This window comes from Methylobacter sp., assembly GCF_030680395.1.
Taxonomy (GTDB): Bacteria; Pseudomonadota; Gammaproteobacteria; order Methylococcales; family Methylomonadaceae; genus Methylobacter_A.
The window spans coordinates 109,989-167,659 of record NZ_JAUXVR010000007.1; the positions used below are offsets into that span (position 1 = coordinate 109,989).

Genomic DNA, 57,671 nt, shown 5'->3' on the forward strand with positions numbered 1-57,671 from the left:
ATATGCCGAAGACAATGGTCTGCTCAAGGGTGCTAAATACTATTATTGCGGTCCCGGAATCCCGCCCTACATGCAAAAATCCGGTATCGCATGGACAGTTAGAAACAAAATTAACCCAGCAGCCACCGAAGCCGACTTAAGCCAAGTTGCTACTGAATGCGGATATGAAGCACATAAAGCTACAATTGACACCAGCAGGAAGGCCCCAGATCGAATATTTATCCCCACAACTAACTTTAACTACAATATGGCGGTTTTGTCTGCACAATCTTCAGACAGGCTTGATGACATGATTCACGATTCTAAATTATCAGGTGAAAGAGCGGCCCTTTACAGTGAATGCTTAGCTGCCAAGGGATATGTGTACAAGAAATCAACAGAAAAAAACGACTTAGCGGAGGTTGATAAATACTGCCCTGACATAGACACCGTTACAAAAGCTTGCTTTATACCCGGCGCACTGCAGTAAGGCATTAATTTGACAAAAATAACCCCGAGGGCTAATCTAATTGTGCGCTGGCAAAATCCAGCGTACGGGATTGGCATCTCGGATTCTCTTGGCACATAACCGCTTTGTGCGGTTTTTTTGTGCGCCCAAGCTCTTCATTATGTCGGGCTGGGCAGGCAGCCCCTAAAAAGGCTGGCCGGCCGAGAGACCGGTATGCCAACCTGTCCAGTCCGGCACCCATGATTGGCATCATGTTGCCGGGTTTTTAATTTTCTCTCGGAGTTCAACATGAACGCATTAACCCTCACCATTTCCAATACCCCCATTAAACAAGATCATGCTGGCCGTTTTTGCTTAAACGACCTACATAAAGCCTCTGGTAATCAAAACAAGCATCGCCCAAGCCTTTGGCTAAAAAACCAACAAGCGATTGACCTTATTGATGAAATAGCCAGAGCAGGAATTCCTGCTCTGGAACAAAATCAACCAGTTAAAACCATCAATGGCGGAAATCAACAAGGCACATTCGTTGTTAAGGAGCTTGTCTATGCTTACGCGATGTGGATCAGCCCCGCCTTCAGCCTGAAAGTGATCCGTACTTTTGACGTCCTGGTGACAGGCCAACAGCAACCCACTCTTCCCTCAAACGATTACTCTACCCTGCAAAGCAAATACATCACCCTCCTGGAACAAGAAATCAACCGTCTTAAAGCAACAGCAGTTCCGCTCCCGGCGCCGGTTAGTAAGTACAAGCAATGGACGCAGGAAGAAGATGCAATTATTCGCGAAAAGCGCAAGGAGGGATGGGGCGCGCATCGTATTCGCCATGTGCTGGGTCGTAGCGTCGATAGCGTTGAACATCGTATCCGCCGACTGGAGGGAAAGGCATGAACCCCGTCATCGACGCCCTGGACCGGCTCGACCATATTGCCACCTGCCAAGAAGCGGTCACTGATTTGCTAATCCCCGAAACCGATCTGCATGTGGTCAACCGCGACCGGCTGGCCGGATTGCTGGCGTTTTTGGATGCCGAGCGCCAGCTGGCCCGAGAAAGGCTGACGGTGGCGCTGGCATCGGGTCAGGTTATCAGTATGCGCGCGGCGAAATAATCCCTACAGGGATTTGACCTTGACCTAAACTACTGTTTTAATGTCACTTAAATCAAATTGAAACGCCCCTGGAACTTGTTCCAAGGGCGTTTTTTTTTGCCTGCCGTTTATGCTCTCCCCATCATGTCCTTACGCCCGCGCCATTACGCCGCCGCCATTATCGCCTTAGGCACTGCCGATCAACGCCTTGCCGCTGTTGAGCAGGTGCCGGGCATTTGGCGCGAATGGGTCAGGGACTACGTGATCGACACTTTTCGTAAGCGCCGCTGCTTGAAAGCCTATCAGGCCCGGCAACAACAACCACGGAGCTACAGATGCTGACTGCTAAACAATGCCAAGCCCTCTTGGGCGACCCGATTAAAGAAAAAGACATGGTGGTGTTCTATGTGCCGGAAGAGCTGCAAATCAGCTGCATCCCCAAGCGCATTTATTGCAACAAGCGCCTGAGGGAACCGTTAAGCAGGGCCTTGGCGGCGCTGATCATGACCGGTTGCATCAAAGAGCTGAAGACCTGGGACGGCTGTTTCAATATCCGTACCAAACGCACCGGCACGACGCCCAGCCTGCACAGCTGGGGCTTGGCGATCGATGTCAACGCTGGCTGGAATCGGTTTGGCATGCCGCCTAATTTGAGTCCGCGTTTTGTCGAATGCTTTACCGACAACGGTTTTGATTGGGGTGGTGCCTGGGCCAAGCCGGACGGCATGCATTTTCAGTTGGCCAATATTAATTAAAAGGGGGATTTATGACAGGATGGAAAACCAAAGCAGCCGCCGGATTGGCCGTTTTTTACGGTATTGCAGGGATATTTCTGGGTTTACATGATATTGACGCCGGCGTTCGCTTTGTTGTCGAGGGCGTCGGTTTGATCGGCATCGGCCACAAGATCGACAAGATAGGTGCCTGATGGCAGTCATTAGTTTCGATTTTAATTTTTGGACGTTGACGCTGCTGCTAATGAATTTTGCGTTAGCGTTGTTTGTCGCATTGAGTAACCGCCATAAGGCGGCTGCCGAAGAGTTGCAGTCGGTTAAGAAAAGCCTACAGGTGGACATAAAATCCGTGCAGGATGATGTTAAAAGCATCGACCAGCAAGTCCATCAGCAAGGGCAACGTCTGTCGGCGATTGAGGCCGATGTCGAGAATGGTATTTCGAAAGAAGACCTGAGCGTTGTGCATCGACGCATGGACAAGGTGTTGGAAACAGTTGGTCCGCTAGAGGGGCGGCTGGATGAGATATCCAAAAACATGAGCCGCATCGACCAGCATTTGATTCAACTGTTACAGAAAAGGTAATAACAATGGCTACTTATGACCGCTCCCAAGTCCGTCTGCTGATTTTGCTGATATTGCAAACACAATCGCAGTATCAGGCACACCAGGAAACCTTGCTGAAAGCGTTAAGCGCACAGGGTTTTACCCTCAGCCGCGATAATCTGCATATCGAACTGGCCTGGCTGGAAAATACCGCGGATGCCATTGTCGACCGGATGTCAGGCAGTGTGCATATCGCATTATTGACGCCCGCCGGGCTGGAAATTGCCCAAGGCGTGGTTGAAATCCCCGGCATCGATCGGCCCTTGCCCGGTCAGGCGCTCTGATGGCTCGCCGTTCCAAGATCAAGACTGAAGTCCCTGCCAAGATCCGCGAAGAGTTCGAGGCGCAGCTGGTTGCAGGCGGCTTTAGCGATTACCTGGGGCTGACTGACTGGCTTAATGAGCGTCTAAAGGCTGAAGGGCTGGATGTGACGGTATCGGTGATGGCCACCAACCGCTATGGTAAATCGTTCCAGGAAGAATTCGAACGCGATATGGCCGAAGCCAACCAAACCTATCACATCGCTAAGATCGCGATGGCTAACAATGAGGACACTGAAGGCGTGGTGCGCGATGCGACCATCCGGACGTTGCAAACCCGTCTTTTGCGGTTGTCTTCAACACTCAGGCAAGCCGAGGAAGCCGGCGACGATCCGCATAAGCTGGCCGAGACCACCGCCAAGATTGCCAAAGCCTTAGCCGATCTGGGCCGCGTTGATATTGCCTCGCAAAAATACAAGGCCGAACTCGAAGAGGCCGTGTACAAGGCCAGGATGGACGTTATTAAACGCCTGCGTGACTTCATTGCCGATCAGTTTCCGGATATGAAAAAAGCCTTTGCCGTGGTTTTGAAGCCGTTCGCCGAATTGTTGACCAATGGTTAAACGCGTCCGCAAGGAGTTTTTAGGCGAAGTTTCGGACATTGCTGAAGCCGTCCTCGCTGAAGCGGAGAGCGGCGAAACCAACACCGCCCTGACCTATGGCGAGTGGTGCCGTCAGGCCAGCCCGGAGTATCGCTGGGATTGGCCGCATTTGGCGTATATCCGATCGAGGCTGGAACCGATTACCGACACGCTGGAGCAATCCCTTCTAGGGGTGGTTTCAGATCATAAACCCCGGCATTTGATTTTTTCGGTGCCGCCCAGGCACGGCAAATCCGAACAGGTAACGGTACGTTATCCCGCGTATCTGATGGAACGCTGGCCGAAGTTGCGCACCATTGTTGGCGCCTATAACGCGGCGCTGGCGTTGAAATTTAGCCGCAAGACCAAGCGCATTGCAGCACAACGGATTGCCCTGGCAAAAGATGCCAATACCAATGCCGAATGGGAAACAGCGGAAGGCGGCGGTCTGCGTGCGGTCGGCGCTGGCGGCGGGGTCACCGGTCATGGCGCCAACCTGATTATTATTGACGACCCAGTCAAGTCGAGGGAAGAAGCCAACTCGGAGACCTATCGGGAAAAAATATGGGATTGGTTTACCGACGATATCTTCACCCGTCTGGAACCGGGCGGCGTGATGATTATCATCATGACCCGCTGGCATGAAGATGACCTGGTTGGGCGTATCCAGAAAAGCGACTTTGCCGATGATTTTGAAATCATCAATTTGGCCGCTGAAGCCGAGTACGGCGACCCGCTGGGTCGTCCGGTCGGCGCGGCCTTGTGTCCCGATCGCTTTAACGAAACCGCGCTGGCCAAGCTGCGCACGATCTTGGGCCGTAGTTATTACTCGCTGTACCAGGGCCGTCCGGCGGCGGTTGAAGGCGATATTATCAATATCACCTGGTTTAAGCGCTACCGGTACAAGCCGCGTTTTACCAGAATCGTACAAAGCTGGGACACGGCGCAAAAAGCGGCGCTTAAAAACGATTACAACGTTTGTATCACCTGGGGCGAGACCGAAGAAGGCGATGATTATTTGCTCGATGTTTATCGGGAAAAACTGGAATACCCCAAGCTCAAACGGGCGGCCATTGAGCAAAAGAAGCGCTGGAACCCGAGTGCAATATTGATCGAAGACAAAGGCCACGGGACGGCGCTGGGTCAGGAGCTTAAAGAATTGCCCGGTTACAACGTGATTATGATCGAGCCGGAGGGCGACAAGGTCACGCGGATGAGCGTGGAATCGTCGGCTATCGAATCCGGCCGGGTATGGCTTCCGGAAGAGCATACCGAGCCATGGTCGGCCGAATTCGAGAACGAATGCACCAATTTCCCGGCCGTTAAACATGACGACCAGGTTGACTCGATGTCGCAGTATCTGTTTTGGAAAAGAAACCCAGGCAAGAAGAAGGCCGACTATAAAGCGTGGAGCTTGCCGTGGTTATAAAACCCGATCCAAGAACTTTGCTAACTGAAGACAGCTGTCGCTACTTGGAGATTCTAGTCGAATTTATGGCGAGTGAGCCTGTGTGGACTCAACCGGATTTAGATGCAATCAGTCAACGGCTCAACGCGCAACGTATTAGCGAGCAAAACATATGACAATCAATCGTACGTCCGACCAATTTTTACTCGACGCCTACTCCGGCCAGGGCGGCTTTGCGACGGGCGAGTATCTGGTGGCCCACCCGCGCGAAACTACAACGAAACTGGAGCGTCGCAAAGAATTAGCGGTTTACCCCAACTTCACCCGCAAAATCGTTGATGTGTTTATGGGCTTTTTGTGGAAACAAGCCCCCAGCCGCGAAACCGACGATCTGTATGGGCAATTTTCCGCCAATGCCGACGGTGCCGGAGGCAAACTGGATACGGTGTTATTCAGCTATCAGCGCCTGGCGATGATCCTGGGGACGGTGTACATCATCGTTGATAAGCCAACGGTGCAGGGCCAGACGAAAGCCGACCAAGCCATACCCTATCTGGCGTTGCGCTTAAAAAGCCAGCTCGTGGTGGAGACTAAAAACGCGGCCGGGGTTTGGCAATCGGTGACGTTTAGCGAAGTGGATAACGGTGAGACGGTTTACCGCACCTTTACCACGACAGGCTGGACGCTCAGTAAAAACCAGGACGGCAGCGAAAGCATTGATCAGGGTGTGTATAGCCTGGGCCGGGTGCCGGTGGTACGCCTGCATATCGCCAAGCCATTAAACCCAACGGATAGCAGCAGCCAGTCTTGGGTTTACGATCTGGCGCAGCTGAATTGGGATTTGTTTAACCTGCGCTCGGAACTGCGCGAGTTATTGCGCTCGCAAACCTTTGCCATTTTGGCGTTGCCGGTAACCGATGACAATGAGCGCGAAAAGCTGAAGGATATGACTATCAGCACCGAGAACGCTTTGACCTACAACCCGGCAGGCGGCGGCAAACCCGGCTTTATCGCGCCACCTGCCGACCCGGTCGAGCTGTATCGGAAACAGATCGGCGACACCGTTGAGAACATTTACCAGATTGCTAATTTGGAATTTGTCGGCGGTGTGCAGCAATCCGGGGTGGCATTGGGCTTTCACTTCCAGGAGGCCAACAGCAGTTTACGGGGCATGGCCGATATGGGCGAAAGCGCTGAAAATGAAATCGCCGCGCTGGTTTACGCCTGGCAAGGCGACAAATTCAGCGGCAATATTGCCTATGCTAATGATTTTAATTTGTCCGATGTGGCGGGTGCCATTGCCGTTGCCCTGGATACAGTCCCCCTGGGCCTAGGCAGTGAATTTGATAAAACCATCAAAAAGCGCTTGGTCAAGCAGATTTTAGGCAACGATACCTCGCCCGGCACGATGACGGCGATTGATAAGGAGATCGATGCGATGGGAGATCCTTATGGCGATAGGCTGGCTCAGCATGCAGGAGCATGATGCATAATTTTTATATACTTATTGCAGTACCGGCCTTTGTTCTTCAGCTACTTAATTCCCAAGATATTGGCCTAATGGCCAATGCTACCGGGATGATCTGGTTATGTTGCTACTTGATTAAAAAACCATGAGCAACATTACCTATTTAGCCGATAAATATGACAATGCTCTGCTGGACACGCCTTTGCATGCCCTTGAGTTGGTTAAGGAACGCATTGAAAGCGGCCAGCAGGAACCGACCAAGTTAATCGTTATTAGTTTGGATGACAGTTCCGGCCAGTATGATGTTAAGTGGCAGCAGGCCGGAATGACGATGTCGCAACTATTGGCTTTGCTGGAGATTACTAAATCAATCGCCATTAACGAGATGGGCTATTGACCGCAAATGACTGAAAATCAAGCAAGAGAGGCTGCGCGACTGATTAAAAAACTTGATGCTGCCATCGCATTGAACAACAGAATACGTGCACTGTATAAGAAAGCCCAAGAAACACAGTATAAGAAAGCCCGAAAAAGCCATGTTTCCGATTTAAGTTATTTGGCAGATATCGCTTTTGAGCTGCAAGCAGAGGTCGTCGAGCATATTCGTTCCGACATCAGGCGGTTGGGTCAATGACCGACTACCCCGAACTCTACCAACGTCTTGCGCAAGAGATCCTCAAGCGCGACGGCCAGATAACCGCCGACACCGGCGCTTTCATCAAGCAATTTTTAACTCAGTTGCAAGCGGAAGGCCGGCGACTGTCCGGCGATGCTGAAACGGCACTAAATAGCCACTTAAGCGGCATTAATACTGTCATTAAGGAAGCCATCGGTAGCGCGGTAGCGGTAGCGGCTGGTCTGCCGTTAACCCCTGCAAGCCTGCACTCCGAAACGGTGTTGAAGCTGGCCGAACAAGCCTTTGTCGAAAGCTGGCCGGATGGTTTGACCTTGTCCGATCGGCTTTGGCGCTGGCAGCGCGATACCCGGACCGGCGTGCAACAACAGTTACAGACCGGCATCCGCCAGGGCAAAGCCACCGGCGCCGTGATGTACGATATGCAACGGGCCATCGAACGCGGCGGCAACCGATTCAAGATCGTTACCGATCATGCCGACGACTGGGTCACGGAGCTGCACCAGTCGGCCATGGCGCTGATTCATGATCCTGAAGCCCGTGCCGCCTGGAAAGTCGTCGTCGGCGAAGCGGAAGAGCGTATTGCGCTGCTGAAGGCGACCGGCTCCCGATCGGCGGCCGAGCAAGTGTTAAAGCAAATTAAGGCTGCGGTTGACAAAGGCTCTGAAGAACTGGTCGATAAGGCGGTCAAATGGTGGCTGTACGACAAGCAGCTTTACAACTTGAAGCGTATCGCCCGGACTGAAATGGCGACCGCCGCACACCGCGCGGTGATTGCCTCGGTTGAGGGCGACGAGTCGATTATTGGTTTTCAATGGCGCTTATCGTCCAGCCACCCAACTGCCGACATTTGCGATTATTACGCCAATATCGAGATGGGCCTGGGCAAAGGCGTTTGGACTAAAGAAGCTGTGCCGCATCACAAAGCGCATCCGCATTGCATGTGCCTGCTGATCCCGCGCGTGACACCGATCAAACAGGCAGGGTCGAAGAATTACGCCGAGTTTATCAATAATGCAGCGCCGGAACGGCGGGATCAATTGTTGCCGAACTGGGTTAAAAACTTAAACAAGTTGGGCATGCCGCTGGATAAGTTCGTCAACGGCAATGGTTTAATGACCCGTGTGGCGCTGAAGGCGCAGTTGGGCGAGGACAAGTTTAATGTGGTCAATGCCCTGGCTCATGCTGCGAGCAATAAGGATTACGGTACTAAGAATTTAACCAGGCATAAAAGCAAAACGGCTAAATTCCTGGACAGTCTGGAGCCGTTGCGGGATCAGCCGGAAGTCGATCGCTTTGTCCGTCAGGTGCTGGATGATCCGCTGCATGTGGATAGCCGGATGCAGCATTACATCCAACGGCGTTATGTTGAGCGCTTATGGGACCAACCACTACCCGCATTCGATAAACTTTTTGCCAAGACAGTCAGCGATCCGGGCGCTAATATTCACCGTAAAGATGGCAATCGCTATCAAATCCGCTCGACGGCTACCGGCTGGATTGCTATTATTGAACCCAATGGCCAACGGGTCAGTCTATTTCCCGATAATGCCGACGATCTTGGAGAATCCTTGTGGACGCTACGCTCGCTGCTCGAATGAAAGAAATCAATAAGGATCCGGTGGCTTTATATTATTTTTACGGCGTATCGTTATTTGCCGATTGCGGCGAAGGCTTGCGCCTGCGCGAAGTTAGGCAGCAGTTGGATGATATGGCGATTAATAATACCGAAACACAATCTTTCGATGAAATTGTCATTGAAGCGGCTATTGCCAATGATTACGTCAGCGACGACGTAATGCGTGACGATGCCGGACAGCCGTTAAAAAACTGGTGGTGGCATCTGGGGAAAATTCGCACTAAAACCTATCCGGCAGAGCTGCTGTCTGCGCCGCTGCAAGCAATTTATGCCGATACTGAAAAATAACGCGTTTCAGGGGCGAAAAACGCTCTACCCGATAAAACGGTAGCGCTTTTTTATTTCCGTTAAATTTAAACGCAATTTAAACGCCTTCCTGTCGATGTTGACTAAGTATTATTACCTACGTATCTTGTTAAATTAATCTGCAATACCCAAGAGCCCCGGCGGAACTGATTCCATCGGGGTTTTTTTATGCCCGAAGATTATTCTGTACCGGACATTTGTATTAACCGATACGGGATAACGACATGGCCGATCCAAACGATTCAAACGCCGACGCCGCAACTGCGGCTACCGGCACCGATAAAACAACTCCACCTGCTGCACAGGATGCTGATACGCAAACCCAAGTCAATCAGGCGTTAGCGAAACAGCAAGAGCAATTCAATGCTCGGTTTAAAGAGGCTACGGGTCACAGTGACCTGAAAGCATTTACCGAAGCGCAACTTAAGCAGCAAGGCAAATTGCAGGAACTGGCAGACACTAATAAGGCTGAAGCGCAAACCTACAAAACCAAGTTTGAGCAATCGGCAATCAGCAATGCTCTGCTGGCTTCATCTGTCGACGCAATTTCTCCTGTAATTGTTAAAGACCTGTTGTCCGGCAGGGCTGTAGTTGGCGACGACGGTACGGTCACTATCGACGGTAAGCCGGTTGCCGACGCGGTTAAACAGTTGCTGGCCGAGAATCCGTTTTTAGCTAAGGCTCAGGGCGGCACCGGCTCCGGTGCTCCGCAAAATGCCGGTGACGGCAATCAAATCACCCGTGCAGAATTTGAAAAGCTGGGTCATCCGGAACGGGCTAAGTTCATTCAAGCCGGCGGCAAAATCATTTAAGGAAATAGCTCATGTCTAATACATTATCCAATCTTATCCCGACCATGTATGCCGCGCTGAATGTTGTTTCGCGCGAAATGGTCGGATTTATTCCGGCTGTCGCCCGCCATTCAGGCGCTGAACGTGCGGCCTTAAACCAGGACGTACTTGTGCCGGTCGTAGGTGCGGGTGTCTCTGGCGACAATACGCCAGGCGTTACGCCTCCGGATACCGGCGATCAGGATGTCGGTAATGTCAGTATCAAAATGACTAAATCGCGGCACCGTGCGATACGCTGGAACGGCGAACAGACGCTGGGCATGCAAAACGCCGGCACTTTGGGCAGTACGATACAGCAACAGTTCGAGCAAGCATTTAGAGAGTTAGCCAACGAAATCGAGACCGATTTGGCCGGTGCTTACAAGTTTGCGTCACGCGCTTATGGTACGGCCGGCACGACACCGTTCGGCACGGCGGGCGATTTGACCGACTTCGCCGGCGTGCAGCAAATCCTGGATGAAAATGGCGCTCCTGTCGGCGATCGGCATCTGGTGATCGGTTCGGCAGGCATGTTCAATATTCGCGGCAAACAATCCGGCTTGTTCAAGGCTAACGAGGCCGGCACCGATGAGTTGTTACGAAAAGGCACGCTTACTGAAGTGGAAGGTCTGGGTTTGCATAACTCGGGGCAGGTATTGGCGCATACCAAAGGCACTGGCGCATCGTATCAGACCAATTTATTGGCGGGCTATGCTGCCGGAGATACTGCCCTTGCCGTCGATACCGGCACTGGTACTGTGTTGTCTGGCGATATTGCGACTTTTACCGGCGACGCCAATAAATATGTCGTTGGCACGGCCCTGTCGGCCGGTTCGCTGGCGCTGAATAAGCCGGGCCTGCGTGCCGCTTTGGCAAACGATGTGGCTATGGCTGTCGGTAACAACTACCGGGCAAACCTTGCGTTCCATCGCAACGCAATCGTGCTGGCAACTCGTGCGCCGGCATTACCCGACGGTGGTGATTCGGCCGTTGATACGTATATGATCACTGATTCGGTTACGGGGCTTGTGTTTGAGATTGCATTGTACAAGCAATACTTACAAAACGTGATTCATGTCAGGCTGGCATGGGGATGGCAAGCGATCAAGTCCGAGCATATTGCTGTCTTGCTGGGTTAATCGCCATGACCGCCAAGAAAGATAAACCAGCTGGTTCGGTAACAACTGAACAACCCACCAATAGGGAGTCAACGGCCGATGCGCCGGAGGCTTCCGCCTTGGCGGAAGCGAATCAAAGTGCGGATGGTGTCGAGGCAAAGGCCGCTAACACCAAAGCCCTTGACCAGGATAAAACCCCACTGATGGGGGATTCTTCCCTCGAACAGGAAAAAGCGGCAGGCGATGAAAATACCCCTGCTAGGGATGCCGGTTCTGATAGTGAGAATGTAACAGCGTTGATAGCCATGCGCAGGGATCTTGCCGATGATGGTCCGGCTACTGCGGACGTACATCCTGATGAGGTAAAGAACTGGTTAGTGCATGGTTGGGAAATTGATCCACTTGCTGATGGGTTTGAAATCCACGATCCCAACAGCTAATGAGCGGCATCACTTTCGATCTTGGTAATGCGCCGTCGGTACTGGCCGCATTGCGCAATCCGGGCAATGCCCAATTGCTCGCTAATGCGATGGCTGAAAGCTACACCGATGACACGCTGGATTGGATTCAATCCGGACGGAGCTTTACCGGTCGTACCGGTCAGTTGGCGCAATCAATCGGTTGGCGTCCTGCCGGGAACGGTAGCGCCGAGGTTTATGCCAATGCCGAGTATGCAGGATTTGTCGAGAACGGTACGAGGCCACATGTGATCCGCCCTCGGAATGGCCGGGCTTTACGATTTCCGATTGGCGGCGGTGCCGGGTTTGGTTTTGCCAGGGTGATAAATCATCCCGGCAGTCGTCCTCACCCGTTCTTTTTTGCCGATAGCGCTGCGCGTGGCGAACACATGCAAGCGGCAGGCCTATCGGTTTTAGCGAGGATTATCGCCAATGGCCAGTAAGTACGCACAAATTGCCGACTGTATTGACCCGTCGGTAACAGTCACGCAAGTCAATGTAGAAGAAGCTGATGTGTATGTGGACGGCGAACTGTGGGCGCATGGCATTAATCCGGATGACGTGACGCTGCCTAATGCCCGGCTAAAAACGCTGGCCGTAACCTGGGCAATCCGCGTAGCGGCCATTCAAGGCGCAATGGGCGATAACTCATTGCTGATAGACAAAGCCAAAGAGTATCAAAAAACGGCTGATTTGTTAGCGAAACAGATTACCCGTGAATCTTTAGGGCTCACTGTGGCGGTCGGTGCCGGATTCGGCAGCATAACCCTAGGACGTGGCTGATGAGTATCAACGGATTGCTGGCAGCACGTACCAAGCTGATTGCCGATCCCGCGTTGACGGCATTTTTTACCGGGCGGTACGGCAAACCGGCTAAGCATGTTATCGGTTACCGGCAGCCGACCAATGCCAACGATTTTCCGGTGATGTGCTATGTACCTGTTACTGCCCGCCGCCCTGACAGTGTCGGCGGAATGAGCAAGGAGCGCGTCAGCATCATCATTGGGCTGAACGAGAAAGGCATTACTGACGATGTGTTTGACGGCGTAATACAAACCGAGATGGCGGCGGAGTTGGCGTTCGAGTGTTTGGAAATGGGCGAACTCGGCAACGGCGCCGCCTATTTGGCCGACGGCCGGACGGTAACCGACATGGGCAGTCGGCATCCGTTTTATGAAATCGAGCTGAGTATGCTGCTCGGCGCTAGATAATTGTTAACTATGAGGTGAGGACGTGAAAGGAAAAGTCGAAAATTCTACAGGTACGCATGACGGCTATGACGGCGGACCAGGCACGTATATTTTACAAGACGGCCTGCGAATCGCCGTTGATCCGGTGACGTTGAAACCGTTATCGGAACCGAAGCCGGAACCAGCACCCGCACAGGCCGCTGAAAAACCCAAACCCGCATCGGAACCGGCAAAAAAAACCGTGTCCGACGCCAACCTTACTGAGTAATAGTCATGTCAGATAACTTAAGCTTGCGAAAACAGATCATCTTTTGCGGCCTGGAAACAGGCGGCTATGGCGTCGATGCGACGCCCACCAATACCGGCAGCATTTTGTGCGGCAATATCAGTATCAATCCGCTGGAAGGCGAATCGGTGCAACGCAACAACATCCGGCCGTACATGGGCAACCAGGGCAGCATCCGGGTGTCGAACTACGTAAAGCTGAGTTTCGAGAGTGAGTGGGCGGGGTCCGGTACCGCGGGCGTGGCGCCAAAAATGGCGAACTTGTTGAAAATGTGCAACATCACCGAGCAGTTGTTGGCGGCGGCTGTAACCGGCACCGCGCAAGCCGGCGGCTCGACGACTACGATCAAATTAGAGGCGGGGGCTTCGGCTATCGATGGCTATTATGTCGGCATGCCGTTGCGAATCACTGCGGGCGCGGGTGACGGTTATGCCGGCAGGATTACCGCGTATAACGGCACCACCAAGATTGCTACCGTGACCGGCACATTTTCGGCGGCGCCGGATGTAACTAGCTCGTATTCGATCGATGCCAACGCTATTTATTTGCCCAATTCAAACTCGGCGCTGGCGGCAAACACCTCAGGCTCGCTGTATTTTTATCTGGACGGCACCAGGCATATCCTGCTCGGTGCTCGCGGCTCGTTTAAACCGTCATTAAAGTCTAGCGCGATCGCGAGCCTCTCGTTCGAGTTTACCGGCCTGCTCGGCACGATTGCCGATGTCGCTTTGCCGACGGCCGATTTTAGCGGTTGGCAAGATCCGATCACGGTCGGTACCACGATTACCAGCGATTTGTCGCTGTTTTCATTGCGCAATCCGGTGTTTACCGAGTGTTCAATCGATCACGGCAATGAGGTTAAATACAAAAACCCGATTAACGAAGAGGCGGTGCATATTGTCGATCGGAGCACGACGCTAAGCTTTACCACGCGCGCGCAAAAAATCGCGACTATGGATTGGTATACGCAAATCCGCAATAACGGCACCGGGATTTTTGCTATCCGGCACGGTAGTACTGCCGGTAATACCGTCGGTGTCTTTTGTCCCAATGTGCAACCCAAGACCCTCTCGTTTAGCGATGACGACAAGGTTGCCAATCATCAGATTGCGTTTGATGTTCGCCCGACGACCTCGGGTAACAACGAAATTATGTATATTTTTGAGTAGTTTTTACTCACTTTAACTGGAAGGAGAGTACCGCATGTCACAATTAGTCCTAAAAATCGCCAAGCCGGAAACCGTCACTGTACCTGTCACTTGCGAGCAGTTCGGCGATGGCAACAAGGTCATTAATTCGCTGAAGCTGAAGGTCACGTTTGAAAAAACCAGCAAAACTGATTGGAAGCGCGAGGCTGAAGAGGTCGATGCCTCACTGGAAGATAGCGGGCAAAACCTCATGTTGCGGCGCAAGGTTAAAAACATTGAAGGACTGCCCCTGGAGCGCGATGGTATGCCTGCAACATTCGACGAGGCGGCAATGGATTTAGTGCTGGAACACCCGTGGATCACCGAGGAAATTTGGATGGCATTGCAATCGATCAACTCCGGCAGAAAGTCCGATACCTACCGCAGGCAATTGTTAAAAAACTAACCGATGCCGGCTACCACTGGGCTAAATTCAGTGGTGAACCGGCAGAAAAAACCCTGGAGAAGAATGCCGAAGGGCTGGGTGTTGAGGTCATCCTGCCCGCCGCAAAAAAACAAGACGATGAACCGTTTGAATATTGGCAAGACGCGGATGAGGCGATTTTTTGCTTCATCCGGTATTTGTCGGATCAATGGGTTTATAGTTTTGGCGGCATTGCTGCGCTGGATGTTAGCCAGGCGTTGGCGGTAATCGAAAGGCTGCATAGAAAACCCGCTAGACAGTTGCGGCTGTTGGAAGAAGTGAAAGCCTTTGCCGTGGGGGTACTAAAGCATATTCATGAACAGCAAAAACAGCGCTGATTTTAACGCCAGGACAATGACATTATGAGTACAAGTAGCGAGCTAAGACTAAATTTACGCATTGGCGTCAATGCTGATGGGACTGTGCAGGTGCTGGGCGCTACTCGTGACGGCATCAATGGCATTTCCAATGCGTCCGGTAATGCCAGTCGTAGTTTGCGCAGCATGGATTCGGCGGCGGCTAGTGTAATGCGTACTTTAGCGCCGATGATTGGTATTTATGAGCTGATCAGCTTTGGCGATAAGGTTGTTAAGGATACGGCAACTGTTCAGGATTTGGACACGCGGCTGCACTCGCTAACGGCTGTCGCTGGAGATTATGCTAAAACGGTAGATTACATCAGTACTGTCGCAGAAGATCAGCATAAAAAACTCAATGATTTGAGTGATGGCTATGCCAGGTTACGGACGCTGCAAAATTCCGGAATTATTACCGGCCAGCAAACTCAGGGCATGTTTGAGGGACTGAATAATGCTGGAAGTGCTTTGGGGGCTGGTAATGATCAGCTGAAACAAACATTTTTCGGTTTGGCCCAAGGGTTAGCATCAGGAATATTACATGCCGAGGAATTGAATCAGGTCACCGAGCCGTTGCCGGGGCTTTTGCAAAGCTTGGATAAAGCTGCGGGATTAAGTGCCGGAGGGTTTAGGAAGCTCACTGTCGATGGCAAAGTAACCTCGCAAATGTTTGCGGAAACCTTGGTTAAGGCGCTGCATGATTTTGACGGTGCCGCTGCTGCAACCGCAAAAAACGTCAATGCCAAATCTACCGATATCAGTAATTCCTGGACTCGATTAGTCACGTCGTTCGAGCCATCTACGTCGGCGATTTTTACCCCATTGCAAGATGGCGTCAAGGATGTGCTGGATAGCACCAGGCAATTTAACGAGGCCGCTATTACCGTCGGTGAAACCAATGTATCGGCCAGTTCGCTGGCCCAGGGAGCCTGGGCCGTTACGACCAACGCGATCAGCAACGGCTGGGATATATTAAAAACAGCTGGGTTAGGTGCTGCCATTGATACGGCATCCAGCTGGATTGTTTCCGGCGATCAAATGCAGAGCAATGTTAAATTCCTGGTTAACGATATGATCGGCTTGTTTGTCGGTCTGGGTCATTCAGTTGGGATTATTTTTGGCGCTCTCGCAATCAATGTCGGCAATACTCTCGATAATGCAATCGCCAGGGCAAGCGCCGCGGCGGGTGATGTAGCGCGTATGGGAGCCGGCGATTTTAGTTTCTCTGCTTCAAGGGCCGTAGTCGATAAGCCGATGGTTGATGGTTGGACTGATGCGGCCGCGCAATTAAAAATTGATTTGAGCACTGATTATATCGGTACATTTACCGAGGCTGTAAAAGGCGCTTCGGTGGCTTATCAAGGCTTAGCCGATGAGCAAAAAAAGGCAGCGGCCGAGGCAGAACAGGCAAAGGCCAAGTCGTTACAATTAGCCGGTGCGCATAATGCGGTAGGCTCAGCGGCTGGGCTATCGGCCGAAGCCACTAAGAAAGCCGCGGCTGAAGCCAAAAAGCATGCGGATGCGATCGCCAAAGAAATAGAATCATTAAACGACCAGCATTTGAAGCTTTCATTGACAGAACGCGATTACGAGTTGTCGAAGCTTGCGGCGCTGGGCATGAGCGATGCGGTCAAGGCGTCATCGATCGCCGTTTGGGATTCAAACAAAGCACTGGAAGCCCAGAAAGCCGGTATTGAAGCCGGTGTATCGTCTATGGACGCTGAAATCGAGCGATACAATAAATTAACGCAATCGGTGAACGAGTATAAATATTCGCAGCTGTTATTAGCAGGAGTGAGCCCTGGTGATGCCGTTGAGATTGTCGCCCAATCAAGCGTGAACGACGGTATTGATAAACAACAACAAAGTATAAAAGATGCTTGGTCATCATTGGAATCGTATAACAAATCGTTGGATGATGCGCATACCAAAACGGTTGGTTTACAATCGGTGACGTCAGCTGTTTTTGATGGGGCATTAGGTGGGGTTAATTTATTAGCGGGGGGCTTCGATAATTTAATTAAATCGATTGAAAGCACCACAGTCGAGCAACAAAAGTTAAATGTAGAAAGAGCTAAGCTTGACGCTGTTCAGCCGGACGCCAGCAAAGGATTTACAGATGAATATATTAAACAAGTCAAAACCAAAGCTGCGGCTGAAGATAAATATTCAAAAGATGTTTTAAAACTCAATGACCAGATCATCAGTGAGAAGGTAACTGGAGCAAGGCAAATAACGGGCGCCGTGTCGTCGATGCTCAAACAGGGCTCCACCGAACAAAGAGAGGTGCATGCCATATCAATGGCTCTTGCTGGTGTAGAGCTGGCGATGAATGTGATGAAAATTACCGGGATCGGTGCGGTTGCTGTTGCCGAAACAGCCTCTATTGCACCATCAGTAGCAGCCAGTACAGCCAAAGGCACAGCCAAAGCAGCAGAAGCAGTAGCAACGCAAGCCTCGGCAGGGCCATATATCGGTTTTGCGCTGATGGCGGCAATGGCTGTAGCAATGGCGGCGATCGGTTTTGGTGTGGGCGGTGCTGCGTCGGTATCACCGGGTCCCCAAGGATTATCCCCCGACACTGGAACCGTATTGGGCGATTCTTCGGCTAAGTCTCAGTCGATCGACAACACTTATCAACTGCTGCAAGACATCCAGGCAGATAACTACCCGGTGCTGAAAAGCATCGATCAGGGCATTGCCGATCTGCATTCAGGCATTACCGATGTAATTACTCGATTATTTCAAGCGGGCGGATTAGCGACTGTAAATGCGCCCGCTTCCGCATATAAACCCGGAATGGGAGTAATCGGAAGTAGCACACAGGCTGCACTACAATTTGCTAATTTACCCACTTCATTATTAGGCATGAAGATCGATCCTATATCTAATTTTTTAATGAATGGGATATTCGGCGGCAAGCAAACCAGCACCGTCACGGCGCAAGGCTTAGCCACAAGTCCTACTTCGATTATGGATATTGTTGCCGGCCAGAATCTGCGCGCTCAGCAATTCGCCCAAATTGAGACTAAGACGGATGGCGGCTGGTTTGGTAAAGATAAATTCTCATTTACTACCCAATATGCAGCGCTTGATGCTGCGACTCAAAAGGCATTAAACGATGTTTTTAAGAGCATGGGTTCGACCATGATGGGCCTTGCTGATAACCTGGGCATGGGCCTGTCCGATCGGGTTGAAAACTACATTATCCCGGCCTTAAATGTCGATTTAAAAGGCTTGGACGGCGAAGCCGCCGCGAAAAAACTCAACGGGGTTGTGTCATCAGCGCTTGATACCATGTCAACCGCCGTTTTTAGTGACATCTTAGGGCAGTATCAACAACTCGGCGAAGGTCTGTTTGAAACAGCGGTTAGAGTGGTTTCTGAAGTTGCAGTTGTCAAAGATTCGCTTGCAAAATCCGGATTATCTATAACTGGTGATGCCATTGCTATCAGTGACGGCTTGGCCCAAGCGGCGGGCGGCTTGCAGGAGTTTCAAAAGCAGTTTGACACTTACTACCAGAAATTCTACACCGATGCCGAGCGCCAGGCATTCACCCAGAAGCAACTGGCTAGCCAGCTAAGCGATTTAAATCTTATTTTGCCTGCATCCAGGGACGGCTATCGTCAGTTGATTGAGGCGCTGAACATCAATAATGCCGCCGACCAGCAGCGCTACTCGTTGCTGCTGAAATTAAGCGGCGCGGCTGACGATTATTATAACGGCTTGGAATCATCAGCAGAAGCGGCTCTGCACATTGCAAATCAGCAACGCGCTCTTGATATCCAGTTGATGGAGTTATCCGGCAACGCGATCGGTGCGCTGACAGCAAAACGTAAAGACGAACTCGCAGCGATGGATGAAACGCTGCGTTTTAGCCAGCAAGCGGTCTGGGCGTTATCGGCGGCAAATAAGGCGGTTGACGATGCCATGAACGTGCTTAAAAAATCGGTATCGGATCAAAAGGCACTAAATAATACGGCGTATCAAGCGTCTATTGCTGCAAACAATTTGCAAAAGGCATCGGCAAACGATCTGCTATCGTCGCTCAAAACCGTAGCAGCAAACCTGAAGTCGGCACTGAGTTCAACGGTCGTCGAGTCGGATGCTTTTACGCGGCAACGCAGGTTATCTGCGCAGAGTGTTTTGGCTTCCGCTCTATCATCGGCTAAAGCGGGGGGATCGCTTGCAAATTACGCAGGACTTGATCAAGCTTTGATCGATATAGCCAAACCATCCGAACAGCTTTATACGTCATTTATTGATTTTGCCCGGGACCAGGGGCGCACAGGCAATGTTATATCCGGGCTGGCCGATTATACGGCGGCGCAGGTGAGTGTAGCAGAGCAAACATTAAATGCGGTCGAGGCAAATAACCAGCTGTTGACTGATGCTTTCAATACGGAAAATGCCCGACTGGATGATCTGATCACCCGCAGTCAATCACAGATAGACGCGATAAACGGCACCACGGCTGTCGTGATGACGGTTGCGGATGCGGTATCAAATTTATCTGCTGTGATTAATGCAAAAATGACCATCGAAAGGGCGATAACAACGGCCAAGGCCGCGGAAAAGGGCGAATTCGATGCGCGGTCTGTTTATGATGCCGCCGCCGCGCAAGCGGTCAAGTCGCAACAGAATGTTGCAGCGGCGATAGATGCGGCAAATAAAGCCTCGGCCGCCGCCAATGCGGCGCAATCTGCCGCTCAAGCGCCCATTGCCCCCGCGCCAAATACCTATCAAAACGGCCTGTCGGGCAATGCGATCTGGGAGCAGATATTAGGCGACTTTAACGCGCAGCACACTGCCCGCTTCGGTGTTCCTATGAATCGCTCCTGGAATGCGGATGCAGACGCACAGAACGCCTACCGTACATTAGTTGGCTACTACAACGATACTGCGGCGCAAGCCAGGGCAGCGGCGCAGGCAACGGCCGCGGGGCTTGCTAATGTAGCCAATGCCGCGGCGGCATTAATCCCCGGCTATCAGTCAACTGCTGCTGTCGATCAGGCGGCGGCAGATCAAGCGGCAGCGGCCTATTCGACGGCTGCGTCTTACGCGGTAGCGGCAAGAGCGGCGGTACCCAATATACAGGGTTTTGCGGTCGGCATTAACGAAGTGCCGTATGACATGTTTGCTCAAATACACCAGGGCGAGCGGATTTTACCTGCTGCCGATAACAGGGAACTGATGATGCGGTTGAGTGCGCCGGCGCCGTCAAATACTAACGACGTTGCGGCTGAAATACGCGCGTTGCAGGAAACGGTACGGCAGCTAAAGTCTGAGCTTGAAAAAATAACTAAGAATACCGGCGGCACGGAAAGTCATACCAGAGACACTGCTACAGTATTAAAGAAATGCACGCTTGGCGGCGACAAGGTGAGGACGACAGTCGTATGAGAGTAATTCCGCCCGTTATTATTACTGACGAAAAGTTTATCTCCAGCACCCTGCCCGAGGTAGCATCTGCTGCCTATAACGGTGCAACGACTTACGCGTTGTATGCTAAAAGCAGCGTCGCAGGGGCGTTGGGATTGATAACCGAATATGCATCATTACAGGCAGCAAATACGGGGCATGCTCCGGCAGCGTCGCCTACGTGGTGGAAAAAATTGGGTGATACGTATCAAGTTTTTTCAATGGTTGCTACGTACGCGTTGGGCGAGAGAGTCATTGATCCCGTTGCTCATTTGGTTTATGAGTCGCTGGTTGATGACAATGTCGGCAACGCTCTTACTGCCGCTGTCGAGCCGCTCAAATGGCTGCTAGTTGGTTTCACTAATAAATGGGCGATGTTTGATTCGAAGAGTAATGCCCCGACCATTGCACCGGGTTCGCATACTTTTACAATCGCTCCAGGGGAGCGTTGTGATTCGATCTTATTATATGGAATGGTTGCGAATAACCTGGAAATAGTTGGTACCAATGGTGGCGTCGTTATTTACAACTACTCAGAAAATCTAAATGAGCGTGAGGTTTTCGACGGCAGAGATTACTGTTTTAAACCGTTTTCAACTAAACCGACCGTCATTAGGTTCAATATTCCACTTTATTCCGGGACTGAATTTACTATAACGTTATCAGTAACGACGGGTAATACTAGTCTTGTCCACTGTATCATGGGCCTTAGTGTATATGTCGGCGATGTGCACTATAACGCAAAATGTTCCGGGGATAATTATTCAACTGTCGATCGTAAATTTGACGGCAATATCAATAAAATGATTCCTCGGCGTAATGTCCCGACTAATAGCCTGACTATTGATATTGATAGGTCTAAGTGTCGGATGTTACGTAAATTAATCGAAATTTTAAATGGCACTGTTGCTGTATTGAGTGGTGTGGATGATGATTCAGACGGCTATTTTGATCCGTTGTTGATCGTTGGATTTATTACACATTACGAATTTGATTTGAACAACTCAGTGGGCGCTCTACTAATGTTAAATACGGAGTCTATATAAATGGCACAAACACCACCACCCGCAACAGATGAATTGCCACCGGAGCCTAATAGTGGTAATCCCGAGCCCTTCGCTGGCATGATGGATACGTTTTTAGCAGCCCTGGCTCCGTTCAGATCTGGAATGATCGCGCTGGCTACTAATTGTTACAACAACGCGATGGATGCCTATGATAGTGCAGTCAGCGCGGCGGCTAGTCTAGCAGGTGTTGTCGCGGCAGGTGCGGCTACAGAATGGATTAGCGGTAGTACTTATGCCTACGGGGTTGTGGTCTGGTCTCCGATTGATTTTTTGTCGTATCGACGTAAAGTTGCGGGGGCCGGCACAACTGATCCGTCTCTTGATGCGACAAACTGGGCGACCTTGAATGGCCTGGTGGATAGCAGTACAACAAGCAACAGCATCGGTACCGGTGAAAAAACATTTACTGTGTCTACTGGAAAAGGTTTTCTTGGCGGCATGTATCTGATAATCGCCGACACAGCGGCACCCAGCACGAACTCGATGTATGGGCAGGTAACCAGCTATTCTGGGGCAACGCTTGTAATGAATATATTATCTGTGCGCGGTTCCGGAACTAAAACCGCTTGGACTATTTCGCAGTCTGCGGGGACGATTAATTCTATAGCAAAGAACCTCACGATCAATGGCTCTTGCCAAATATCTCAGGTTAACGGGGGTAGTGTAGTCGTATCAGCTACGGGAACTTACCCTATAGATAATGTACTATTCTCAGCATCGGTAGCCAGCAAGATTTCTCATCAGCAGATAAGTACATCATCTTATGCGTTAGATGCTTCCCATGCTCTACTTACAGCTGTGCAGGCGAGTTATTCACCAGCGGCGGGTGATTTTTTTATCAATCAATGGCGGCATGAGGGGCTAAATACTGCACATTTGAAATGGGGTACAGTTAATGCCAAAGCTGTCAGTCTACAATTTGAAGCAATTGCAGCAGTTGCGGGCACATACTCAGGAAGCATAATCAATGCCGCAAATAACTTGAGCTACCCGTTCTCCTTCACCCTCGCGGCTGCTACCACTACCTTAGTTAAGATAGAGAACATACCGGGATATACCGCCGGTACGTGGCCTACTACAGCTGCTTTATCATTAAGCGTAAGTTTTGATATGGGGTGCGGTAGCAACTATAAAACAACGGGGGATGCTTGGGCTTCTGGTACTTATTACGGAGTGACTGGGGCATCTGCTTTAGTTTCCCAAGCAACAAGCTCAATACTGGTAATAACTGACGTCCAATTGAATGAAGGAAGCCAATGCAAGCTATTTGAAAGAAAGTTATGGGCAGTTGAGCTGAGAGACTGTCAGCGCTATCACCCTGTAATATCAGGTGATAGCCTAACTGCAATTGGTCCAGGTATGGCATACTCTTCTACTACGGCGATGGTTTCAGTAACGTTCCCCGTAAGCACTAGAGTTCCTGTAACTGGTAGTACAGCAACCAACGCCGCAATTTTCTCGTGTAGATTAGCCAATGCTAGTGGATTTAGTGCTTGCACAAGCCATGCACTAAATAGAGCGAGTGTGAACGGTTGCGATATAGACATGATAGGTATGTCAGGTTTAGCAGGGGCAACCACCTGTCAATTCAATCAAACAAGCAAGATAATCTTTGTGGGGCCGGAACTATGAGATGGAAATACACGAACGGTAGTAACACAGTTGTCAGTAGAACTAATGCTGATGGAACCCACGAGTCTAAGCTTGTTGAAGCTATTGCAGACTGGATTGGGGAGGGTAATACTCCTGAGCCAGCGAATACACAAGCCATAGTTATTCCAGAAGTAGTGACTATGGCTCAGATGTGTCTGGCATTACTAGCTAAGGACAAATACCTTGAAGTTGATGCCGCAATATCACAGATGCCGTTGGCGGCACAAATCCAGTGGCAAAGAGAGACAAGAGTGCGAAGAGATCATGATTTAGTTGCATCCTTGCAAGTACTATTCCAGTGGACCGACGTACAGATGGATGAGTTATTTACGCTGGCTGATACACTGTAAATATGTTTTTTGCGTTGTCGCATTATAAAAGTTGTTTTGTCGCAAATCTAGCGGCGCGCTACACATTTACGGAAGTAATTACAGTCCTGCGGGGCAAACTAGGCAATGGCATGGGTGAAAAATTTGACACAAAAAAGGGCGAGATGCTTAACGTAGGTTCAAGCTTTGTGTTACCCGCTGGACACACTCACTATGTTTGGACCACTGATGAGGAAACAATCGTCGAACTAATCGCTACTGGGCCATGGGATATTATTTATACGAATCCGACCGATGATCCACGCAAAAATAAATAGCGGGGAAATGGAATTATGAACTCCAGTAGGATTTTAATGACAGCTTTCGGATTTACTGCCGCCACATGTTCAAATATTTGAATGTCGCAGAGTGGCCGATAGCTGTAATTGGATTCTACGCGCTACGTTAGCGAACAACAGACACTTCACTAAACCCTAACTCAAACAATACCCCCACCGCAGCATCCAATCGCTTAAATACCCGCACATGACCTCGTGCCGCTTCGAGCGTCGGATTCAGCTTATGGGTTCCGGCCAGCGTGACCGTCCAGCCTTCGCCTTGTTTGTATTTTTTTACGACAGGCGTTTCCAGCGCCCCGGCCTGAAAGAGTAGTTCCGCTTCCTTGATGTTCACGTCAATTCAGCCCGTTAGTCGATTCTGGGATGATCAGCTCAACGCTAGGGAAGTAGGTACTGAACCGCCCTTTATCGTGAGATACCAAGGCATAACCGGACACTGCCGCATGAGCGCCGATAAAAAAATCCGGAAGCACGTTGCCTTTCTCGCCTTTGCGTCTCTTGTATTGCAAAAACGCTTTTCCGGCCAGGAACAGGGCTTCTCTCGGAATCGACTTCATGGCAAAGCCCAGCGACTCGAATAGCGCTTCCACTTCTTCAATACGCGCAAAGCCAACTGAACACTCGGCGTAAATGATCGGGTTGATGACCATTGTGTTGTTCTGGTCCAGCCGTTCCAAGGTTGAGGCGCTCCATTCAAACCAGGCGCTTTCAGGGTCGGCCAGATCGGTGATAATACAGCTGTCAATCAGGATGACGGCCACGATTCGCCCCGCGTCAGCGCCATGATGTCATCGGTGCTCATCGTCAGATTGCCCGTATTATGGGCGGTCCGGAACCGGCTGACTCTCTTTTTAGAAGTTTTCGCTTTGTTGATATACCAACGCCCGTTTTCATCCTGAAGGAATTCGATCTCGGTTTCAGCGGGCAGAATGCCCATGCTTTCCCTGACATTCTGGGGGATAGTTACTTGGCCTTTGCTTGTTACGCGCATAATGATCACCTGTTTATGAGTAATACTTAAATAGTAATACTTTAGTATTGATAAAGTAAATAGCGGATATGACGATTAGGGAGTTGATACGGGTATTAATTTTTGATATAACAAAAATACACTTTTGTTTTATCAAAAACAAATATATGTCAAAAGCTGTATGGTTGAGCCTATTCTTGTTAATGCCGTTCCGGGCAGCCGCCTGGGAAGACGACAACGTTTTGTCGTTTATCAGTCAGGCGAACCCGATCATTCAGGCGCAGCACAATGTAACCAGGGCTTATGCAAAGCCTGATTCGGTGACCTGGGCGCTGCAAAACACCTCGTTAAGCGGTCGCCTGGGTTACGGCGGCACCGACTTCCGGAACGAGCCTTACACGGCTTATGGCGGCCTGCAAATTAGCATCCCGTTATCGTCAATCAAGGAAGACCGCGAACAAGCCTTGAAGTTAGTAGCCGAGGCCAAAGAAACCGAGGATATGCACACCAAAGTGATTATGGATACTGCCCAATTGAGGACACTGGAAGCTGAGCTGGCCGCTTCGGAAGTCCGGCGAAAATTTTTGAAGGAAAAGGCCGCTTGGTTGAAAGACAGGATCGACAAAGGCTACTCTTCGGAGATGGATCAACTCTGGGACATCGGCAGCAAATTGAACATCGAAGACGCTCTAATTGCCAAGGTGGACGTATTGGCGAATACGCAGCGCTACAAGCTGGCTAAATACGCCGTTACACGAAATTATTTACACCCTCGTTTCCCGGAGAACATGGCATGCACTACGCGAGCAACGAGTCCAACAACGGTTGTAATTTATGCGCTTGACGCTGCCGGGCTAGTACTATTCAGAACGTTGGGAATTAGACCTTCCAGGTTTTAGAAACCTGGAAGGTCAGCATACCGATATCTTATCGTCCTACGCAAGCAGTGAAGTTAATAAAGGCCGCAGATTAGGCAACTGGCGTTGCCGGGTTAACCTATTGGCGATGATGATGCTTTTTAATTCAGTCAGCGCCAGTGCAAAGTCATCATTAACCACCAGATAATCAAACTCGTCATGGTGGCGGATTTCGGTCACCGCATCGCGCATCCGGCGGGCAATAATCTGTTCATCATCCTGGCCCCGGTTTCTAAGGCGCTGCAACAGCACTTCCGTCGATGGCGGCAGGATAAAAATCGACAGACTGTCGGGCAGCAGTTTTTTTATTTGCTCCGCACCCTGCCAGTCGATCTCGAGAATCACGTCCAAGCCCCGGTTCAGGTTTTCTTCCACGGTCTGTTGCGCGGTGCCGTAAAAATTGTCAAAAACCCGGGCATGTTCAAGAAACGCCTGTTGTTCCTGCATGGCTTGAAAATCAGCGACAGTGACAAAGTAGTAATCCTGACCGTGTGTTTCGCCGGGTCGCATCTGGCGGGTGGTATGGGAGATTGATACGGTCAGGTCGTCCAGATCGGCAACCAGTTGTTTGACCAGGCTGGTTTTACCGGCACCGGACGGGGCGGAAATAATATACAGTTTGCCGATATTCATAAATCTAAAGGTGAAAGGTTCAAGATCGAATCTATTTTGTATGAGTACACACAAATTTAAAGAGCCTACATGATACAGGATGCTATTGCTCGGACAAAGTAGCCGTCAGGGCCACGGTATGTTTTCCGGTTTCCAATCATCAATCGAGTTCGCTGTGCGCGCTATTAAACTTGGGAAGCCGCCAATCAGCAGAATGAAAGACAGGAGTGCAAGCTCGGGGCAACCACAAGGGATTGCCCCTTCAATCAACTACGGCTTAAACGCATCGCTATCAATATAAATATCGACAGGATTTTCAGGAACTATACTCGCAACCGGCAAATCCGATCCTGAGCGCCACAGATTGACGGCTTCCTGTTTGTTCGCGCCGGTGATCAGGAAGATCAGTTCCCGCGTGTTGCTCAACGCCTTGGCGCTGATCGAAACGCGCTCCGGCGGCGGTTTGGGCGAGTTATAAACGGCATGCACCAGTTCATCCTGTTGATGCTGATGGCCGGGAAACAGGCTGGCGGTATGGCCGTCCTCGCCCATGCCCAGCAGCACCATGTCGAAGGTTCCGGCCTTGCTGACCGCAAGTTTATAACGATCGGCTGCAATTTCCGGCCCGAATTCGGCAGGCATGGTAAAGACCTGATTGGCCGGAATAGCCACCTTATCCAGTAAAACCCGGCTTGCCATCAGGCTGTTTCGATCCTGATGATCGGCAGGCAGACAGCGTTCGTCGCCGTAATAAATAGTCCAATTAGCCCAATCGGTATTCGACTCGGCGAGCAGTCGATAGACTTTTTCCGGGGTGCCGCCTCCGGCTAACACCAGCTTGAATTTGCCGCGTTCCAAAATTGCCGAGTCGGCGGCGTTAAGAATTTGCTGACAGGCGGCAATAGCTACGTCTTCTGCGGTTTCCAGATAATGCCAGCGGCTGTTGTTTTGCATTTAGTTACACTCCGGGGTTAATGAACTGCGCCATGATTGGCTTTCTTTATCGAATAGGCGGCGGCTGTCTTCGGGTCCCCAGGAACCGGCGGGATAGGTGGCGATATAGTCACGTTCAATCGCCCAGGTTTGCAGGATGGGATCGACAATGCGCCACGCATATTCTACTTCATCAAAGCGCAGAAATAACGAGCGGTCGCCTTTTAAGACGTCCAGCAATAAGTCTTCATAGGCGTCGATGGCTTTTTCATTCTGCTGGCGAAAACTGGCGTCCAGGGTGCTGGAGCGGGTGCGCATCTCCAGGCCGGGTTCTTTTACCGTCATTTCAATACGGATGCATTCTTCCGGCTGTATACCCAGCAGTACCCAGTTAGGGTTCATGCATTGCACCTCGGTGCCGCGGAAAAACTGTAACGGCGGGTGGCGAAAACAAATCGAAATAGTCGATTGCGCCTTGGCCATGCGCTTGCCGGTGCGCAAGTAAAACGGTACGCCCCGCCAGCGCCAGTTATCGATATACAGCTTTATCGCGGCATAGGTTTCGGTCATGCTGTTGGCCGGTATGCCGTCTTCCTGTAGATAGCCGCTGACCTGCTCGCCGTCCACACGGCCTTTCGCATATTGAGCGCGGAAGGCATGCCCGTGCACCGCTTCCCTGGGGATAGGGCGGATGGATTTCAGGACTTTGACTTTTTCGTCGCGGAGGGACTCGGCTTCCATAGAAACAGGCGGTTCCATGGCGACCAGGGTCAGCAATTGCAACAGATGGCTTTGCAGCATGTCGCGCATGGCCCCGGCGTTGTCATAGTAATCGGCGCGACTGCCTATGCCGATATCTTCGGAATGGGTAATCTGGATATGGTCGATATAATTGCGGTTCCATAACGGTTCCAGCATCACATTGGCAAAACGAAACACCAGCACATTTTGTACGGTGCCTTTACCCAGATAATGATCGATACGGTAAATTTGCTGTTCCGTTAAATAGCGGCTGATACGTTTTTGCAGGGCCTTGGCGCTGTCCAGATCGTAACCGAAAGGTTTTTCAATGATTACCCGACGCCAACCGTATTCTTCATCGAATAGGTGGTTATTGCTTAACATCTCCATGACAGTGCCAAAGTCCGAGGGGCTTATAGAAAGATAGAAGGCGATGTTTTTAGGGAATTGGTTTTCCCGGTTGAGCGTATCGACCAATTCGGTATAGCACTGCGCCTGTTTTATATCGCCTTGATGATAATACAAGCGAGCGCTAAAGCGCTGGAACACGGTTTCATCAAAATCGCCTGGAGCCTTGGCCTGAATCATCTGCCTGACTTCTTCCAGCCATTTCTGCTGATCCCAGGGTCTGCGGCCTATTGCCAGAATACGGGTGCCTTCAGGCAAGCGCTTTGCGGCATCCAGATGATACAGCGCCGGCATTAATTTAATTCGGGACAAATTTCCGGTGGCGCCAAAAATGGCGTAAGTGCAGGGTTCGGCTTTCATCATCATCAGCACTACCTCGTTTTTTTAGAAAAGTGGGGACGAGGTAGCGTAACCCAAAACGCTTTATTTAAACAGTATAGGTAGTGGATGCGGTTTTTCCGCCATGTCCGGTCCAATCAGTATGAAAAAACCGGCCTCTGGGTTGATCTACCCGTTCATACGTATGCGCACCGAAATAATCCCGTTGCGCCTGCAATAGATTAGCCGGTAATTTTTCACTGCGATAGCCGTCGTAAAAGGCCAGTGCGGAAGAAAGTGCCGGGGTCGGGATGCTTAGCTCAATACCTAATATCACCGCTTTCCGCCAGCCTTTGTCGGCCTGCTTCATGGCACTGGCAAAGAAATCGGCGAACAGCAGGTTTTCCAGATCGGGATCGGCATCATAGGCCTCTTTGATGTCGTTTAAAAACCGGCTGCGAATAACACAGCCGCCGCGCCACATCAAGGCAATATCGCCATAATTAAGCGACAGGTTATATTCCTTGGACGCTTCGCGCATCAAGCGGAAACCTTGGGCGTAAGAGATAATTTTGGCTGCATATAAAGCATCGCCAATGGCACTAATGATGTCTTTCTTGTCGCCGATAAACCTCAGTGCCCGTTTAGGGAGTACAGACGCGGCCTTAACCCGTTCGTCTTTTTGGGCGGATAAGCAGCGGGCAAATACCGCTTCGCCGATCAGGGTTAAAGGAATGCCCAAGTCCATGGCGTTGATGCCGGTCCATTTGCCGGTACCTTTCTGCCCGGCTGTATCAAGGATTTTTTTCAGCAGCAGCTGACCGTCTTCATCTTTGTACGCCAAAATGGCGGCGGTAATTTCAATCAGGTAAGAGCTTAACGGACCCTGATTCCATGCAGAAAATATTGAGCGCAATTCATTAGCGCCCAGGCTCAAGCCGTCGGACAGCAATTGATAAGCTTCACCGATTAGCTGCATGTCGCCGTATTCAATACCGTTATGCACCATCTTGACGTAGTGACCTGCCCCGTTATCGCCAACCCATTCGCAGCAAGGTTCACCATTGACCTGCGCGCTGATGGACTGAAAAATGGGTTTGACGGCAGGCCATGCGTCTTTATTGCCGCCGGGCATAATGGACGGCCCGTGTCTTGCTCCTTCTTCTCCGCCGGAAACGCCGGCGCCTACGTAAAGGATATTTTGTTCTTTTAGGGCGATAGTGCGGCGGGCGGTATCGGTGAACAGCGAGTTGCCGCCGTCGACAATAATATCGTCGGCCGATAACAACGGCACTAACTTGTCGATATACTGATCGACAACCTCGCCCGCTTTAACCATCAACATAATGATGCGCGGCGATTCCAGGCTATCGGCCAACTCTTCCAGCGAGTGCGTGCCGATAATCTCGGTATCTTTAGCCGGGCCGTCCAGGAATTCATCTACTTTACTGAGTGTGCGATTATGCACTGCTACTCTAAAGCCATGGTCGTTCATATTAAGAGCCAGGTTTTGCCCCATGACCGCCAAACCGATTAAACCGATATTTGCTTTCATATTTATTTTTGCGCTTAAAAAGAATGAGGATGAAATTTACTAACGTAAGATGGCTAATCGCTCGTTCCCCGGATTTTAAACAGCGATTCTGAAGCTCCCGTTAAGTCAATTGCTTACTCCGGCACCTGTTTTACCTTGCGCCTTTGGATAAACAACAACGATGAAACCGGAAACGCTACAATCGGGGATATCTTTGCTGAGCTTGTCGTATCGGTTTCCGGCAACAGCCGATGTTCATGCAGCCATGACACAGAACTGTTCGGATTATCGAGCATGACCATTTACAGCACGCTGTATTGGCCGGACAGCTAGGGGGAAGAGGGTAGAGCAAACGGGTTGCTCAGACAATCAGTAGACTTACCTAATTTGATGTTCTCAATTACGGCATTTCCAATAATGATGAATTAGCTTACCGTTCGCCCTGAGCTTATCAAAGGGCCGATACCTCTTAGGTATGGCTCGACAAGCTCAGGGCAATGGAAGAAATACTATAACTTAGATATCGAAATCCAGTTCAAAACCGCCGTAAGCAAAAATGGGCATACCCGGACGCGGACCGTAGGGTTGTCTGGAAACAAGGTATTGCTCGTCGGCCAGATTTTGCACGCCGCCAAGAATTTTAACGCCTTTGGCGACCTTATAATATGCCGAGACATCGGCTATTACATAGTCGTCGGTTTTACCGAAACGCGCATCCGGCAATCCTGCGCCGTTGACTTGATCCCCGGTATTACTGGCGCTGGTGAATGTTTCGCCGACGTAATTGCCGGAGACATCGACGCCCCACTTGTTGAAGTGCAGTCCGCTGCCGAAGCTGAGCGCGTATTCCGGTATATACGGTACTTTGTTACCTTTCTTGCCGTAACTGAAAATCGACTCCGCATCGGTCGAAGTGGCATTATTCAACTGCTCAGTATCGGTGTAGGTAAACGACAGGAAGTAAGGGTTGCTAAAGCCCCAGTCATACGCTTTACCGGCATCGAAGTTCAGCGCCATTTCGACGCCTCGGCTATCGACTGCGCCGAAGTTTTCGCTTTGTCCGCTTCCGGCGCCACCGATGTTATTGACCACCAGCAAGTTCTCAAACTGGGTATAAAAGCCGGTCAGTTCCGCAGAAAAAGCGCCATGGCTATAACGTCCGCCTAATTCATAAGCATTGCTGGATTCTTCTTTCAGTTTGTCAATCACGGCATTTTGCGGGCTGGGCGGTGAAAAGCCGCGATGGGCGCTGCCGAACATCATGAAGTCGTCGTTGAAGCGGTAATCCAGACTGGCCCCGCCCGCATACATATCCAGCGAACTTCTACCGTTTGTGTTTGGACTGAGATTGTTTTTGTACACTTGATTCAAATGCTCGTAACGCATACCGGGCGTAAATCCCCATTTACCCAATTCGATCCGGTCTTTCAGGAAAAACGCATAGGCATTGGTAAGACCGGAACGATCGTCCTGGCTGCCCGGCGCACCTACAGTAGTGCTTGTAATAGTGCCGTTCGCCGCTTGTCTATGGGTGGTGTCGTGCTGAAACCGGGTTTCCTGATCTTCATGATAACGGAAGCCGCCATTGAGTTCGTGCTGTGTCGCGCCTACGTCGAAACGGTAATTGGCGGCCGTTTCCACACCGCCCGCATAGTAACTGCGATTGTTATCCCGAACACGCAGTTGGCAGGTTAGATCGCCTTTAAGACAGGCCAAGCCGTTACCGCCGTTGGTACCTGCCAATGCATTCGCTAAATCCATGTTTTGCGTACCGGTTCCTGAGGCGTTAGGCACATTGCGAATGTCGTTCAGTTTGCTCCAGTTACGATCAAACTCGTTGTAATACGCCGTTGTTACAATATCCAAATTGTCGGTCGGCGATATGAAATAACGCGCAAAACCGCCGTTTCGTTCCGAGTCGATATTATCAAAACGCGAGGCCGAATAGCGCCGGTAGGGATCATTTTTAAAATCGGCTTCGCTTAGACCCAGATAGGTTTCATCGGCATCCATGCTGGAATAACCGTACTTGACTTCAAGCTTTTGATACATGTCGGTATTCGGTTCCCAGGACAAACGCACCATGGGCTCAACCTGCTGGAAGCCGGTTTGGTCGCCGTTTTGAAAATCAGGTTTGGTGTCGATAGTTTTGAAGCCATCCGAGCCGCGATAAAAACCTTCGACCAGGTAGCCGAAGCGACCCTGTGCGGTGTCCACGGTATCGCCGACATAACCTTGCGTTCTGACTTCGTTATAACTGCCGTAGATGGTTTTGAGATAAGCCTTACCTTTGTCCGGAATCGCGGTTGACAAGTAGTTGAGTACGCCGCCGGTGATATGCGGGCCGTATTTGATTTGGCTGGAGCCTTTCAAGACTTCCACGCCGCTCATGCGACCGCCGGCCGGGTTAAAGTAGGCGGCGGGCGCCGAATAGGAGGCAGGGGCGGTCAATACGCCGTCTTCCATGACGGTTATCTTGGCGCTACGCGTCGTATCCACTCCACGAAAACTGATGTTGGGAAATAATCCAAAGCCGTCCTCTTCACGGATATTAACGCCGGGAGCGCGTCGTAAAATACGGTTAATGTCGCTATAGCTTTGATCGCGGATCTGTTCGGTATTGATGAGCTGGGCAGAAGCCGGCATATCTTTTACTCCGGCAGGGTCGCCGAGAATATTGACGGTATCCAGGATGATGGCTTTTTCGGTTTTGTCCGCGCTCTCGGCAGCGGGTACATAACTACCGGCAATAGCAGGCAGTAATAACAGCCTAAAAAGTAGTTTCGAGTGCGACATACAATTTTCCTTTCTAAATTTGGTTAATGCAGAGCTATAGCTGATTAAATGTAGATTCAAATAACTATCAAAAGATGTAGGGGAATATAGTATCTCACTAATAAATGATAATCAATCTTATTCGTATGAAGATTAGAGATTCAAGACTAAAGATTACGGACGGATAGCTAAAGAGACTAAATCAGATCAATTGCTGCTTCGGAGGGGTAATGGTGCGCTCATATTTTCTGGTGTTCAGTCCCTTCGACAGGCTCAGGGCGAACAAGCTTTTAGAATGCTCAGCGACGGTTTTCAGGATAAACGCAAGGCTTTAGCCGGTGTTAGCTGTTGTGTAACTGCGAGATCAGGCTCTTAATCGCGGTTTCCTGCGCCATGATGCTCTCGCATAAGCGGAATTGGCCGGCAGCGCGCTGTAAGTTTTGCTCGGGTTCTGCGACCTTGAAATACCGGTTCCCTTCCAGATAATCGGTATAAAAGCGGATGCCTAATTCAAAGGGGATCAGCCGGATGGCGGGGTATAAATAGTGATAATCGTGTTCGGTAAAAAATGCGCCGGCCTCAGCCAGGTAGCTTTTTAACAGGGCGGCGCAAATGTCCGGATTAAATTCGACCGGATCGGCACTGTAACAGCAAGAGCGCAGACAATCGCCAACATCGTAATGAACCAGGCCCGGCTTGACGGTGTCGAGATCGATAATGCTGACGATAAGCTTGCTGTGTTTATCAAACAGGAAATTGTTTAATTTGGGGTCGCCGTGGATAACTCTCAATGCCAGCAAACCCTGTTGTTTTGGCGCTTCCAGATCATCGGCGATAGACTGAAACCGGCCGATAAATTCAGCGCAATAACGGTCTTCCGAGTTGACCGCTTGCTGCCTTACCTGATGATAATGTTGCAAATAGCCAGGCGTTATATGAAAGCCGGGCAGGGTGTCATGCAGAAGAGCAGGATTAAGATCGCTAATCAAGCGATGAAAATGGCCCAAGGCAAATCCGGCCTGCTCAGCGTCGCTGATAGTGCCTATAGTTTCAATGCCTTCGGTATTGGCAATAAAGCTTAGCGCTCGCCAGCAATCGCCGTTTTGATCCTGATAAAGTGAGTTGTTATCGGCAGTCTTTAAAATTTCCGGGATTTGCAGCATCACCGAAGCGGCGGTTTTTTGCGCCATATGCCGGTTAAGCGTAGTCAGGTTAGCCATGATTTGCTCAGGCGCAGGAAAAATCGTGCGGTTTATGCGTTGCAGAACAAACGGGGATGATGGCGTTGCGACCAGATACGTATCATTAATCAGGCCGTTGCCGAGCGGGGTTATCTCTGTAACAACGCTGGCGAACCGGCTGGCGATGGGGAGTAATGCGATTATCAAAATACAATTCCGGGAAAGAACATTCCATCAAAAATCTGATCCGTAGAAAAAACAGAGCCCACCAAAGGCACGAAAAAACAAAATAATCGTGTTTTGAAATTGTTCGTGTTTTTCGTGCCTTTGGTGGACACTTGTTTAAGCAGATTCCCTGGCCTTGATTAATGCCGTTAGAGTCTTCAGCGCTTGTCCTCTGTGACTCAGCGAATTTTTAACCGCTGCCGGTAATTCTGCCGACGCGCAGTTTTGCTCCGGCACCCAGAATACCGGATCATAGCCGAAACCGTTTTCGCCGACCGCATGATCCAAAATCCTGCCTTCCCAAATGCCTTGGGCGATCACAGGACAGGGATCATTCGCATGCGTCATAAACACCATCACGCAGATAAACCGCGCTGTACGCAGTTCATCCGGGACGCCTTCCAGTTCCCGCAACAGCTTGTTCACATTGTCCTGATCGCTGGCGCCAACTCCGGCGTATCTGGCGGAAATTACGCCGGGCGCACCGTTCAGAGCATCAACCACCAGACCCGAATCATCGGCTATCGCCGGCAACTTGCAATGCAAGGCCGCATTTCTGGCTTTTAAAATGGCATTTTCTACAAAGGTAGTGCCGGTTTCTTCCACGTCGACGACATTAAACGCCGATTGCGGCACAATGGGATGATTCGCCAGTATCGCCTGAATTTCCCTGATCTTGCCGGGATTGCCGCTAGCCAGAACGATGTCAGTTATGGTTGAAAAGGTCATTTATGATTTTCTATCGCGAACCGTTGTTTTTCCAGCAATATCTTGATCCCTGAACCTGCCAGTTCCAGCATTGCGTCCAGCTCTTCTTTCCTGAATGCATGCCCCTCAGCCGTACCCTGTACTTCAATAAATGCAGCGGCATCGTTCATCACCACATTCATATCGGTTTCCGCATTGCTGTCTTCGGCATAATCCAGATCCAGCACCGGCACACCGTTGTAAATGCCTACAGAAACCGAGGCGATTTGCCCATGCAGCGGATTGGTCTTGATTTGTTTGCGCTTGAGCATTTTTTGTACGGCCAGCGACAAGGCGACAAAACCGCCGGTAATTGAAGCGGTACGGGTTCCGCCATCCGCCTGCAACACATCGCAATCGATCATGATGGTATGTTCGCCCAAGGCCTTTAAATCGATCGCCGCCCGTAAGGATCGGCCAATCAGGCGCTGAATTTCCAAGGTGCGCCCGCCTTGTTTGCCGTTACTGGCTTCACGCCCCATCCGGCTGTGGGTCGAACGCGGCAACATGCCGTATTCGGCGGTAATCCAGCCTTCGCCTTTGCCTTTAAGAAAGCGCGGGACACTCCTGTCGACACTGGCTGTGCAAAGCACCCGGGTATCGCCGAATTCAACCAGGACAGAGCCCTCTGCATGTTTGGTAAAACCGCAGGTAAATTTTATGTCCCTTAGTTGGTCCGGGTTACGTCCGCTTGGTCTCATAGTTGTTCCGCTAGATTGAAAAACCGCACAGTATACCTGAACAGCGCGCTGACCGGCTTTTCAATTTAGAATAATCAACTGCGGGCAAGAGCTTGTTGCAATTCGGCAACTGATTGCGGACGATTTTCCGGCTGCAACGCCATAGCCCAGTCGATGGCATTTAACAGATGTTCGGGGAACTTTCGCTTAAACGCTTTGACGGCGGGGATCAAGGTGTCCTGTTGCACCCTGTCCCGTGCAGGAACCGGCGCTTTATTCTCCAGGCAATTGCGCATGCTCGCACCTACCGCATAAATATCCGTCCACGGACCCAGCTGCGCACTCAAGTCATGCTGCTCTATCGGCGAATAGCCTTTGGTCATAACCTTGCTTTGCTTACTGAGATGCGATTTCGGAAAACTCTGAATCGCGCCAAAATCCAGCAATAACGCATCATTGCCCGGCCGTACCAGAATGTTGGAGGGTTTAATATCAAGATGAATAAAATGCTGACTATGAATATGACCCAGTCCCGCCAGTAACGAATTGAACAAGGCGAACAAAAAGTCTTCGGAAATAGGCAGGGTTTTATCTTTTAACAGCTTATCCAGCGTAATCCCGTAGTCATAAGTCATCACCATATAAACAGTAGCATTGGCTTTAAAAAAACCGATAACCTGGACAATATTAGGATGTTTTAATGTCGATAAAACCTTGGCTTCTTCAAAGAACAATACCCTGCCGCGCTTGAATAAAGCCGCAGCCTCTTCACTGTTGGCGACAACCATATTGTTCCAGGTTCGGTGGGCAAACTTTCGGGGCAGATATTCTTTAATGGCAACCTGAACCTGATCCGCTATTTGTCTGGCCAGATAAACGGAACTGAAACCGCCGTGCGCCAACTCCCTCTCAATGACATACTGGTCTATAATAGTGCCGGTTTGCAGGTAGTTCCACTCTTTGGGATAAGTATGCGGATCGTAGTATTCAGCCATTGTGTTGTTTGTTTGTACTAAAGCGCATTAATTATAGGTGAAAAATGATTAGAAGCATGACCGCGTTTGCCGGTAACGAGACAGAAATCGGCGACTTAACCATAAGCTGTGAATTGCGCTCAGTCAATCACCGTTACTGCGACATCAGTTTAAGACTGCCGGATCGCCTGCGCTTTGTTGAAGCCGATCTGCGTTCAGCCATCACCGCAAAAATCAATCGAGGCAAAGTCGAATGCTCATTGAACTACAAAAAACAGGCTAAAAACGGGCAAAGCTTCATCATTAATACCGATGCCGTCGCCACACTACTGGCCGCGACCAATACCATAGAGCAGCAGATGATGGGCTCTTTGTCCTTTTCGGCGCTGGATGTACTGGCATTTCCCGGTATTCAGCAGGAGCCGGATATTGATAAAGAGCAGCTCAGTCTGGGCATTACAACCCTGGTCGATCAAGCCTTGGCACAATTGCTGGAGGTACGGGAAAGAGAAGGCGCGCAACTTAAACTGCTGATCGAAGAACGTTGCGCAAAAATGCTGATTTTCGTCGTTTCGGCAGGGAAACGCATGCCGGAAGTATTGTTGCTAATCCGCAATAAGCTGAAAGACCGGATTACCGAACTGGTCGCCCAGCCCGATTTCGACCGTCTGGAGCAGGAACTGGTTCTGTTGGCGCAAAAACTGGATATTACCGAAGAACTCGACCGGTTGGAAACCCATATCACTGAAGTGTTGCGGGTACTCAATCAAAAAGACCCGGTCGGCAGGCGGCTGGATTTCTTAATGCAGGAATTGAACCGTGAAGCCAACACCTTGGGCTCTAAATCGACCGACAAGGAAATGACCAAAATAGCCATTGAGCTTAAAGTGCTGATCGAGCAAATGCGCGAACAGATACAGAACATAGAGTAATATTTCAAGCCGATCCTTAAAATCCCTACAAGCCGCGAATTTCGCGGCTTGTTTGTTTTAATGCTTCCAATTGCCAGCTAAAGCACCGCCTCGATGAAGAGCAATGTCAGCGTTTGCTTTCATGCTATACTCGAAAACGGCTGATAAACTGATTAGCACCTTGGCAGACCTTACAATTACCTGCTTGCGATTGCCACTTAAAAAAACCGACTTCATGGCACGCTTAAAACACACAACGGTTATTTGGATAGCTGTCACCGCGTTGGTCTACTACTTTTTAGCCCACTCCGGGATGGCATTATTTGCGCTTAAGCCGGGTAATATCACACTACTCTGGCTGCCGTCCGGAATTGCCCTGATTATGTGTCTTCATTGGGGTTACCGGTCCATCCCTTTCATTGTTCTGGCCAGTTTTGCCGCAAATTTTTCAGGCATGTCCGCATCCTCCGGGCCGGGTCCGTTTTTGCATACGGCAGTCGCCGCTATCGCAGATGGCATGGTTGGCATTATAGCCATGCACTTTTTGAAACAGTTCTTGCCAAATGGACTCAGACGGACCCATGATCTGGTTCCGTTTGGACTTTGGGTTTGTATTGTTCCGACTGCGATAACAAGCATCATCCTGTCTGTTAATTTGGTTGTCGGCGGCTATATCTCATGGGATGAAACCGAAAACTTTTTCCTCATGCTGGTTTTGGCCGACAGTCTCGGTATTCTGCTGGTTTATCAGGTTTATCAAGGCTGGCATGATGATGGAAAAATGAGCCAAGCGGAGTTGGTTTGGCTTGCCGGAACAACACTGGTCATGGTCGTCTTGTTGATACTCGGTTTTACTACGCTACCGGGAGCGGTGTTTTTTATCGTACCGCTGCTGTTGGTGCTTTCGTTCAATGTGAATCTATTTGGCGTAGCAACTGTAAGCTCCATGTCTTTAGTGAGTATCATCGCTGCCACCGCGCATAATGCCGGTCCATTCGTGGTAACCGATCGGGCGGATTCAAACTTTCGACTGATGGCCTTCGTTTTTTCGAGTGCGTTGACAATACTCGGCATCGCTCTGCAAAACAGGCAATTGACTTCAATTGAACGCTCCAGCGAGTTGTGGAAAGATGCGGCAGAACATGACCCTTTGACCGGACTGATTAATCGGCGCGCTTTTCTGCCGCGTTTGCAGAACGAGCATCAACGCGCTTTACGTACGGGTAACACTTATACTTTTGCAATGCTTGACCTGGACCATTTTAAATCGATCAATGACGCCTATGGACATCATTGCGGCGATGCTGTGTTATGTGCGCTTGCGGCGGTTATGATCGAAAATTGCCGGTCTATTGATGCAGTGGCGCGCATGGGTGGGGAAGAGTTTGGTATCCTGTTTCCCGAGTGTACTGGCGAGGAGGCATTAATTGCGTTGGAGCGTATACGCAAAAGGTTCGAAAACAGTCCTGTGATGGCTGACGGAAAATCGGTTTCCGTCACCGTCAGTATCGGAGTCGCATCGTTTGTAGAGGGTCAGGAAAAGGCCGCTGAAGTGGTTGCGCGAGCCGATAGAGGGCTCTATGCAGCCAAGGCGGAAGGACGTAACCAAATAGTTGCAGGGGTCTAAGGCGATAGTTTGAGTTTAAATAATCCACAGACAATCATGGTTGAATTGATTGAAACAAGAAGTGATCTCAAAATGCCGGAATTTTAAAAAAAGCTAAAAAATTCAGCGTTTTCGCACCATAACGGTTTAAATTACAATTAATAGAGAATTCCTTATGACGATTCACGAGGAACAAAGAGGAAAAAACACAATGACTCCTCCCAGCAACTTATCGCGATTTTCGCGTAGCCTCTGGCTGGCATTGGGAATGTTTGTCGTTTTCGCCATTCTTTTTGTCATATACGTCCGTTCGGAAAAGCAGATTGATCGCGCCAATGAGTCGCGGCTTCAATCCCATTTGTTGGCTGACGAGTTACGTCAGTCGTCAGATGATCTTACCCGTATGGTGCGAAGTTACGTCATCACCGGCAATCCTGTCTATAAACAACATTTTCAGGAGATTATCGACATCCGCGACGGCAAGATGTCCCGCCCGGTCAATTACCACAATATCTATTGGGATCTGGTACTGTCTGATGACCCGCGTCCGGACAGCGGGCAAAAGATTGCCTTGCTGGACCTGGTGCAGCAAGCCGGTTTTACCGGGGAAGAATTTGCCAGGCTTGCACAAGCCAAGGCTAATTCGGATAGGCTCACCAACACTGAATTCGCCGCGATGAAGTTGGTCGAATCCACGGCCACACCTATCGAGGCTAACCGTCTCAAAGCAAGCCTGATGTTGCAAGACGCAAGCTACCATCAGGCCAAGGCTGGTGTCATGCAACCGATCAGCGAGTTCTACCAGCTGATGAATCAACGCACCCTGGATGCCGTCTACGCTGCGGAGAATAATGCTGAGTTCTTGCGCGTGGTATTCATCTCATCCGGTTTGTTGTTGTTATTTATGCTGCGGCGCGTTTACCGGATCTTGCATACCACGTTGGGATCGTCGCTGAGTGAATTGTATGGGCGTATTATCTGTATAGGTCGTGGAGATTTTTCATCCGCCATTCCTGTCGCAGCAGGCATGGAAAACAGTGTGCTGGGCTGGCTGTCTGAAACGCAGATCAATCTTGCCCGCTTTGACGCTCAGCGCAAGGAAGCCGAACTGAGAAATGAACGCATGACCCAGCTTTATGCCGCTTTGAGCCAGTGCAACCAAGCTATCGTGCGCTGCAGTAATGAAGATGAGCTGTTTTCGCAAATTTGCTGCGATGCGGTGAATTTCGGCGGAATGAAGATGGCATGGATAGGCATGCTGGACGAACAAAGCAAACAGCTTAAGCCGGTTGCGTCTTATGGTAGCGGTACGGAATATCTGGAAGGGATTCAAATTTCGATTGATGAAAACGAGGCGGCCGGGCAAGGCCCGACCGGAACAGCCATGCGTGAAGATCATCATTTTTGGTGCCAGGATTTTCAGCATGATCCTGTAACCACACCCTGGCACGAGCGCGGCGCAACGTTCGGTTGGAATGCTTCAGCCGCGCTGCCCTTGCACAGAAACGGCGCGGTTATTGGAGTTTTCACTTTATATGCCGCCGAAATCAATGCCTTTGATCAACCCGCACGCGACCTGCTGGTTGAAATGGCGATGGACATCGACTACGCATTGAACAGTTTTGAGCACGAAGCGCAACGTAAGCAGGCTGAAAGTTTACTTGCAGATTCGCATCGCCTGCTCAAAATGATCATCGACACGGCCCCCATACGTGTTTTCTGGAAAGATACGGAATTACGTTATATGGGCTGTAATCCCGCTTTTGCCAAGGATGCGGGAGAAGTCTCAGCACAGGATATAATCGGCAAGGACGATTTTCAGCTGGCCTGGAAAGAGCAGGCCGAACACTATCGAGCCGATGACCGGCGGATAATGGAATCAAATATTCCCAAGCTTGCTTTTGAAGAGCAGCAAACCAGGCCTGATGGGGCAATCATCTGGCTGCGTACATCTAAAGTGCCGCTTCAGAATGAGGCTAACGAAACCATCGGTATGTTGGGTATTTACGAAGACATAACCGAGCAAAAGTGTACTGAGGAACGTATTCATTATCTGGCGAATTTCGATCCGCTGACCGGATTGCCGAACCGCACTCAACTGAATGATCATCTTAACTATGCCCTCAGCCTGGCGAAGCGCAGCAACGGGCATTTGGCATTGATGTTCCTCGACCTCGACCATTTCAAAGATATCAATGACTCGCTCGGCCACAGTATTGGTGACGCCTTGTTGATTGAGTTGGCAAAGCGTCTGCGCCTGGTGCTTCGAACAGAAGACACGGTGACGCGTTTGGGCGGGGACGAATTTATTTTGTTATTACCCGGCGTCGATGCCATCGGCGCGGTGCATGTGGCGCAAAAATTACTGGATGCCATTGCCGAGTCTTATTGGGTCGAACTCTATGACCTGGCTCTGACCGCATCGATCGGTATTGCGCTCTATCCGGAAGATGGCGGCGATCTGGAAACACTCTCCAAGAACGCCGATACCGCTATGTATCGTGCCAAACAGGAAGGCCGCCAATGCTATCGTTTCTTTACCCAGGAAATGCAAGCTCGCTCGGCACGCAATCTGCAATTGGTAAATGCGCTGCATCACGCGCTGGAGCGCAACCAATTACAGGTCTATTACCAGCCGCAAGTGGCCATGCAAGACGGCCATGTCATCGGGGCCGAGGCCTTGTTGCGCTGGCAGCATCCCGAATTGGGCATGGTGTCTCCGGCAGAATTTATTCCTGTCGCGGAAGGCAGCGGGCTGATCCTGCCGATCGGCGAATGGGTATTAAGATGCGCGGTGCGGCAGGCAAAAGCCTGGATGGATGAGGGTTTCGGCCCGCTGGTTATGGCCGTGAACCTGTCCGCGGTGCAGTTTCGTCATCCCGATTTGCCGGAGCTGGTCACGCGCATACTCGACGAAGAAGGTTTGCCGCCCGAGTATCTGGAGCTGGAGTTGACCGAAGGCGTGGCAATGCACAACCCGCAAGGCGCTATCGCCGTGATGAATAATCTGCATGAGCGCGGTATTCGTATGTCGATCGATGATTTCGGCACCGGCTATTCCTCGCTGAGCTATCTGAAGAAATTCAAGGTGTACAAACTCAAGATCGACCAGTCCTTTGTCCGCGACATCAGTACCGATTCGGAAGACAAAGTGATCGTCAGCGCCATTATCAACCTGGCGAAGAGCCTTGGCCTGAAAACCATTGCCGAAGGCGTGGAAACGGCAGGGCAGATGGCGTTCCTGCGCGAACAGGGTTGTGATGAAATGCAGGGATATCTGTTCAGCAAGCCGGTACCGATAGAGCAGTTTGAAGCAGTTCTGAAACAGGGCTTTGTTTTCTGATGAGACGCCAAATTCGATTTGCCGTCCATGAAACAGGTAGATGCGGTCGGCCGTATGGCTTGAAGCGAATAAGATGTAACAGTTCGCATAGCTAAGGAATACAGGTGTGCTCCTCATTTCTTTGAAAGGATAGTGAAAGGTTGCAATGTTAAACTAGCCGGTGGATACCGCTTTTTGACGCGTGCGTGAAACAATAGTTTTAGTTTGCAGGCGCCTACATTATTGAAATCCGCGATGATCGGTAAAAACTATTGATAGCGTTCAAGCTTAATGCTTGCCAAGCAACAACCTTAACGTACAATTGCTAACCCTCTAAACTACCAGACAACAGAGCATAAGGAATACTAAAATCATGGGGATACTCAGCATATTGCTCTGGACTCCGGCTGCCGGAGTCTTGCTTCTGGCATTAATTTCCGGTCAAAATATTCAGCTAATCCGCTATATCGCGAATCTGTTTACTACTATCGCCTTTTTATTGGTCTGCTGGCTGCTGAGCATTTATAACGCGCACGATGCCAATCTACAGTTTAACGAATACTTTCCGCTTAACCCTAAGTTAGGCAGCGCTTATGCGTTGGGCATAGACGGTTTATCGATGCCCATGCTGGTATTGGCGACATTGCTAACGTCGATAGCATTGCTGGCCTCGTTCTCCGTATCCAGCAGCGTTAAGGGTTATCATATTTGTATTTTGTTGCTTGAATTCGGGATGTTGGGTGTGTTTCTGGCTCAGGATTGGGCGTTGTTCTATATCTTCTGGGAAGTGACTTTAATCCCGCTGTTCTTTTTAATCGGTCGCTGGGGCGGCAAGAGGCGGCACACGGCCAGTCTTAATTTTGTGCTGTACACGATGGGCGGCTCGGTTTTTATGCTGATCAGCTTGCTGGCGATCAGTCAGTACGATCTTGAACACGGCGGCTCTTTAATGTCCTCCATGCATCAGGCGGCGCAAGACATGCCGCGGGTTGAGCAAGTCTTGGTGCTGCTCGGTTTTGTGATCGGTTTTGGCGTTAAAATGCCGATTTTCCCGCTGCACGGCTGGCTGCCGCTGGCGCATGTCGAAGCGCCCAGTCCGGTCAGTATTTTGCTGTCCGGTATTTTACTGAAAATGGGCGCTTACGGATTGATCAGGGCGGTGGTGATGCTGCCGGAGGCCGCTAAACTATTGCAACCTTTCCTGATTTTTCTGGGATTGTTCGGCATGCTGTATGGCGGACTCTTGGCCTGGCGGCAACGCGATCTCAAAGCCATGGTGGCCTATTCCTCAATCAGCCATATGGGCATTGTTTTGTTGGGTATCGCGACATTGAACGAAGCGGGCATTACCGGCGCGGTTTTGCAAATGACCGCTCACGGCCTGATTGCCGGGGCGCTGTTTCTGCTGGTCGGTCTGCTGTATGAGCGCACGCATACCCGCAACATTCAGGATTATAGTTCGTTGGTTCAGGTGATGCCGCGCTTTGCCCTGTTCATGACTTTAACCTTGTTGGCGGCGATGGGGCTGCCGGGTTCGGTTGGTTTTATTGCCGAATTGCATACCTTGATTGGAACCTATAGCTCATCGTCAAGCATCGGCCTGGGAATGGGCTTGATGGTGTTTTTTAGCATGAGTATTTTGATCGGTTCCGCCTATGCGGTGCGCACTATCAGCTTGTTGTTTACCGGACCGGTAAAGCCGCAGATGCAGCAGGTCAAAGACTTGACGGCACCGGAGTTATTGGCTGCCGGGATACTGGTCAGCAGCGTAGTGGCGTTCGGTCTGATGCCTGGACCGCTGCTTGATTTGTCGGCAGCAACCATCGGCCAGATGAACGGCGTGATTAGTCAACGGATTTTGTAGGGTTTAGTAATGCAAGAGTCTCCTTTAAACTTACGTGAGCAAATCACCTCAGCGCTAAACCATCTGGATCACGTTCTGCCCGGGCAGGCGCCGATCCTCGATTTCGTGCATCACAATACTTTACATGGCTTTCAGCATCTGCCGTTTGACGAGGCCCTGGCTGAATTCGAAGCCTTGACCGGTATTTGCGGCTACCTGCCTGAAACGCAAAACCGCGATTTTTATCGGCAGGGACGCATTAATGAAAGCGACCTGTCCGCCGCCTTTACTCAATATCCGAACTTGCAGACCGAGCAAATCGTTTGCGGCCTAAAAGCCAAGACCATCACCCGACAGGATATTTGCCGCATTGCGCTGTTATTCGATTTGCAGGCGGTTAGCGTCAGCCAGTTGAACTGGCAAATAGAAGAGCTGGCGGCACTGGAGGCGGTGCAGGCCGATGTGCCTGAGCCGATTCGCCAGAGCTTGCAAGCCGCCGACAGCAACGTTATTCGGCAATTGTGGAAAAGTATTTTAACCAAGCTCGGACTGGAACAGGCGGCTTTGCACCCGGAAAACATGCTGGATTTGTCGCTGGAACAGGCTGACGACTGGCTGGAGCAAGTCGTCAGCATCGCCGCTCGGGACAGGCATGGGAACGGGAATGGCGCATCGACACATCAGCAAATGCGGCAACAGGCAGGTGCGGCACTGGATGAACTGCTCGACGAAGTCGGCGGCAACATTAGCTTGCGGGGCTTTATTCTGGCATTGAGCGGCATAGACATTCTCGATGCTATCCGTTCGCAGCTGATACGCTTTTGTGCATCAGGGCTGGATGAAGGCGTAGCGGCATGGCAGTTGCCTGAACGCAATCGCTTAGGGCTTTACGCGGCCTGGCGGGTAACGGCGCAGTATGACGCCAATCCTTTTTTGCATGAGTTACTCGACTGGCAACAGATTATCTCCGAATTGCCCGAAGACGCGGTCGATACCATCATCCTGCAACTCGAGCACCTGGAAATACCGCAAGCGCACTGGGATGGTTATCTTCGCCGGCTGGCGCTGGAAATACCCGGCTGGTCTGGGCTGATTAACTGGCGGCAGCATCATCCTAACTATCATACCGCCAATGATGCCGCGCCAACGCTTGCCGATTATCTGGCGATACGCCTGACGCTGGATCGGCTGTGGCTGAATCAGGTTTGCCGCGACACCTGGAAAATCGAAGCCAAGTTCAGCTCAATTCGCAGCTATTTCCGCAAGAATCTGTCGGAATTCATGGTGCGCAGTCGCTTGTATCAGGGCGACTTGCCGGAATATTTGACCCACCAGGCGGAATCGTTGGCCTTGCATGCCGGTTCCGAACGTTATGATCGCATCGATTGGCAGCAGCTTGCCGACCTGATTTGGACCTGGCAGTGCAGTCCATTGGCGGATAACCACGCTGTAGTCGGCCATTTGCCGTGTAACAGCGGCTGGCGACTGTTTCGTTTGTGCCAGCATCTGGGGCTTAATGCCGCAGACCTGCAACAACTGGATACCCAGGATTTACAGGCGATGTTGGCGGTGCTGGATGAATTCACCCCGACCGAGCGCAGTAAAGTCTGGCTGATGGCTTACGAACATCATTACCGGGAGGACTTTTTTCAGGCGCTACGGGCAAACCATCATCGCGGTCGCTGGGCCGGGCGCGGGCAGCGTCCCGACTCGCAGATCATCTTCTGCATGGACGACCGTGAAGAAGGCTTTCGCCGTCATCTTGAAGAACTCAATCCTGCCGTTGAAACATTGGGCGCAGCCGGATTTTTCGGCGTTGCGATGAATTACAAGGGACTCGACGACAGCAAGGTAACGCCGCTGTGTCCTGTGGTGGTAACGCCCGCGCATGAAGTTCGGGAAGTACCGCAGTCCGGCAGCGAGTCGGCGCTACGTAAGCACAACCGTGGACTTAAGCTGAGCCGGTGGTTTGCCAATCAGGTACATCAGGGCTTGCGGCGTAATCTGTGGTTATCGCATCCGGTTATCAATACGATTGCACCCGTGACCTTCGCCGGATTATTGGCTAAAGCCCTGTTTCCAAAACCGCAACAAAGACTGGTTTCCGGCATAGCCCGGCTGGTTTTGCCTGAGGTTAAAACACAGCTGCTGTTTACCTCTACGGATGGGACAATGATTGCCGCACCCGAGCGCCCCAAACTGGGATTTACCGATAGCGAGCAGGCCGACCGGGTTGCAGGCTTTTTGCGCAATACCGGCCTGACCTATGGCTTCTCGGAATTGGTTGTGTTAATGGGACACGGTTCCATCAGCCAAAACAACCCGCATTTGGCGGCTTACGATTGCGGCGCCTGTAGCGGTCGGCACGGCGGGCCGAACGCCAGGGTGTTCGCAGCGATGGCTAATCGTCCTGAAATACGCGGGCTGCTGGCGGAACGCGGCATCACTATTCCGTCCGATACCTGGTTTATCGGTGCCGAGCACAACACCTGCAATGAAGAAATCAACTGGTATGACCTTGATCAGCTTCCCGCCGAGCGTCTGGCCGGGCTAAACAAACTACAGCAGGAATTACGGCATGCCCAACAGATGTCGGCACACGAACGCTGTCGCAGGCTGGCTTCGGCTCCGCGTAATCCGACCCCCGAACAGGCCTTGGCCCATATTGAGGAACGTGCCGCCGATTTCTCCCAGGCGCGGCCTGAACTCGGTCATGCCACTAATGCTTCGGCGGTCGTCGGTCGTCGTTGCTTAACGCAAGGCGCATTTTTTGATCGTCGGGTATTTTTGATTTCTTACGATCCGACTCAAGATCCGGACGGCAAGGTGCTGGAAAACATTTTGCTGGCGGTAGCTCCGGTTGGCGCAGGTATTAATCTGGAATATTATTTTTCCACCGTTAATAACGAGCGCTTCGGCTGCGGCTCTAAAGTACCGCATAACGTCACCGGTTTTTTTGGCGTAATGGAAGGAGCGAGCGGCGATTTACGTACGGGCCTGCCTCGGCAAATGATTGAAATCCACGAGCCGATGCGCTTGCAGATTCTGGTTGAGGCCAAAACCACGGTGCTGGAGCAGATTTATGCGCGCCAGGAAAGCATACGGGAGCTGGTCGCGGGTGGCTGGGTACACCTAAGCGCTAAAGATCCTGATAGCGCCGATATCTTCTCATTTCGGATAGGCACGGGTTTTGTGCTTTGGCAAGCCGAGGCAAAAGATTTGCCGGTTCGGGATAATTCGCCGGATTGTTACCGGGATCAAACGCTGCCGGTAGCGCCGGTGTTGATCAAACAACCGCTTCGACAGGCTCAGGACTGGCCTGAACAGTTTGGGGTTGCGTAATGGATGCATTAGACGTAGGCCGGAATAAGCCGGTTCGAGTGACAGCGAGAACTGGCGTTTCCGGCAAATACCTCCCGAACTCGCCGGAAACGCCACCTCGCGCTACGCGCTTGGATGGCCTTATTCCGGCCTACATCCGAGTCCGCCATTCCAGTGTCCATATCGAAATGACGCTCTTTGATAGACTTGTGTATAAAGACGAGAGCAGGAGCTTGGGAACCCGTGTAATGTTTGGAGTCGTGTAATGGATGCATTAGTCATTTTAATTCCCTTAATGCCATTGGCTGCTGCTGCGGCTATCGGCATGGGGCATCTGTTTGGTGTGATCAGCGGTGAAACCGATGAAAGCATAACGGCAGACATAGCAGGCTGGACGATTAGTATGTCCAGTCTGCTGGCCTTGACTTTACTGGGTGCCGGTTTACTGGGTAAAAATACCGGCTTCTACACGGTAGGACACTGGCTGAACAGCGATACGCTGGACATACAGATAAACTTTATTACCGGCGGATTTAATGTCCGCTTGGCAGCGTTGTTTTCAGTGCTGTTAGCCATCGTCACCCACTTTTCAGTTAACTATATGCACCGGGAAGCGGGGTACCACCGGTTCTTTTTTATTCTGAGCCTGTTTTCTTCGGCAATGCTGTTGCTGGTGTTGTCGGGTAATGCAGTCGGCACTTTTATCGGTTGGGAAGTGGCCGGATTATGTTCTTATTTTTTAATAGCTTATGCATATGATCGCCCGGTTGCGGTCGCTAATGCGACGCGCGTTTTTGTTACCAATCGTATCGGCGACGCCGCGTTTGTGTTGGGTGCGGGCTTAAGCTACGCCTGGCTTGATAGCGTTAATTGGAGCAATATCAATGCTGTATCCGCGCAGCTCACCCCAGGTCAAGCCACCGGAATTGCACTGTGTTTTGCGGTAGCCGCCTTTGCCAAATCGGCGCAACTGCCGTTCACTCCCTGGCTGGCCAGAGCAATGGAAGGGCCTACGCCATCAAGCGCGGTATTTTACGGTGCGGTTATGGTACATGCTGGCGTTTATTTGCTCATTTTGCTAAGGCCGATTTTTGAACATGCGCCCTTGGCTATGGCGGTAGTCGCTATAGTGGGCTTGATGACAGCGGTTTATGGTTTTGTGGTTGGACTGACCCAGACCGATGTTAAAAGCTCGTTGATTTTTGCGACATCCGGTCAGTTGGGCCTGATGTTTCTGGAATGCGGCTTGGGGTTTTGGCAATTGGCCGGTTGGCATCTTTGCGCTCATGCGGTGGTCCGCGGCTATCAATTCCTGACTGCGCCGTCGCTAATGCATAATGTGCCGAGCAATTATATAGAGACTTCTCGGCGCAAAGTGTCCGCTCCTGCTCACGCCCATCGCCTGCGTCGTGTCGGCGATGTCCCTGCCTGGATTTATGTCGCTTCTTTACAGCGCTTCTGGCTGGACCAGATTACCGACTGGGCGCTGGTTAAACCGGTACGCGGCTTGGCGCACGATTTGAGTTATTTTGACGATCATATCGTTGACCGCATCATGGGGATTCCCGCCCCGGCAATCCGGACTATATCGTCACTCGCGCAAATGGAAGAACAGATGGTTGGCGCTCAGCTGGATAATGACTCCGATACCTTTGCCCAGGGCAGCGGTCTGGCGGGAAAACTCACCGAATGGATGGCGGCCGTCCTGCACTGGTTCGAGGACCGCTTTGTATTGCGCGGCATCGGCAAAAATGCAATCAATTACGGTCGAGAGCTTGGACATATCGCCAACAAGTTTGAACAATCAGTGCTCAGACCCCGCTATCTGGTGTTGTTTGTGTTTATAACATTGCTAGTTGCATTTTGAGGCCCTGATGGATATTACTGTTACTCCCTGGTCGGCATCGGCGGCCTTCCCGCTGCTTACTACGCTGACGCTGGTTCCTCTGGCGGCCATGATCGCGATCCTGTTTTCGCGGTCAACGACAGTTGCGCTGCGTTTCGGCTTTGCCGGGGCGTCGTTGACGGTATTGCTTAGCGTCTATCTGCTGACTGTTTTCGATTCTGCCACTCCAGGCATCCATCTGGTTGAACAGGTGCATTTTGCCGGTCTCAGTTACCGTGTCGGCGTTGATGGAACGAATATTTTATTTATCCCGCTGACCGCCGTTTTAACCTTGCTGGCATTAATTTATACCTTGATCACCCGGCATGTGACCGACCGGCTGTTCATTGGCTGCCTGCTGGGTTATGAAACCGTATTGATCGGCGCATTTGCCGCGCTGAATGTGATGCAGTTCTGGTTATGGTCCGTGCTCGAACTGATCCCTGTGGCACTGTTGACCATTCATGCCGGAACCGGACAAAACCGGCGCTGGGTCGTCGTGCAATTATTGCAATACTGGGGCAGCGGTTTAATGATGACGCTGGCCGGATTTTTGTTGCTGGCCTTCGGTTTAATCGACGCCGAGCATGCGCTGACCTTCGACTGGCTGACGCTTAAACAGAATAACGCCTATCTACATGACGAGGTGTTGATTTTTATCCTGCTGTTCTTCGGCTTTGCGATCCGCATGCCGTTATTCCCGTTTCACGGCTGGTTGCCGGTGTTGGCGGAACAAGGCACGGTCGCCAGCGCGGTCATTTTTCTGGTGGGTTTGAAACTGGGCATTTATGCGGTCATTCGTTTCATTTTACCGATGGTGCCCGGCGTTGCCGAACAATGGGCCGGATTTGTGGTGACGCTGGGTTTGATCAGTATTTTTTACGGCGCATTGCTGGCGCTGATGCAAATTAACATTCGCCGGTTACTGGCTTTTGCGGTCATCAGTCAAACCGGAATGCTGGTTATCGGCACCTTCTGTTTTAACGAGAACGGCCTGGAAGGCAGCCTGTTGCTGTCAGTGGCGTACGGTCTGGCGATGGCGGGCATGCTGTTCAGCGTCGGCCTGATTTATGAGCGTTGCCGAACCGCTTATCTGCCGCGCCTGGGCGGACTGTTCGATACTAACGGCACACTGGCATTGCTGTTCCTGATTTCTGCGCTGAGTACCATGGTTATGCCCGGTACGCCGGGATTTGACGCGGCGCATTTACTCGTTGAAGGGATTATCGAGGAAGACGGCTGGCTGCTTGCCATCGCTATTTTGATCGGCAACGTTATGTCCGCCGCGTTCTTGTTATGGGCTTTTCAGCGGATGTTTATGGCGAGCCCCAAACGCGCCAAACAGCCCTATAATTGCTCGCACCACCCGGTCTGGAAGGAGCGCTTTATTTCCGTGGTGATTTGCCTGTTGCTGATCGGCACCGGTTTTTACACGACGCCGTGGTTGAATTTTATAGACCAGGATGCGGCCGCTATCGGCAGGCAATTTCCGATGCACGGCGCGCAAATCCCCCCCAGTCCCCCTTTTTCAAAAGGGGACGTCAGCCAGCCTTCCGATGCCGACACCAAGGACGACCAACATGAGTAATGCCAGTTTTCCCGTTTTAAGTCTGGTTATTTTGCTGCCTTTATTGGGCGCGATTGCTGTAGCCGTTACTCGTAACGTCCGTCTGGCCAAGAACATTGCGCTGTTGTTCGCTACGCTGGAATTAATCGCAACAGGGGTTGTGGTGCAGCTGTTTAATGCCAACCCCGGCAATAACTTTCAACTGGTCGAACGCTACCCCTGGATGCCGAGCCTGAATATCGAATACCTGCTTGGCGTGGACGGTATTTCAGTGTTGTTTTTGCCGATGTCCGCGCTGTTGACATTAATGGCAATCATCGCTTCGTGGAATTCGGTGCAATATCTGACACGTTTCCATTTTGCCTTATTGCTGGTGTTGGAAGGCATTACCATCGGGGTGTTTCTGGCACTGGATATGGCGTTGTTCTTTTTGTTCTGGGAACTGACCTTGCCGCCCATTTTCTTTTTAATCGGTTTATGGGGAATAGGCTCAGGGCGGCGTAGCGCGGCGATAAAGTACACGTTATTTATGCTGTTTGGCGGCGTGCCGCTACTGTTTGCGACACTCATACTGGCGGCCAATCATGCCACCGTAACCGGGGGCAGCATTCCTCAAGATATGGCTTTCAGCCTGCCGGTATTACTGGAAACGCCATTGCCTGATAACTTGCAAGCGCTGGTGTTTTTATTATTACTGCTCGGTTTTGCCGTTAAAGCGCCGTTGGTGCCGTTTCATACCTGGCTGCCCACCGTCGCAATGGAAGGTCCGGCGCAGTTAACTGCCGTATTGACCGGCTTGAAACTCGGCGCTTTCGGCATTATTCGTTTTGCGATGCCGCTGGCGCCATCCGCCGCCGTTGAATACAGTTGGGTGTTGGGCATACTCGGTGCGATTACGCTGGTTTACAGCGCGTTGATTGCGTTGCAGCAAACCAATTTGCGCCGTTTATTGGCTTATGCCAGCATCAGTCATGTGGGACTGGTTATCGTCGGCATTGCATCTTTGAATATGCAAGGCATACAGGGGGCGATATTTCAATTACTGAACTTCACGATGGTTGCCGGTTCCCTGATGTTGGTAGCCGGTTTTATCCAGCATCGTTTGGGTAGTACCGAGGTTATCCATTTGGGCGGTCTGGCTAAAGTCATGCCGCGCCTGACCTGTTTCTACTTTTTATTTGCGCTGGCCAGCATAGGAGTACCCGGAACCAGCGGTTTCCCTGCCGAATTATTGTTGATTGTCAGCACCATGCTTGCGCACCCCAGCATCAGCATCGCAGCCTTGATCGGCGCAATACTCAGCGCCGCGTATATGCTGTCCTTTACCCGCCGCGCCTTCTTCGGCCCCGTTACCCAGATCGGCATCAAACAGATGCAGGATTTGCGTCCCCGCGAACTGACGCTGTTGTGCGTGTCGGCGTTGTTAATCTTGGGATTTGGATTTTTTCCGAATAGCGTGCTGAAAATAAATAAAGCAACGGCAGAAGCCTGGTTGAGCCGGTTAATGGATCAGCCTGTGTTGGTAAGTAAGGCTAAGCAGGGTTAAAAGGCATGCAGTGCTGTGTTGACATGTGTAACACATTTAGCAGATACTTTTAACATGAAATTAGTTAATTGGCATTAAAGGCTATGAGAACAGAACACACCCCCGCAGAAGTAAACATTCACTTGCGCGCGAAAGCACATGATAGGTTGCTTATTGACCAAGCCGCCGAGTTGCTTGGTTCAAATCGTTCGCAATTTATGATGGCCTCAGCACTCAAGGAAGCCAAGAATGTGATCCTTGACCAAACCTCTATTTATGTAGACAACAAGACATTCCAAAACGTATTGGAGTGGCTGGACACACCGGCAACACAAGAACAGATTGACGGGGTGAACCGATTGCGGACAATCAATCCCCCTTGGTCGGATGAGTGAAAATAAGAGAATTTGTTCACCTGTTCATTTAACCGTACTGCATGATACAGAGGGCTTCCGCTCCGGCGAGGAAACGCTGGATACTTGGTTGCGTAAGCGAGCATTCGCCAATATGGAAGCATCAGCAAGTAGAACTTATGTTATTTGTCCGTCCGGTTCGCATAAGGTTATTGGATACTACGCTATTTGCATGGGACAGATTTTTAGCCAAGAGGTTATTGGTTCCATACGTCGGAATATGCCCCGCCAGATTCCAGCGGTAATACTTGGACGCTTAGCCATTGATCAGAGATGGCAAGACCAAGGATTAGGCAAAGCCTTGCTTCAAGATGCAGTGCAAAGGTCAGCCCGTGCGGTTAAAGAAGTATCCGCCCGTCTTTTGATTGCACATGCCATTTCTCCTGAAGCGGAAGCCTTCTATTTGCATTACGGTTTTACCCGCCTTCCAACCGAAACGCCAACCTACGCCCTAGACCTCATCAAGTTTGCCGACCTCTCATAATAACCTTCGTCAGTTTGGATGGGCTGATCCAAGAAAGGGAATATAAGACCTTGCATTGTGCATGCCTCTAAAAGAAAAAGCTTAATTATGCACAATGCAAGACTTGAGACTTCGTTTCACGGTCATGGTTATGCAACCTCACGCGCCGCCTCTTCAATAATGCTATCAGGCACGCCAAGCTTTTTTAATGCCGCAATCAACTTGGCTTCCTTACTCAATGCAAACTGCGCTTCGTCGCGGCGCAAGCACTCGCTAATGTACGACTTTAATAAGGCTTGATAGCCGGAAAAACCTTTGCAGGGTGCAATAACCTTCATGGACTCCACCACATCGACAGGAATGCGCAAAGTGATCGAAGTCATGGGACGGTCTTTAGTTAAGCGTTTTTTTAGTGTGTCAGAAATCATAATCATTGCGCTCCGTTAGCGTGGCCTTGCGAGCCGAAATAAGCCGGATAAACTCACCTTCAATCTCAATATACACAACAAACAGCAACCGGCCTTTTTCATCGTAGCCGATAACTGCGTCACAAGATTCATTATTGCATCCTGCATCGGCCAGCTTTAAAAACGGGTCGAAGAAAGCTTCGACAGCTTGGTCGAAAGAAATCCCGTCATGTTTGATTGCATTCACCGCAGCTTTGCGTGCATTCCAAACAAAGCTGACGCCGTTTTTCTCGTAGTGAATATCCATATGAGCAAGATTAATATAATGTATTGGCTTTGTAAATACAAATAATGGATGGTTCGTTTGATTTATCGAGTTATGGAGATGCTGAGATCAACTAAGTCCGGACAATAGCTTTTCGTTATCTGATTCTTTGGTGTTCTGTGATGGGCCGGAATGGGAAAGTTCGGAAGTCATAGCTCTATTGACGCTTGGAAATGTCAGGCATAAAAAGCATGCCTGACCTACAGGACGATCAAGCGCAGTTCATGATAAATGGGCCGCACGATATTTGGCTCATCCTATGTGCTTGGATTCAGCCCTTCTAACCTTTGCAATTGTTTTTCATCAATGGGATATTTATTTGGGTTGTATTGATTAAGCCGTCTAACCATACCTAAAACATCAGATAAATTGACTGACGCTGTCTTAAGCTCATTTTGAAGCCGAGGAATCTCAGGGTCGTTCAGCAAAACCGATTGCAAGACAGCCAACAATTCGATGGCATCGCTTTTCGCAGCCTTCAGGTAATCGCTAAAAGTCGGTGTATCCTCAAGACGAAAAACAGGGAAACGGCCTGGCCTCTGATTTTCTGGAGATTGTTCCTCCCAAATCAAACGTCGGATTGCCAAATGCCGAACGGCATCCAGCCATTCGTCACGGTTCAATGTGTCATCAATTTCACGCATTTCAAGCATTGCTGAAGCCAACGCTTCGTGCAATTTTGCTTGTGATCTGGCTTCAAGTGAATCACTGCTTGAACATTGAGCAATACGTTGGTCAAGGATGGCAAGGCCGATACGAAACACCAGAAGCAACAGTTTTCCTGCTTCTGAACGGGAGTGGTACTCATCGTTCGACGCATCGGCATCACCAAACTCCACAATTTCGCGCAAGGTATGTGTGGCATTCCACATATCTATCCATGCTTCAGTGGGGGACTCTGATCGAACGATGGAGTAGGCCAATGAATGCGCAGCCATTCCAGGCATTTCTTCGCTCATGGTGACGATCAAACTTGCGTGCTCACGCAAGCGCCTACCTTTTTCCTTAGCCCATTCATCAGGCGAGATAGTCCATTCCGACAAAAAATCTATATTGTCAGGCGGATTAATAAAGCCGCTATTTGCATGAGAGGCTAGCACACAACGATAACACCATGCTTCCCAGGCAGGTGCATCGCTTGGACTAACTTGGATTACAGGCTGGTTTTTTAGCTTGCGGCCAATCGCTTCAATCAATGTCTCATCAACAAAAGCAGCAGATCGCACATCGTTGATATCCTTTACTGAATGGCTCAGCAATTGCCGCATCAGCCATGTTGACCATCGAGCAAACAAAGGCAAGGCATCTTGGCGCGAGGCCAAGGTAGTTACAACTGCTTCAGTGATACTGGCAATTTCTTGCTTTACCCTTTCAACGTCAGCATCAGAAGCATCGAAGTAAGGAATACTTCGCCCTGCTTGCAATAACTGCTCACGGGCTTCGACCAATAGTAACGGAGCTAAAACTGAGCCATTCCATATGCCATTGACTTCAAAAGCGAATGGGGACTTGGCGGCGATTTTTTTCCATTCAGCAAAACGGGGAGAGAAAGCTCCCACGCCTGTCACGAGTAATACAGAATGCACGAGGTAGGGATTAGCTGATTGTGCGATAACGTGGACGAATTCGTCAGAAGCCAACTCGCACATTACATGAAAGAGTGGAAACTCTTCTTCGTAATTCATAAGGCCATGCCAACCTCGTAATCCCCACCAAATGTCATCGAGTTTGTCTAGGCGTTCGCTCCAATATGCCCAAGCACCTGTACGCTCTTGGTTATTACGACCCGACAGCGATACCAATTCAAAACTATCTAGCGCATTAAACGCTTCTATCGCCAGATTGATATAAGCCTTGCGGGCATCTGAATTTCCTTCGGCTCGTACCAGCATTGCATGAGCTAACCAATGCGCAAGCTGCCACGAATGGTAATTGAAATTTTTTACCTTCTTCCAGGTTTGCAGTTTTGGCGATCGGGCAAGTGCCACGGCGCAAGCCCAGGCCATTAGCAAATTCGTGCTGTCGGGAAAGTCCTGTAAACCGATTTGATTGCAAACCACATTCATCCGCTGTTCAAGTTCAGCGATTTCGCCGCCTTGGTGTATCACCCAATGAACCGCTTCATCGAATGATGACGGCAAATCTTCCGGGCAAACGTTCAACAATTGCCGAAAGTCTTGTTCTGTTTTGAATGAAGCGTCTCCAATAGGCTGTCGATTCGCCGTTTCGCGTTCGTTTGGCCATTGCACGCTCATTTTCGTTCTCCTGTACTCCAAGCCATTTCAAAAAATTCGACTGCCGCATGCTCAGAAGCTCGCCAACCACGACTGGCTGCACTAACTGAAGCGTGAAAACCACCTACCGTACCACCGAAATGCCATAGTTCATCGTCAATAATGGCAAAGCGATCGTGTAAATATTTACCATCTTCTTTGAGATCGGTTTTTATTGTGATTTTGCATTGTCCCGCGCGGCGAGGCTGTTGGTTAATTTCCTGCGCACGTTTTTGAAACTGGTTTAACATGTCTTCGTCAACGCCCTCATGTTTTTTTGTTAAGAAACGGATGTCGTTCGCAACCAGTCTTTTAGGTAACCAAATTAGAATCTTATAGACTCGATTTTGAATCTTTTGCTTTAATTGTTCATCCGACTTCCCATTTTTCTCATCCGGCATCAGCAGATACTCATCCACAATCCAGACGCGCTCCAGCGCTTCCGAGACAGCCAGACCAAAGGCACGTAATGGCTCTGGATTATCAGAATACCTCCTTTCCCAAATAGCATCTTTTTCTGGGAAACGATTGCAACCACCATCCTGGCTTCCCCACAAAATTTCTTTATTGGGTAAAGGCCGTTGGGGGAGAGGAGCAGTCTTGATGCTTGGTCCAAACTTACTCATTCCTCTGTCTCCGGAGTTACTTTCGATAGCTTTTCTTTGTAGCTATCAAAGTTCTCTGCTTGTTTCAACAGGCTCTCCAACTGACCAATGACTTCGTCAGGGTCTGGTAATTTGACAATCATGGACGTCTTATCGCCCAAGGTGTTTAAAGAATTGCCAAGAAACCAGACGGTGTCGTCGATCACCAAGAATCGATCATGCAAGACTGAGGAAGCAAGCACATACGCGGCCGCCTTAACTTTGACATCTTTCTCCAATCGATCGAGTCGATTCTTGAAATCA

General features: G+C 50.6%; 58 protein-coding genes (2 of these 58 cut by a window edge). 41 read left to right on the forward strand and 17 right to left on the reverse strand.

Annotated elements, in window-relative coordinates:
• From Q8L79_RS03230 to Q8L79_RS03375, 30 genes are all read left to right on the forward strand, one after another.
• On the forward strand, positions 1-469 hold the 3' portion of the coding sequence (locus Q8L79_RS03230) for a hypothetical protein (RefSeq protein ID WP_305267960.1). It extends 218 nt beyond the left edge of the window; only the last 469 of its 687 coding nucleotides appear in the window; the start codon falls outside the window, past its left edge; it ends in the stop codon at positions 467-469.
• 267 nt (positions 470-736) lie between these two features.
• Entirely contained in the window at positions 737-1,339 is a 603-nt protein-coding gene (locus Q8L79_RS03235; RefSeq protein WP_305267961.1) for a KilA-N domain-containing protein, read from the forward strand.
• A complete protein-coding gene (locus Q8L79_RS03240) occupies positions 1,336-1,557 on the forward strand; it encodes a hypothetical protein (RefSeq protein WP_305267964.1) in 222 nt (73 codons plus the stop codon). The genes Q8L79_RS03235 and Q8L79_RS03240 overlap by 4 nt, the downstream gene beginning before the upstream one ends.
• Before the next feature lie 123 nt (positions 1,558-1,680).
• Positions 1,681-1,878, forward strand: a complete 198-nt coding sequence (locus tag Q8L79_RS03245; protein WP_305267965.1) for a hypothetical protein — start codon at positions 1,681-1,683, stop codon at positions 1,876-1,878.
• Complete coding sequence (locus tag Q8L79_RS03250) at positions 1,872-2,291, forward strand: M15 family metallopeptidase (protein ID WP_305267966.1); 420 nt, start codon at positions 1,872-1,874, stop codon at positions 2,289-2,291. Before Q8L79_RS03245 ends, Q8L79_RS03250 begins: the two co-directional genes overlap by 7 nt.
• Before the next feature lie 11 nt (positions 2,292-2,302).
• A complete protein-coding gene (locus tag Q8L79_RS03255; protein WP_305267967.1) occupies positions 2,303-2,464 on the forward strand; it encodes a hypothetical protein in 162 nt (53 codons plus the stop codon).
• Positions 2,464-2,853 (forward strand): hypothetical protein, encoded by a 390-nt coding sequence (locus Q8L79_RS03260; RefSeq protein ID WP_305267968.1) that lies wholly within the window; start codon positions 2,464-2,466, stop codon positions 2,851-2,853. Before Q8L79_RS03255 ends, Q8L79_RS03260 begins: the two co-directional genes overlap by 1 nt.
• A gap of 5 nt (positions 2,854-2,858) precedes the next feature.
• A complete protein-coding gene (locus Q8L79_RS03265) occupies positions 2,859-3,158 on the forward strand; it encodes a hypothetical protein (protein WP_305267970.1) in 300 nt (99 codons plus the stop codon).
• Positions 3,158-3,757, forward strand: coding sequence for a phage protein Gp27 family protein (locus tag Q8L79_RS03270; protein ID WP_305267972.1), 600 nt, complete (start codon positions 3,158-3,160; stop codon positions 3,755-3,757). Before Q8L79_RS03265 ends, Q8L79_RS03270 begins: the two co-directional genes overlap by 1 nt.
• A complete protein-coding gene (terL, locus tag Q8L79_RS03275; RefSeq protein ID WP_305267974.1) occupies positions 3,750-5,204 on the forward strand; it encodes a phage terminase large subunit in 1,455 nt (484 codons plus the stop codon). Before Q8L79_RS03270 ends, terL begins: the two co-directional genes overlap by 8 nt.
• A 151-nt stretch (positions 5,205-5,355) precedes the next feature.
• Positions 5,356-6,669, forward strand: a complete 1,314-nt coding sequence (locus Q8L79_RS03280) for a hypothetical protein (RefSeq protein WP_305267976.1) — start codon at positions 5,356-5,358, stop codon at positions 6,667-6,669.
• Positions 6,670-6,796: 127 nt separating this feature from the next.
• Entirely contained in the window at positions 6,797-7,048 is a 252-nt protein-coding gene (locus tag Q8L79_RS03285; protein ID WP_305267978.1) for a hypothetical protein, read from the forward strand.
• Between the two features lie 6 nt (positions 7,049-7,054).
• Complete coding sequence (locus Q8L79_RS03290; RefSeq protein WP_305267980.1) at positions 7,055-7,285, forward strand: hypothetical protein; 231 nt, start codon at positions 7,055-7,057, stop codon at positions 7,283-7,285.
• Positions 7,282-8,886, forward strand: a complete 1,605-nt coding sequence (locus Q8L79_RS03295) for a hypothetical protein (RefSeq protein ID WP_305267982.1) — start codon at positions 7,282-7,284, stop codon at positions 8,884-8,886. Before Q8L79_RS03290 ends, Q8L79_RS03295 begins: the two co-directional genes overlap by 4 nt.
• Entirely contained in the window at positions 8,883-9,212 is a 330-nt protein-coding gene (locus Q8L79_RS03300) for a hypothetical protein (RefSeq protein ID WP_305267984.1), read from the forward strand. Before Q8L79_RS03295 ends, Q8L79_RS03300 begins: the two co-directional genes overlap by 4 nt.
• A 242-nt stretch (positions 9,213-9,454) precedes the next feature.
• A complete protein-coding gene (locus Q8L79_RS03305) occupies positions 9,455-10,042 on the forward strand; it encodes a hypothetical protein (protein WP_305267986.1) in 588 nt (195 codons plus the stop codon).
• A gap of 11 nt (positions 10,043-10,053) precedes the next feature.
• Positions 10,054-11,199: a P22 phage major capsid protein family protein gene (locus Q8L79_RS03310; protein ID WP_305267988.1), complete on the forward strand. Its 1,146-nt coding sequence runs from the start codon at positions 10,054-10,056 to the stop codon at positions 11,197-11,199.
• Positions 11,200-11,204: 5 nt separating this feature from the next.
• Positions 11,205-11,618, forward strand: coding sequence for a hypothetical protein (locus Q8L79_RS03315; RefSeq protein WP_305267990.1), 414 nt, complete (start codon positions 11,205-11,207; stop codon positions 11,616-11,618).
• Positions 11,618-12,079, forward strand: coding sequence for an HK97 gp10 family phage protein (locus Q8L79_RS03320; protein WP_305267992.1), 462 nt, complete (start codon positions 11,618-11,620; stop codon positions 12,077-12,079). Before Q8L79_RS03315 ends, Q8L79_RS03320 begins: the two co-directional genes overlap by 1 nt.
• Positions 12,069-12,419, forward strand: coding sequence for a hypothetical protein (locus Q8L79_RS03325; RefSeq protein ID WP_305267994.1), 351 nt, complete (start codon positions 12,069-12,071; stop codon positions 12,417-12,419). Before Q8L79_RS03320 ends, Q8L79_RS03325 begins: the two co-directional genes overlap by 11 nt.
• Positions 12,419-12,847, forward strand: coding sequence for a hypothetical protein (locus Q8L79_RS03330; RefSeq protein WP_305267996.1), 429 nt, complete (start codon positions 12,419-12,421; stop codon positions 12,845-12,847). The genes Q8L79_RS03325 and Q8L79_RS03330 overlap by 1 nt, the downstream gene beginning before the upstream one ends.
• Before the next feature lie 22 nt (positions 12,848-12,869).
• The gene (locus Q8L79_RS03335) at positions 12,870-13,094 is read left to right on the forward strand and encodes a hypothetical protein (RefSeq protein ID WP_305267998.1); all 225 of its coding nucleotides are present in this window, start codon (positions 12,870-12,872) and stop codon (positions 13,092-13,094) included.
• A gap of 5 nt (positions 13,095-13,099) precedes the next feature.
• Entirely contained in the window at positions 13,100-14,281 is a 1,182-nt protein-coding gene (locus tag Q8L79_RS03340) for a hypothetical protein (RefSeq protein ID WP_305268000.1), read from the forward strand.
• 34 nt (positions 14,282-14,315) lie between these two features.
• Positions 14,316-14,705 (forward strand): hypothetical protein, encoded by a 390-nt coding sequence (locus tag Q8L79_RS03345; RefSeq protein ID WP_305268001.1) that lies wholly within the window; start codon positions 14,316-14,318, stop codon positions 14,703-14,705.
• A complete protein-coding gene (locus Q8L79_RS03350) occupies positions 14,633-15,061 on the forward strand; it encodes a DUF1799 domain-containing protein (protein ID WP_305268003.1) in 429 nt (142 codons plus the stop codon). Before Q8L79_RS03345 ends, Q8L79_RS03350 begins: the two co-directional genes overlap by 73 nt.
• 24 nt (positions 15,062-15,085) lie before the next feature.
• On the forward strand, positions 15,086-20,482 hold the full coding sequence (locus Q8L79_RS03355; protein ID WP_305268006.1) for a tape measure protein: 5,397 nt from the start codon (positions 15,086-15,088) through the stop codon (positions 20,480-20,482).
• Complete coding sequence (locus tag Q8L79_RS03360) at positions 20,479-21,546, forward strand: hypothetical protein (RefSeq protein WP_305268008.1); 1,068 nt, start codon at positions 20,479-20,481, stop codon at positions 21,544-21,546. Before Q8L79_RS03355 ends, Q8L79_RS03360 begins: the two co-directional genes overlap by 4 nt.
• Complete coding sequence (locus Q8L79_RS03365) at positions 21,547-23,199, forward strand: hypothetical protein (RefSeq protein ID WP_305268010.1); 1,653 nt, start codon at positions 21,547-21,549, stop codon at positions 23,197-23,199.
• The gene (locus Q8L79_RS03370; protein WP_305268012.1) at positions 23,196-23,570 is read left to right on the forward strand and encodes a hypothetical protein; all 375 of its coding nucleotides are present in this window, start codon (positions 23,196-23,198) and stop codon (positions 23,568-23,570) included. Before Q8L79_RS03365 ends, Q8L79_RS03370 begins: the two co-directional genes overlap by 4 nt.
• A gap of 110 nt (positions 23,571-23,680) precedes the next feature.
• Positions 23,681-23,866, forward strand: coding sequence for a cupin domain-containing protein (locus Q8L79_RS03375; RefSeq protein ID WP_305268014.1), 186 nt, complete (start codon positions 23,681-23,683; stop codon positions 23,864-23,866).
• 127 nt (positions 23,867-23,993) lie between these two features.
• Here Q8L79_RS03375 and Q8L79_RS03380 read toward each other — a convergent pair whose 3' ends face one another.
• The 3 genes from Q8L79_RS03380 to Q8L79_RS03390 are packed head-to-tail and all read right to left on the reverse strand — an operon-like array spanning position 23,994 to position 24,878.
• Positions 23,994-24,221, reverse strand: coding sequence for a hypothetical protein (locus Q8L79_RS03380; protein WP_305268016.1), 228 nt, complete (start codon positions 24,219-24,221; stop codon positions 23,994-23,996).
• Position 24,222: 1 nt separating this feature from the next.
• The gene (locus Q8L79_RS03385) at positions 24,223-24,648 is read right to left on the reverse strand and encodes a type II toxin-antitoxin system VapC family toxin (RefSeq protein WP_305268018.1); all 426 of its coding nucleotides are present in this window, start codon (positions 24,646-24,648) and stop codon (positions 24,223-24,225) included.
• The gene (locus tag Q8L79_RS03390; protein WP_305268020.1) at positions 24,633-24,878 is read right to left on the reverse strand and encodes an AbrB/MazE/SpoVT family DNA-binding domain-containing protein; all 246 of its coding nucleotides are present in this window, start codon (positions 24,876-24,878) and stop codon (positions 24,633-24,635) included. The genes Q8L79_RS03385 and Q8L79_RS03390 overlap by 16 nt, the downstream gene beginning before the upstream one ends.
• A 146-nt stretch (positions 24,879-25,024) precedes the next feature.
• On the opposite strand from Q8L79_RS03390, the gene Q8L79_RS03395 reads away from it, so the two are divergent.
• Positions 25,025-25,756 carry a hypothetical protein gene (locus Q8L79_RS03395; RefSeq protein WP_305268022.1) on the forward strand — a complete coding sequence of 244 codons (732 nt, stop codon included), beginning with the start codon at positions 25,025-25,027 and terminating at the stop codon, positions 25,754-25,756.
• A gap of 36 nt (positions 25,757-25,792) precedes the next feature.
• Here Q8L79_RS03395 and gmk read toward each other — a convergent pair whose 3' ends face one another.
• From gmk to Q8L79_RS03440, 9 genes are all read right to left on the reverse strand, one after another.
• A complete protein-coding gene (gene gmk, locus Q8L79_RS03400) occupies positions 25,793-26,407 on the reverse strand; it encodes a guanylate kinase (RefSeq protein WP_305268024.1) in 615 nt (204 codons plus the stop codon).
• Between the two features lie 249 nt (positions 26,408-26,656).
• On the reverse strand, positions 26,657-27,340 hold the full coding sequence (gene pgl / locus Q8L79_RS03405) for a 6-phosphogluconolactonase (RefSeq protein ID WP_305268026.1): 684 nt from the start codon (positions 27,338-27,340) through the stop codon (positions 26,657-26,659).
• On the reverse strand, positions 27,341-28,828 hold the full coding sequence (gene zwf, locus Q8L79_RS03410) for a glucose-6-phosphate dehydrogenase (RefSeq protein ID WP_305268410.1): 1,488 nt from the start codon (positions 28,826-28,828) through the stop codon (positions 27,341-27,343). It abuts the gene before it with no gap.
• Between the two features lie 67 nt (positions 28,829-28,895).
• Entirely contained in the window at positions 28,896-30,341 is a 1,446-nt protein-coding gene (gnd, locus tag Q8L79_RS03415; protein ID WP_305268028.1) for a decarboxylating NADP(+)-dependent phosphogluconate dehydrogenase, read from the reverse strand.
• 495 nt (positions 30,342-30,836) lie between these two features.
• Positions 30,837-33,116, reverse strand: coding sequence for a TonB-dependent receptor domain-containing protein (locus Q8L79_RS03420; RefSeq protein ID WP_305268030.1), 2,280 nt, complete (start codon positions 33,114-33,116; stop codon positions 30,837-30,839).
• 320 nt (positions 33,117-33,436) lie between these two features.
• Positions 33,437-34,480, reverse strand: coding sequence for a phosphotransferase enzyme family protein (locus Q8L79_RS03425; RefSeq protein ID WP_305268412.1), 1,044 nt, complete (start codon positions 34,478-34,480; stop codon positions 33,437-33,439).
• A gap of 138 nt (positions 34,481-34,618) precedes the next feature.
• Complete coding sequence (gene rdgB / locus Q8L79_RS03430) at positions 34,619-35,230, reverse strand: RdgB/HAM1 family non-canonical purine NTP pyrophosphatase (protein ID WP_305268032.1); 612 nt, start codon at positions 35,228-35,230, stop codon at positions 34,619-34,621.
• Positions 35,227-35,949, reverse strand: a complete 723-nt coding sequence (gene rph / locus Q8L79_RS03435) for a ribonuclease PH (RefSeq protein WP_305268035.1) — start codon at positions 35,947-35,949, stop codon at positions 35,227-35,229. Before rph ends, rdgB begins: the two co-directional genes overlap by 4 nt.
• Before the next feature lie 74 nt (positions 35,950-36,023).
• Positions 36,024-36,923 (reverse strand): serine/threonine-protein kinase, encoded by a 900-nt coding sequence (locus Q8L79_RS03440; RefSeq protein WP_305268037.1) that lies wholly within the window; start codon positions 36,921-36,923, stop codon positions 36,024-36,026.
• 44 nt (positions 36,924-36,967) lie between these two features.
• Between Q8L79_RS03440 and Q8L79_RS03445 the strand changes: the two genes are divergently transcribed.
• From Q8L79_RS03445 to Q8L79_RS03490, 10 genes are all read left to right on the forward strand, one after another.
• Entirely contained in the window at positions 36,968-37,834 is an 867-nt protein-coding gene (locus Q8L79_RS03445) for a YicC/YloC family endoribonuclease (protein ID WP_305268039.1), read from the forward strand.
• Positions 37,835-38,048: 214 nt separating this feature from the next.
• Positions 38,049-39,440 carry a diguanylate cyclase gene (locus Q8L79_RS03450; protein WP_305268041.1) on the forward strand — a complete coding sequence of 464 codons (1,392 nt, stop codon included), beginning with the start codon at positions 38,049-38,051 and terminating at the stop codon, positions 39,438-39,440.
• A gap of 190 nt (positions 39,441-39,630) precedes the next feature.
• Positions 39,631-42,762 carry an EAL domain-containing protein gene (locus Q8L79_RS03455; RefSeq protein ID WP_305268043.1) on the forward strand — a complete coding sequence of 1,044 codons (3,132 nt, stop codon included), beginning with the start codon at positions 39,631-39,633 and terminating at the stop codon, positions 42,760-42,762.
• A gap of 352 nt (positions 42,763-43,114) precedes the next feature.
• Positions 43,115-44,605, forward strand: a complete 1,491-nt coding sequence (locus tag Q8L79_RS03460; protein WP_305268044.1) for a NuoM family protein — start codon at positions 43,115-43,117, stop codon at positions 44,603-44,605.
• Between the two features lie 9 nt (positions 44,606-44,614).
• Positions 44,615-47,926, forward strand: a complete 3,312-nt coding sequence (locus Q8L79_RS03465; protein ID WP_305268045.1) for a DUF2309 domain-containing protein — start codon at positions 44,615-44,617, stop codon at positions 47,924-47,926.
• Between the two features lie 244 nt (positions 47,927-48,170).
• Positions 48,171-49,772 carry an NADH-quinone oxidoreductase subunit L gene (locus tag Q8L79_RS03470; protein ID WP_305268046.1) on the forward strand — a complete coding sequence of 534 codons (1,602 nt, stop codon included), beginning with the start codon at positions 48,171-48,173 and terminating at the stop codon, positions 49,770-49,772.
• Positions 49,773-49,779: 7 nt separating this feature from the next.
• Complete coding sequence (locus Q8L79_RS03475) at positions 49,780-51,378, forward strand: NuoM family protein (RefSeq protein ID WP_305268047.1); 1,599 nt, start codon at positions 49,780-49,782, stop codon at positions 51,376-51,378.
• Positions 51,371-52,903, forward strand: a complete 1,533-nt coding sequence (locus tag Q8L79_RS03480; RefSeq protein ID WP_305268048.1) for a NuoM family protein — start codon at positions 51,371-51,373, stop codon at positions 52,901-52,903. Before Q8L79_RS03475 ends, Q8L79_RS03480 begins: the two co-directional genes overlap by 8 nt.
• A gap of 83 nt (positions 52,904-52,986) precedes the next feature.
• Positions 52,987-53,277: a DUF1778 domain-containing protein gene (locus Q8L79_RS03485; protein WP_305268049.1), complete on the forward strand. Its 291-nt coding sequence runs from the start codon at positions 52,987-52,989 to the stop codon at positions 53,275-53,277.
• Positions 53,270-53,779 carry a GNAT family N-acetyltransferase gene (locus Q8L79_RS03490; RefSeq protein WP_305268051.1) on the forward strand — a complete coding sequence of 170 codons (510 nt, stop codon included), beginning with the start codon at positions 53,270-53,272 and terminating at the stop codon, positions 53,777-53,779. Before Q8L79_RS03485 ends, Q8L79_RS03490 begins: the two co-directional genes overlap by 8 nt.
• A gap of 128 nt (positions 53,780-53,907) precedes the next feature.
• Here Q8L79_RS03490 and Q8L79_RS03495 read toward each other — a convergent pair whose 3' ends face one another.
• From Q8L79_RS03495 to Q8L79_RS03515, 5 genes are all read right to left on the reverse strand, one after another.
• On the reverse strand, positions 53,908-54,141 hold the full coding sequence (locus Q8L79_RS03495; RefSeq protein ID WP_305268052.1) for a hypothetical protein: 234 nt from the start codon (positions 54,139-54,141) through the stop codon (positions 53,908-53,910).
• Positions 54,142-54,175: 34 nt separating this feature from the next.
• Positions 54,176-54,472 (reverse strand): BrnT family toxin, encoded by a 297-nt coding sequence (locus tag Q8L79_RS03500; protein ID WP_305268053.1) that lies wholly within the window; start codon positions 54,470-54,472, stop codon positions 54,176-54,178.
• A gap of 275 nt (positions 54,473-54,747) precedes the next feature.
• Entirely contained in the window at positions 54,748-56,745 is a 1,998-nt protein-coding gene (locus tag Q8L79_RS03505; RefSeq protein ID WP_305268054.1) for a hypothetical protein, read from the reverse strand.
• The gene (locus tag Q8L79_RS03510) at positions 56,742-57,389 is read right to left on the reverse strand and encodes a hypothetical protein (protein WP_305268055.1); all 648 of its coding nucleotides are present in this window, start codon (positions 57,387-57,389) and stop codon (positions 56,742-56,744) included. Before Q8L79_RS03510 ends, Q8L79_RS03505 begins: the two co-directional genes overlap by 4 nt.
• Positions 57,386-57,671 carry the final stretch of a VPA1262 family N-terminal domain-containing protein gene (locus tag Q8L79_RS03515; protein ID WP_305268056.1) on the reverse strand. 1,295 nt of this gene lie beyond the right edge of the window, so only the last 286 of its 1,581 coding nucleotides appear in the window; the start codon falls outside the window, past its right edge — the gene reads right to left on this strand; it ends in the stop codon at positions 57,386-57,388. Before Q8L79_RS03515 ends, Q8L79_RS03510 begins: the two co-directional genes overlap by 4 nt.

Coding starts and splice junctions, on each gene's coding strand:
- Q8L79_RS03235 (WP_305267961.1), top strand. CDS start 737: ATGAACGCATTAACCCTCACCATTTCCAATACCCCCATTAAACAAGAT.
- Q8L79_RS03240 (WP_305267964.1), top strand. CDS start 1,336: ATGAACCCCGTCATCGACGCCCTGGACCGGCTCGACCATATTGCCACC.
- Q8L79_RS03245 (WP_305267965.1), top strand. CDS start 1,681: ATGTCCTTACGCCCGCGCCATTACGCCGCCGCCATTATCGCCTTAGGC.
- Q8L79_RS03250 (WP_305267966.1), top strand. CDS start 1,872: ATGCTGACTGCTAAACAATGCCAAGCCCTCTTGGGCGACCCGATTAAA.
- Q8L79_RS03255 (WP_305267967.1), top strand. CDS start 2,303: ATGACAGGATGGAAAACCAAAGCAGCCGCCGGATTGGCCGTTTTTTAC.
- Q8L79_RS03260 (WP_305267968.1), top strand. CDS start 2,464: ATGGCAGTCATTAGTTTCGATTTTAATTTTTGGACGTTGACGCTGCTG.
- Q8L79_RS03265 (WP_305267970.1), top strand. CDS start 2,859: ATGGCTACTTATGACCGCTCCCAAGTCCGTCTGCTGATTTTGCTGATA.
- Q8L79_RS03270 (WP_305267972.1), top strand. CDS start 3,158: ATGGCTCGCCGTTCCAAGATCAAGACTGAAGTCCCTGCCAAGATCCGC.
- terL (WP_305267974.1), top strand. CDS start 3,750: ATGGTTAAACGCGTCCGCAAGGAGTTTTTAGGCGAAGTTTCGGACATT.
- Q8L79_RS03280 (WP_305267976.1), top strand. CDS start 5,356: ATGACAATCAATCGTACGTCCGACCAATTTTTACTCGACGCCTACTCC.
- Q8L79_RS03285 (WP_305267978.1), top strand. CDS start 6,797: ATGAGCAACATTACCTATTTAGCCGATAAATATGACAATGCTCTGCTG.
- Q8L79_RS03290 (WP_305267980.1), top strand. CDS start 7,055: ATGACTGAAAATCAAGCAAGAGAGGCTGCGCGACTGATTAAAAAACTT.
- Q8L79_RS03295 (WP_305267982.1), top strand. CDS start 7,282: ATGACCGACTACCCCGAACTCTACCAACGTCTTGCGCAAGAGATCCTC.
- Q8L79_RS03300 (WP_305267984.1), top strand. CDS start 8,883: ATGAAAGAAATCAATAAGGATCCGGTGGCTTTATATTATTTTTACGGC.
- Q8L79_RS03305 (WP_305267986.1), top strand. CDS start 9,455: ATGGCCGATCCAAACGATTCAAACGCCGACGCCGCAACTGCGGCTACC.
- Q8L79_RS03310 (WP_305267988.1), top strand. CDS start 10,054: ATGTCTAATACATTATCCAATCTTATCCCGACCATGTATGCCGCGCTG.
- Q8L79_RS03315 (WP_305267990.1), top strand. CDS start 11,205: ATGACCGCCAAGAAAGATAAACCAGCTGGTTCGGTAACAACTGAACAA.
- Q8L79_RS03320 (WP_305267992.1), top strand. CDS start 11,618: ATGAGCGGCATCACTTTCGATCTTGGTAATGCGCCGTCGGTACTGGCC.
- Q8L79_RS03325 (WP_305267994.1), top strand. CDS start 12,069: ATGGCCAGTAAGTACGCACAAATTGCCGACTGTATTGACCCGTCGGTA.
- Q8L79_RS03330 (WP_305267996.1), top strand. CDS start 12,419: ATGAGTATCAACGGATTGCTGGCAGCACGTACCAAGCTGATTGCCGAT.
- Q8L79_RS03340 (WP_305268000.1), top strand. CDS start 13,100: ATGTCAGATAACTTAAGCTTGCGAAAACAGATCATCTTTTGCGGCCTG.
- Q8L79_RS03345 (WP_305268001.1), top strand. CDS start 14,316: ATGTCACAATTAGTCCTAAAAATCGCCAAGCCGGAAACCGTCACTGTA.
- Q8L79_RS03355 (WP_305268006.1), top strand. CDS start 15,086: ATGAGTACAAGTAGCGAGCTAAGACTAAATTTACGCATTGGCGTCAAT.
- Q8L79_RS03360 (WP_305268008.1), top strand. CDS start 20,479: ATGAGAGTAATTCCGCCCGTTATTATTACTGACGAAAAGTTTATCTCC.
- Q8L79_RS03365 (WP_305268010.1), top strand. CDS start 21,547: ATGGCACAAACACCACCACCCGCAACAGATGAATTGCCACCGGAGCCT.
- Q8L79_RS03370 (WP_305268012.1), top strand. CDS start 23,196: ATGAGATGGAAATACACGAACGGTAGTAACACAGTTGTCAGTAGAACT.
- Q8L79_RS03375 (WP_305268014.1), top strand. CDS start 23,681: ATGGGTGAAAAATTTGACACAAAAAAGGGCGAGATGCTTAACGTAGGT.
- Q8L79_RS03390 (WP_305268020.1), bottom strand. CDS start 24,878: ATGCGCGTAACAAGCAAAGGCCAAGTAACTATCCCCCAGAATGTCAGG.
- Q8L79_RS03395 (WP_305268022.1), top strand. CDS start 25,025: ATGTCAAAAGCTGTATGGTTGAGCCTATTCTTGTTAATGCCGTTCCGG.
- gmk (WP_305268024.1), bottom strand. CDS start 26,407: ATGAATATCGGCAAACTGTATATTATTTCCGCCCCGTCCGGTGCCGGT.
- pgl (WP_305268026.1), bottom strand. CDS start 27,340: ATGCAAAACAACAGCCGCTGGCATTATCTGGAAACCGCAGAAGACGTA.
- zwf (WP_305268410.1), bottom strand. CDS start 28,828: ATGAAAGCCGAACCCTGCACTTACGCCATTTTTGGCGCCACCGGAAAT.
- gnd (WP_305268028.1), bottom strand. CDS start 30,341: ATGAAAGCAAATATCGGTTTAATCGGTTTGGCGGTCATGGGGCAAAAC.
- Q8L79_RS03420 (WP_305268030.1), bottom strand. CDS start 33,116: ATGTCGCACTCGAAACTACTTTTTAGGCTGTTATTACTGCCTGCTATT.
- rdgB (WP_305268032.1), bottom strand. CDS start 35,230: ATGACCTTTTCAACCATAACTGACATCGTTCTGGCTAGCGGCAATCCC.
- rph (WP_305268035.1), bottom strand. CDS start 35,949: ATGAGACCAAGCGGACGTAACCCGGACCAACTAAGGGACATAAAATTT.
- Q8L79_RS03440 (WP_305268037.1), bottom strand. CDS start 36,923: ATGGCTGAATACTACGATCCGCATACTTATCCCAAAGAGTGGAACTAC.
- Q8L79_RS03445 (WP_305268039.1), top strand. CDS start 36,968: ATGATTAGAAGCATGACCGCGTTTGCCGGTAACGAGACAGAAATCGGC.
- Q8L79_RS03450 (WP_305268041.1), top strand. CDS start 38,049: ATGGCACGCTTAAAACACACAACGGTTATTTGGATAGCTGTCACCGCG.
- Q8L79_RS03455 (WP_305268043.1), top strand. CDS start 39,631: ATGACTCCTCCCAGCAACTTATCGCGATTTTCGCGTAGCCTCTGGCTG.
- Q8L79_RS03460 (WP_305268044.1), top strand. CDS start 43,115: ATGGGGATACTCAGCATATTGCTCTGGACTCCGGCTGCCGGAGTCTTG.
- Q8L79_RS03465 (WP_305268045.1), top strand. CDS start 44,615: ATGCAAGAGTCTCCTTTAAACTTACGTGAGCAAATCACCTCAGCGCTA.
- Q8L79_RS03470 (WP_305268046.1), top strand. CDS start 48,171: ATGGATGCATTAGTCATTTTAATTCCCTTAATGCCATTGGCTGCTGCT.
- Q8L79_RS03475 (WP_305268047.1), top strand. CDS start 49,780: ATGGATATTACTGTTACTCCCTGGTCGGCATCGGCGGCCTTCCCGCTG.
- Q8L79_RS03480 (WP_305268048.1), top strand. CDS start 51,371: ATGAGTAATGCCAGTTTTCCCGTTTTAAGTCTGGTTATTTTGCTGCCT.
- Q8L79_RS03485 (WP_305268049.1), top strand. CDS start 52,987: ATGAGAACAGAACACACCCCCGCAGAAGTAAACATTCACTTGCGCGCG.
- Q8L79_RS03490 (WP_305268051.1), top strand. CDS start 53,270: ATGAGTGAAAATAAGAGAATTTGTTCACCTGTTCATTTAACCGTACTG.
- Q8L79_RS03495 (WP_305268052.1), bottom strand. CDS start 54,141: ATGACTTCGATCACTTTGCGCATTCCTGTCGATGTGGTGGAGTCCATG.
- Q8L79_RS03500 (WP_305268053.1), bottom strand. CDS start 54,472: ATGGATATTCACTACGAGAAAAACGGCGTCAGCTTTGTTTGGAATGCA.
- Q8L79_RS03505 (WP_305268054.1), bottom strand. CDS start 56,745: ATGAGCGTGCAATGGCCAAACGAACGCGAAACGGCGAATCGACAGCCT.
- Q8L79_RS03510 (WP_305268055.1), bottom strand. CDS start 57,389: ATGAGTAAGTTTGGACCAAGCATCAAGACTGCTCCTCTCCCCCAACGG.